This is a genomic window from Pseudomonas sp. TMW22091, assembly GCF_022496705.1.
GTDB lineage: Bacteria > Pseudomonadota > Gammaproteobacteria > Pseudomonadales > Pseudomonadaceae > Aquipseudomonas > Aquipseudomonas saxonica.
Map to the genome: position 1 here is coordinate 690,180 of NZ_SCFI01000001.1, position 57,671 is coordinate 747,850.

A 57,671-nucleotide genomic window follows, 5' to 3' on the forward strand; every position below is an offset into this window, starting at 1 on the left:
AACTGGTCCAGCCAAGGCGGCAGGGGCTGAGTTCGGCAATGCGCAATTCGCGAATTTCTTCATGTCGCAGTACCAGCCGAATGTCGTAATCCAGCGGATCTCGCAGGGTGAAACGCACCAGCGCGCACAGCGGTTGGTAACCCGTACCAATCGGCAGCAATTCGTGAAAACGTTCCCACGACAGTTGGCGGATATGAATGCGGAACTTGCCGCTGCAATCGCGTACCCGCTCCCCCAGCACCAGGCTCTCGCTGAACTGGTGATTGGCAATGCCTAAGCGGTTGCGCTGCTCTTGCAGAATGTTCACGCGCCGTTCGATGCATTGCTCGATGGTCAACTCGGCGTGCTTGAAGTAGTAGCGCAGCACCGATTCGATCAGGGCTGCGGAATGCGCGCGCAAACTCAGCAAACCCAGGTACGGCAACAAGCGTCGCCAGTTCAGTTCCTCGGCATCACGGATGGTCTCGCCACCCAAACCAATGAGGGCAAACAGCTGACTGGAAAAGGGGTCCGTCGCGCCCTTTTGAAAGCGGGCGCGGTAGCGGTATTTGCGCCAAATCGGCAGCATGAGCCGCTGTAAGCGATGGTTGAACAGATCCATAAACACGCGGGTTGGATTGCCGTCATCACTGTCACCCAGCGCCTGCTCGCAATAGAACACGGGCAAGGGCGAGCCGGCGCCCACCAGGCCCATCAAGTTGAAGCGCAGTCGCGCACGGGTTTGCCCGCGTTCAGTAAAAAACTCGACACGGTCAACGTCGCTGCCGGCAAAACCGAGGCTTGGATTTGCGGTAAATTCCACGCGCTCGTAAAGCTCGTCCTCAGAGATATCGGGGTCGCCATCGCGCAGCCGGTCAATGACCAGCAGCACCGATTGAAACAGCGAGTACTCGCGAATGCTCTGGGCCAGCCCGCTTAGAGCAGGGGCTGTAGACCCATGCGCGGTGTCCATTGGTACGTTTCTCCTTGGGTGCTCTTGACCCTCAGTTCGTGGTACGAATTGAGGCTGGCGTAGAGCGCAAAAAACTCGTTAAGCACCGACGCAAAAACGAACAGGTCGCCTTCACCGATGTAGCCTTGCGGGTCGATGATCAGCTCGGTACGCAGGCCCCGCAGTGGCAAGCCGCGGTGCAGCCGGTCAACGTGTTCGTGACGAATCGACTGGAGGCCGCCGAGCAGGCGCTTACTGACTCGCTCGGCGTGCTCGTCGTAGTAACGTGGCAAGTCGTAGGTTTCGAGAATCACCTTCAAGGCATCCACGTTGGCCAGCGACAAGTAGTTAAGGGACATGTTGCTGATCAGCTTCCAGAGGAAGTCACGGGTCAGCGGCGGCGCATAGCTGGCCGTGACTGCGGTGATATTGCTGAACTCCAGGTATTCGGGCGTACCCGGGCTGGCCAGGCAGATATCACCCGGGTTCAAGCTTCTGGGCAGGTTCTGGTTGGTGCAGGTCAGCTCTATGGAAAGGGTTTCGCTTTCTTCAGGCTGGCGGGCGCCAAAGCTCAGGTAGGTGTCGAGCCCCTCATGCAGCAGTGCCGTGCGCTGGCGCACGCTGTAATGGGCCTGTTTTTTGAGCACGTCAAAACTGGGGTCGTGCTCAAAGGACTCGAACGGCACATAGTCCTGCAAACCGCTGCCAGCGACTTTCCAGCCTGTCACCTTGTCGACCGAGAACACACCGCAATGCTCTAGCCCCAAGCGTGAAGGCATCAGCAGGTATTCGTCCTGCTTGCCATCCAGGCGGGTCGGCATCGCATCGTGGGTAAAGAGGTTGACGATGGGTGTGCAGTACAACTTTACGTTTTGCAGGGTGGGCTGCAGGCGCTGGGTGCTGCTTTTGCGAATATCGAAACGCAGCTCCAGCCCGCGCACCTTTTGGAGGTTGTCTTCAGACAGGGTCGCCAGCCGGTCCAGCCCGTCCAGGTCGACAAACAGAAACTTGTCCTGAAAGGCGAAGTACTCCTGCAAATAGCGATAACCGCGAAAGGTATTCAGTGGGTAAGGGATCAACGCTTCTTCTTCGGCAAACCCCACAGGCTGAACACGCTCAGGGCCAAGCGTGAAGGTCAGCGGAGAATTGTCCGCGTCAGTCAATCCCTTCCCTTGGGCATCCAGGGGCACCAGCACAATGTCGTGCAGATGGCGTAATAATCCGAGGTAGAGCATTTGACTGATGTATCGCTCGCCCGCCAGATGCAAGCGCAAGCGGCTTAGCTTCAGTTCGCCCAAATGACCGTCACAGGTCATGTCCAGACGCAGGCTTAACATCGAGCCTTCACCTTTGACCGAGTGTTTGAGCTCAACCAGCTGCAAGGGCAATATCTCGGTCGGGTAGCAGGTTCTGAACTGACAGTTCACCCCCTCTACAGGCTTGCTCTCCACGCGGGTTTCGCGCTCGACGAGCAATGCAGGACCAGGGCGTTGGAGCGGTTGAAATTGCAACATGCTGAATGCCGGCAGCGGGCGCATGTAATTGGGCCATAGCAACTGCATCAGTGAATGGCTCAGCTCAGGCAACTCGTCATCCAGCTTTTGACGCAGACGCCCGGTCAAAAACGCAAAACCTTCCAGCAGCCGTTCGACATCCGGGTCGCGCCCCGCCTGCCCCAAAAACGGCGCCAACGCCGGGCTACGCTCGGCAAAAAGGCTTCCCAACTGACGTAGTGCAGTCAATTCGCTTTGGTAGTAATGGTTAAAGGACACGGCGTTACCTGTTAATAGTCGGCTGCTACAGACATTGAAAAACCTTCACAGAGCTTCACGTGACCTTGACCTCGCCACTGCCATTGAGCTCTGCCGTGAAACCGACATGGCGCTTGAACCCTTCAACTTGCAGCCAGCCTTCAATGCTGAAGGACAGCTTGAGCTCGCTGTCGCCTTTAGCCAGCGGCTTGACCTGCACCTGACTGAGGCGCGGTTCGTAGCGGGCGATGAATGATTCGATGGCCTGACGTGCCTGAGCCAGCGAGTCATGCAGGCTCAGGCGCATGTCGTTAAGGTCGGGCAACCCGTAGTCGGGCAGCGTTTGCACGCTGCCCGCCCGGGTGCTGAGCATCTTGGCCAGATGGGCAGCCACGGACGCCAGGACGCTGTCTTCCCGACGCAGGGTGCTGCGGGTATGCGCGTCGTCGCCCAGGCGCTCGAAAAGACTGCCGTATCCAGTCATGAGCGGCTCCCCTTACTCTTTGTCCAGCTTGCCAACCAGCGACAAGGTGAAGTCAGCGCCCATGTACTTGAAATGTGGGCGCACGTTGAGGCTCACGCGGTACCAGCCAGGTTCGCCTTCTACGTCGCTGACGGTGATCTGTGCGGCACGCAACGGACGGCGGCCACGCACTTCAGCGCCCGGGTTCTCTTGATCGGCGACGTACTGACGGATCCATTTGTTGAGTTCCAGCTCAAGGTCGGAACGCTCCTTCCACGAACCCAACTGCTCGCGCTGCAAGACTTTCAAGTAATGCGCCAGCCGGTTGATGATCATCATGTAAGGCAGTTGAGTGCCGAGCTTGTAGTTCAACTCGGCCTCTTTGCCTTCTGCACTGATGCCGAAGTTCTTGGGTTTTTGCACTGAGCTGGCCGAGAAGAACGCAGCGTTGTCACTGCCTTTACGCATGGTCAGGGAAATAAAACCTTCCTCGGCCAACTCGTATTCACGGCGATCGGACACCAGGACTTCGGTGGGTATTTTGGTTTCGATTTCGCCCATGCTTTCGAAGTGGTGCAACGGCAGGTCTTCGACCGCCCCGCCGCTTTGCGGGCCGATGATGTTCGGGCACCAGCGGAACTTGGCGAAACTGTCGGTCAGCCTGGACGCGAAGGTGTACGCGGTGTTGCCCCACAGGTAATGCTCATGGCTGTTGGCAACGGTTTCTTTGTAGACGAAGGTTTTGACCGGGTTTTCTTCAGGGTCGTAAGGGTTGCGCAACAGAAAGCGCGGAACCGTGAGGGCCATGTAGCGAGCATCTTCGGACTCACGAAAGCTCTGCCATTTGGCAAATTGCGGCCCGGCAAAATGGTCTTTCAGGTCTTTGAGGTTGGGCATGCCGGTGAAGCTTTCAATGCCGAAGAATTTCGGCCCGGCAGCGGCAATGAACGGCGCATGAGACATGCACGCCACACTGGACACGTACTGCATGAGCTTCACGTCGGGAGAGCTGGGGGTCATGTAGTAGTTGGCGATAATCGCGCCCACCGGCTCGCCACCGAACTGGCCATATTCAGCGGTATAAATATGTTTGTAGAGGCCCGACTGCATGACTTCGGGGGAGTCTTCAAAATCGTCCAGCAGGTCTTCTTTGGAGACGTTGAGAATTTCGATCTTGATGTTTTCACGGAAGTTGGTGCGATCGACCAACAACTGCAAGCCACGCCACGCCGATTCCAGCGACTGGAACGCTGGGTGATGGAGAATTTCGTCCATCTGCAGGCTTAGTTTTGCATCGATCTCTGCGATCATGCGATCAACCATGGCCTTCTTGACCGGCTCGCCCTTGTTATGTGGCTTGAGCAGCTCTTCGATAAACGCCGCCACGCCGCGCTTGGCAATGTCATAGGCATCGTCTTCGGGAGTGAGTCGGGTTTGCGCGATGATGTCGTCAAGGACGCTGTGCGACACGCTTTGATTGTCAGTTTGCTGGGTGGCACGGGTGCTCATATAGTGACTTCCTTTGCTGATAGAGGGCTCAAACGTCAGAGGCCGGAGTGACGACCAAGTCGAGTTCGCTCAGTACGCGAGCGCGGGATTCGTCATCTGCCAGTACGCCTTCAATCGCCTTGCGAAAGCTCGGCGCATTACCCAGCGGGCCCTTCAGCGCCACCAGTGCGTCTCGCAGCTCCATTAGCTTTTTAAGCTCCGGGACTTGATTCACCAGGCTGGCCGGGGTGAAGTCCTTCATTGCCCGGATACTCAGCGCAATCGCCAGCTCATCCGCACCGCCTTCGTCCTGAAGGCGATTAGGCACGCCCATGCTTAACTCCAGGCCTTGCTTGGAAAGCACCTCGTCAAAGGTCATTTTGTCGATGGAAATAGGCTTGCGGTCTTCAAGCTTTCGATCATCAAAACGATGGATATAGTCGCCGACCACGAGCAGTTTGAGCGGCAGTTCGATTTCTTCCTGAGCCCCTCCAGTCGCGGGTTTGAACGTGATGTTGATACGTTCCTTGGGGGCTACCGAGCTTTCTTTGGCCATGACGTTTTTTCCTTGCGTGTGAGCGGCCCTGAGGCCTATTCGAGTACCACTTCCAGATCGAGGTGGCACAACCTGCGATACATCTCATCCTTGCGTTCTCGCACTTCGTGGTTCTGCGGCAGGAGCTCGCAGCAGCGATGTAGAAGACGCAAAACTTCAAGAACCAGATCGGGCTCCCATGCCTGTAGCCCGTTGCGATGGAGTTGCTGGTCAAGCATTTCGAGCTGGGTCTTGGCCAGTTCGTATTTCTTGGCCTGAAAGCACAGGCGGGCGAGGGTCATCTGCCAAAAGAAACGCACTCTCTCGCCTTGAACACCGCTCTGGGCGCGCTTGAGCAATTGCACCGCGGGTTTAAAACCACTGTCGCGAAACTCGGTCATCGCCGCTTCAAGCGCGATCTCCCATGCCGGCATCTGGGCCACCGTAGCCACCGCCAGTGACTCGCTCGGGGCCTGAAGATGGGGCATCACCTGAGCAGCAATCCAGGTGCGGGTCTGCAGGTCGGCGAACGGCGCACCGTCGTTAAAACGCAGTTCCACAAGCCCAGGCAGGCGCTGGAGCAACAGTGCCAAATGGTGCTCGACCTCACGCATGGCACCATCGGCTTTCAACGCGTGCAGGCACTCCCAGACCATGCGCTGACCGTCGAGCCAAAAGGGTGATTTGGTGAGGCTGGTCTCAAGGTCGACCAACACATCGGCAAACTGCCCCTGAGCAAACCGCTCCTTGTAACTTTTGAGCTTGTCTGCGGGCAGTCCACGCAATTGGGTGATGTGCTCCAGGTTGCGCTCCGGGGTGACGTCGATGGCCAGCCAAGTCAGGGTGCGATTCAGACGTAACGCCCGCGCATCGCTGGCCTGCTGTTTCAACCACCACACACACAGTGGGCGGGCAACTTCCTGCAAGCCACGCAACGCTTTGTGTGCGTCTTTTTCGTTATTGATTGGGGCCGCGGGCTCCAGTAACTGCGAGGCAACTTGCTTGACCTGCGCCACTGCTGCCGCAATCGAGCCTGAGTCGGGCAGGCTTTCTGCGGCGCGCTGAACCATGCGCCCCAAGCGGCGGCAAACCGGTAACAGCAAAGGCACGTCATCGCCCATGTGCTGAGCCAGCATGCTCTCCAGCTCCAACAACAGCTCAACCATGTGCTTGAAAAGCGGCAGTTGCTCTTTGATCGGGATGCTTTCGTTGAGCACCAGATCCAGGCGGGACGACAACCAACTGATAGTCGCGCCACGGGTGCGCACCTTCAAAGGGTGTATGTCTGCCCAATGGTGCTTGCACAGGTAATGCAGCAGCCCCAGCCCGGCCAGTAACCCTTGATACGACTCTCTCTGATACAACGCCCAGGTAAGCCAGACGCCGGCACGCAAGTCTTTGGAGTGGTCTCGCAGCAAAGCCTCGCTCTGCTCCATCACGACAAACCAGTCGACCTGGTTTTGCTCATGCATGGACTGCGATTTGCCCAACTCAAGCTCCAGCGCCTCGAACTCATTCGAATAGCGCACGTCGCTACCCGCGAAGTTATCTTTGAACACGGGCGTTTTAGCCAAGTCGATGTGGCGAGCAAACAGCTTGCTGGAGTAAGTCATCGCTTCTCGCACCCCGAACTCGGGCGCATTTCGAAAACCATGCAAAAGCTAAAGGGATTGTTCACTGCTCTCGACCGACTCCATTCAAGTGGCGAGACCTTAGGCGATAGTTCAAAAGAAAAATGTCGGAATTTTCTGCAATTTCGAAAGAAAGTTCCGCGAACCAAAAAAAACAGCAAACCCCCGATTTGTAAGGGCCAATCGCACATTATCTCGACTTCTTTCCTACAGCTTTTGGTGTGAAAACATACGAAGGATTGAGCAGCGGTACGTAGCCTTCATAACGAAGTGAGAAAAGGTTGGATTCAAACAGAGCCATCCCACGCCAGGACTTCATGAGCAGCCTTCCGATTTGCCCCAAACCCCGGTGTCTGCTAGTGTCGGCCGGTTAAAAAGCCTACCGAGACCGCCGCTATGGCCCGCAAAAAAACGCCCCTTGACTTCGAACAATCTTTAGCCGACCTGCAAACGCTGGTTGAGCGTCTGGAAAATGGCGAGTTGTCACTGGAAGACTCCCTGACCGCCTTCGAACAAGGCATCCGCCTGACGCGAGATTGCCAGGGCGCACTGGCTCAAGCCGAACAGAAAGTGCAGATCCTGCTTGAGCGTGATGGTGAGTTGGCGCAAGAGCCCTTTGATGCGGAACAGCCCGAATGATTGATGCTTACCAGACCAGCAGCCAGGCACGTGTCAATGCGGCGCTTGAGCACTTGTTTGTAGCTCCGGCACCTGAGCTGGCCAGGCTTTACGAGGCCATGCGCTACAGCGTGATGAATGGTGGCAAACGGGTGAGACCGCTGCTGGCTTATGCAGCCTGCGAAGCGCTGGGTGTTGCTCCTGAACGAGCAAATGGCGCGGCCTGTGCGGTAGAGCTCATCCACGCCTATTCGCTGGTGCATGACGATTTGCCGGCGATGGACGATGACGATTTGCGCCGTGGCCAACCGACCACCCATAAAGCCTTTGACGAAGCCTGCGCCATCCTTGCGGGTGATGGCCTGCAAAGCTTGGCGTTCAGCACCCTGCTCGACCCGCAACTCAATACGCTGGACGCCGATACGCGCTTGCAGATGGTCTCGGCGTTGGCGTTGGCCGCAGGCCCGGCAGGCATGGTCGGCGGTCAGGCCATTGACCTGGGGTCGGTCGGAATCAAGCTCGACCGCACAGCCCTTGAGTTCATGCACCGGCACAAAACCGGCGCTCTGATCGAAGCCAGCGTGCAACTCGGGGCGCTTGCAAGTGGTCGCTCTACTGCTGCCGACCTGGCTGCGCTCAACAGCTATGCACGGGCGATTGGTCTGGCGTTTCAGGTACAGGACGACATTCTCGATGTTGAAAGCGATACCGCTACCCTGGGCAAACGCCAAGGCGCTGATATTGCCAGAGACAAACCCACCTACCCTGCACTGATGGGGCTAGAGGGGGCAAAAGACTATGCCTTGGAGTTACGCGATCAAGCACTGAAAGCGTTGCAAACTTTTGACACAGCTGCAGACCCATTACGCGCACTGGCACGCTATATCGTGGATCGCCGCCACTAACAGGTCGTAAAACCCAGTTATTTCTGACAGTTTCTAATGCCAAGGTCTGACTAACGAATGCCAGACTGCGTGGGCAGGTTACGTTCCATGAGGTAAACTGCGGCTTCTTTTATATCTATAACGATTCGCCTGATGCCAACGACGTTTCAAGAGATTCCCCGCACGCGCCCAACCACTCCTCTGCTCGACCGGGCGGGCACGCCTGTGGGCCTGCGCCGACTGGCCGAAGCCGAGCTGGAAACGCTGGCCGATGAACTGCGCCAGGAACTGCTCTACACCGTCGGCCAGACGGGCGGGCATTTTGGTGCCGGCCTGGGTGTTATTGAACTGACGATTGCCCTGCACTATGTGTTCGACACCCCGGATGACCGGTTGGTGTGGGATGTGGGCCATCAGGCGTATCCGCACAAAATCCTCACCGGTCGCCGTGAGCTGATGCACAGTCTGCGCCAGAAGGACGGCATTGCCGCCTTCCCGCGCCGTACTGAGAGTGAGTACGACACCTTTGGCGTTGGCCACTCCAGCACCTCTATCAGCGCAGCGCTGGGCATGGCCATTGCCGCCCGCCTGCAAAACAGCGAGCGTAAAGCGATTGCTGTGATTGGTGACGGCGCGCTGACGGCGGGCATGGCGTTTGAAGCGCTGAACCATGCGCCTGAAGTTGATGCCAACATGCTGGTGATTCTCAACGACAACGACATGTCGATCTCGCGCAATGTCGGTGGTTTGTCCAATTACCTGGCCAAAATCCTGTCGAGCCGCACCTACGCCAGCATGCGTGAAGGCAGCAAGAAAGTGCTGTCACGCCTGCCGGGCGCCTGGGAGATTGCCCGCCGTACCGAAGAGTACGCCAAGGGCATGCTGGTCCCCGGCACGCTCTTCGAAGAGCTGGGCTGGAACTACATCGGCCCTATCGATGGCCACGACCTGCCGACCCTGATCGCGACGCTGCGCAATATGCGCGACCTTAAAGGTCCGCAGTTCCTGCATATCGTGACCAAAAAGGGTAAGGGCTTCGCCCCGGCCGAAGCGGACCCGATCGGTTATCACGCCATCACCAAACTTGAACCGCTGGACGCGCCAAAAGCGGCTCCAAAAGTCGCCAGCGGACCAAAGTACTCAGCAGTGTTCGGCGAGTGGCTGTGTGACATGGCTGCGGCAGACCCGCGTCTTGTCGGCATTACCCCGGCGATGAAAGAAGGTTCGGACCTGATCGCTTTCAGCGAGCGCTTCCCGCTGCGTTATTTCGACGTAGCGATTGCCGAGCAGCATGCGGTCACCTTAGCGGCCGGCATGGCCTGCGAAGGCGCAAAGCCGGTTGTTGCGATTTACTCGACCTTCTTGCAGCGCGGCTATGACCAGTTGGTGCATGACGTTGCCGTGCAGAACCTGGATGTACTGTTTGCCATCGACCGTGCCGGTCTGGTGGGTGAAGACGGCCCGACTCACGCCGGCAGCTTCGACCTCTCCTACCTGCGCTGCATTCCGGGCATGGTCATCATGACCCCAAGCGACGAAAACGAACTGCGCAAAATGCTCACCACCGGGCATCTGTACAACGGCCCTGCAGCCGTTCGCTACCCGCGCGGCACCGGCCCGAATGCGCCAATCGAAAAAACCCTGGAACCGCTGGAAATCGGTAAAGGTGTCATTCGCCGCCAGGGCAACAAAGTTGCGCTGCTGGTATTCGGCGTACAGCTGGCTGAAGCCCTGCAAGTGGCGGAAAAAATCGACGCGACCGTGGTCGACATGCGCTTCGTCAAACCGATGGATGAAACACTGGTTCGCGAAATGGCCGACAGCCATGAGCTGCTGGTAACCATTGAAGAAAACGCCATCATGGGCGGCGCGGGTTCGGCTGTCAGTGAGTTCCTGGCCCGTGAAAACGTGCTGATGCCTGTACTGCACCTGGGTTTGCCGGATGTGTACGTCGAGCATGCCAAACCTAGCCAGATGCTGGCGGAATGCGGACTGGATGCTGCGGGCATTGAAGCCTCAGTGCGTGAGCGAATGGCGTTGTTGGGGTTGTAACCCGAACTGCTGACGTGTAGCCGCTGCCGCAGGCTGCGATGGGTTGCGTAGCGACCCCGTTGTAGAAGGCCCTGTGGCCCTTATCGCAGCCTGCGGCAGCGGCTACAGAGTTGACACCATGAAACGCCTCGTACTGTTACTTGGATTTATCCCCGCCAGCCAACTGCTCGCCGACACCCTTGAACGCGAAAATGCACTCAAGCTCCCGCAAACACTGATCACCGGCAATCGACAGGTTGAAGCGCGCTCGGACAGTACCAGCGCCAACAGCGTGTTCACCCGTGACGATATCGACCGCCTGCAACCCACCAGCCTGACGGATCTGTTAAGCCGGGTTCCCGGTGTGCAAGTCGCACGCAGTGGCGGGCGTGGAGCGTTGCCGGGTATCTATATTCGCGGCACCAAATCGGCGCAAAGCCTGGTGCTGGTGGACGGCCAGCGCATGGCCAACGCCACGTCAGCGGACAGCAACCTGCAATACCTGAACATTGACCAAATCGAGCGTGTGGAAGTCCTGCGCGGCTCGCGTTCGGTGATCTATGGCAGCGATGCGATTGGTGGGGTGATTCAGATTTTTACCCGCCGGGGTGCAGTTCACGCCCCTCAGCTACGGCTGCACAGTGCCGTGGGCAGTTACGGCAGCACGCTGAACAGCCTCGGCCTTTCCGGGGGTGATACGCAAACCCGTTATAACCTGAGCGCCAGCCTCGAAAACACGGCGGGGATTAATCGCACTACCGTGTCGTACCCGGTGGATAACGACCACGACGCGTACCGCAATAAGTCCGTGAGCTTGAATCTCAGCCACAACCTTACTGATGCCGTCGAAGTAGGCATCAGTGCCATTAAAAACACCGGCAAAACCGAGCTGGACGCCATGTTCGGGCAAAAGGGTTACAGCGACTTTGATATCAGCAGTGTCGGCGGCTTTATCGACGCGCAAATCAACGATCGCTGGAACTCACGTGTCGAATGGGGTCATAGCGAAAACCGCGAGAAGACCCGGGACAAACTCAGCCCGGATCTTTACGCGTTCAATACCTATCGCGACTCGCTGAACTGGCAAAACAACCTGACACTCAATGATCAGCACAGCCTGATTGTGGGTGCCGACAGCTATGAAGACCGCGTGCGCAGCAGCACCGTTTTCGACGAAGACAGCCGCTGGAACCGCGCCGTGTTTGTTCAACACCGCTTTCATGGGGATTACTTTTCGACCGAGTTAGGCGTGCGCCACGATCAGAACCAGCAGTTCGGCAGTCACAACACCTGGAGCGCGAGTCTGAGCGTACCGCTCAATGTGGACAACGAGGTGCTGCTGTCTTACAGCGAAGGGTTCAGGGCGCCGACCTTTAACGATTTGTACTACCCGCAATATGGCAATTCGGCTCTCAAACCTGAATATTCAAAAAGTTACGAGCTGCAATGGCGCAGCCAGTTGACTGACAGCAGTCGCCTGGAAACGTCGGTATATCGCACCGACATTCGTGATGCGATCGTGGCTGACGCCGATTTCATTCAGCAGAATATTGGTGCCGCACGGATCACCGGGTTTGAAAGCGCATTGCATCAGGAGTGGTTCGGCTGGCAGAGCAGTCTGGGCGTGGCCATTATCGACCCGCGGGATCGCGATACCGGTCATACCTTAAGCCGCCGCGCGCGGCGTACTGTGAGCCTGGATCTGGACCGCCAGTTCGACCGCCTGGGTGTCGGGGCCAGCTGGCAAGCGGTGAGTAACAGCTTTAATGACGACGACAACAAGCAACCGATTGGTGGCTACGGGTTGCTGGGGCTGCGCGGCAACTGGATCGCTAGCCCAGAGGTACGGCTGGAGTTGAAAGTCGACAACCTGTTGGACAAATCCTTTACCCGAGCGCTCTACAGCTATGACGGCAATTATTATGGCTATCGCGAAGAGCGCCGCAGTGTGCAATTGGCCGTCACCTGGACCCCCACCCTTTAACTGCCCAACCTGTAGCCGCTGCCGAAGGCTGCGATCGAGCGCGAAGCGGTCGCTACGTAGGGCACCTTGATATCTCAAGTTTTACGACGGCTTCGCCGCCGATCGCAGCCTTCGTTCCTCGTCAGCGGCTACGGAGGGCGCGTTAGCGCTTTAGTTGTTCACACAGCTTCGCGGTCGCTTCAATCATCTGCCCGCTTGGCCGCTCAAGGCCTTTGTCCTTCAACAGCAGCAGACGCCCATGCTTGACCGCATCGAGTTGCGGCCAGACCTTCCAGGCATCCAGCTGCGCCTGGCTGCCAGCAATGATCACTTCGGGATTACGCTGCAACACCGACTCGATACTGACCTGCGGCGCCGGGAGCTTTAGGTCGTCAAAGACGTTCCTCGCTCCACACACCGCCAGGGCGTCGCTGATAATCTGGCCTGCGCCTACGGTGTAGAGCGGCTGATCCCAGACTTGATAAAACACCCGCAACGGTTTGTCGCGCCGGTACTCGGCTCGCAGTTGAGCCAGACGCTCGCGCAGCTGTGCCGCCACCGCTTGCCCGCGTTCGGGCCGGTTCAAGACGCGCGACAAGGCTTCAATCTGGTTCGCCAGTTGATCAAGGCTGTTGGGTTCGGCGATGTAGGTGGGCAAATTTAGCCGGTGCAGTTGCTCACGCTGAGCAGCACCAACGCTGCCGGGCCAGAGCAGGATGAGATCGGGTTGCAGGCTGAGCAAACGCTCCATGTTCAACTGACCATAGCGACCCACCGAAGGCACATCAGCCAATGCCGGTGATGACTCGCCGGCATCCAGCCGACCCACCAGCAAATCGGCTGCCCCCAGCTCGACCACCATTTCAGTCAAGGACGGCGCCAGGCTCACCACGCGCGAGGCCGCCATGGCCGGAATGCCTAACGCCAGCAGCAATACCGCCAGCCCGATACGCATCAGCCGATCTGACGCGGTATGCGGTAGAGGTAAAACAGCAGCAGCGTGGAGACCACCAGCAGCAGCAATGGCACGCCTTCAAGACCGACAAACACGGCCAGCGTGGCCATCCAGGTCGGCAAGCCCGCCACCAGCAACGCCGGATAACGCACCCGTGCGAGCGTCGCCCAGGCAGCAGGCTCTTGCGGGGTGTCCAACGATTTTTGCAGGGCGATCAACGCGTGTTTGTAAGGCCCGAAGAACCGCAGCGTGACAAACATGGAGGCAACACCGGCGATGAAAAGCGGCATTTTCAGAAAGGGCAGCAAGGGGGGCGATTCGCCAAAGAAAATCTCAGCCAACAATAAGGGCAGCATCGTAAGCACAAGCTGCTGCCACCAACTGAAGCTCAAACGTCGGCGAATCTGACCCCGGGTCACGCGGGATCGGCTTCGCTTTGATGCTGATTGCCCATCATGTGCCCGAGTTTGCTGGCTTTGGTCGCCAGATACAGCTTGTTGTGCGGGTTTTGGCCCGTGTGCAGCGGAACACGCTCGGCCACGGTGATGCCCATGTCGGTCAAGGCTTTGACTTTGCGCGGGTTGTTGGTCATCAAACGCAGCGACTTCACACCCAGATGCTCCAGCATCGGCAAGCAGATGGCGTAGTCGCGCTGATCGGCAGCGAAGCCCAGACGCTCATTGGCTTCCACGGTATCTGCACCGCCGTCCTGTAACTCGTAGGCGCGGATTTTATTCAGCAAGCCAATTCCACGGCCTTCCTGACGCAGATACAGCAATACGCCACGACCTTCACGCGCAATCGCTTGCAACGCGGCTTCGAGCTGCGAGCCGCAGTCACAGCGCTGGCTGAACAAGGCATCGCCCGTCAGGCATTCGGAGTGGATCCGGCCCAATACCGGCGCCCCGTCTGCCACGTCGCCCAAACTGAGCACAACGTGTTCACGACCTGTGGCCTTCTCTAGGAAGCCATTCATGGTGAATTCGGCAAAAGGGGTGGGAAGTTTGCATGCGGCAACAAAAGCGACGGGCACCGTGTGCTCCTGATCAATTTGAGTACTGGATATTCGCAGAGGCGGCATTGTAACAGGACGTTCCTACAGACGCTTAGGCTGAATTGTGGAGGATAAATATCAAAAAGTTTGATGTCTTGCTGCACACGATTTCGTAGCAGCTGCCGTAGGCTGCGTCCGGCGGCGCAGCCGTCGCAAAATCAGCGGGCGCGGGCTATCAATTAAATCGAGTACTCTGATTTTACGATCGCTGCGCAATCGATCGCAGCCTGCGGCAGCTGCTACGGGAGCCAATCAAACGCCGAAGTGCTGGTAACCACGCGTTGTCGGGGTGATGTCCTGACCTTCGTCATCCAGCAGCCTCACACCCTGCCCTTCAACAACACGGCCGATCACATGAATCGGCCAGCCATCGGCCAGCAAGGTCGGCAGCTCTAGCGCAGGCAAGGTGAACGCCAACACATAATCGTCACCGCCGCTTAACGCCGCTAGTTGCGCGCCGCTAACGCCCAGAAACTCTTGCAGCGCCAGCGAAACCGGCACTCGGTCCAGGTCAATGACCAAGCCCACCCGCGACGCTGTCGCGATATGGCCGCAGTCTGCAAGCAAGCCATCGGAAATATCCAGTGCCGAGGTGGCTTTGCCACGCAGCGCCTGGCCAAGTGCCAGCTGCGGTTGGGGCGACCAGTAGTGCGCCAGCAGCGGCTCGCTGATCAACGGCGCAGCCGTACGCTGACCCAACACCAGAGGCAAAGCGCCTGCGGCATTGCCCAACTCACCGCCCACGCACAGCAAATCCCCAGGGCGAGCGCCGCTACGCTTCAGCGCATGACCATTGGGAACACGGCCAAAAACCGTCAGCGTCAGGCACAGCGGCCCGCGCGTGGTATCGCCGCCGATAAGCTGCAAGCCACAGTGTTGCGCCATCCTATTCAAACCACGGGCAAACGCTTGCAACCAATCGGCTTGAACCGTGGGTAACGTCAGGGCAAGGGTAAACGCCAGGGGTGTTGCGCCCATGGCCGCCAAGTCACTGGCCGCCACTGCCAGCGAACGCTGACCGAGCAAGAAAGGGTCGCATGGATCTGCGAAGTGCACCCCGGCAACCAGGGTGTCGGTGGAAATCGCTAGCTGTTCCCCGTGGGGAACATCCAGCAGGGCGCAGTCGTCGCCGATGCCCAGAGCAACCCCTACGCCGCCCTGCGCACACGGCGCAGCAGCGAAGAAGTTGCGGATCAGCTCAAACTCGCCCATGGCCGACAGCGCTATTTAGCGCTTGTAAGCCTTTACTTCGGCTTCACGCAGACGTGGCGCCAGTTTGTCGAGCACACCGTTGACGAACTTGTGGCCGTCGGTGGAACCGAATACTTTGGCCAGCTCGATGCCTTCGTTGATCACAACGCGGTAAGGCACGTCGACACGCTTGAGCAGTTCCCAGGTAGACAGGCGCAGCACCGACAACTCAACCGGATCGAGTTCTTCGATGGTGATGTCCAGGCAAGGCGTCAAAGCCGCATCAATCTCGCCTTTGTTCGCAGGCACGCCATGCAGGATTTCACGGAAGTACGCAGCGTCAACGTCGGTGAAATCGTTATCGACGCGGAATTGCGCTTCGATTTCGTTCAGGGACTGTTTAGCCATGTGCCACTGGTACAGGGCTTGAGTCGCCAACTGACGCGCTTCACGGCGCTTGGCACTCTTGGAAGGTTTGCCAGCGTCCGCAGGTTTCGGGTCGCGCGGGTTGAAACGATCGCTTTCGTCGGAAATCACTTGGCCTCCAACTGTGCCAACAGGCTAACCATTTCAAGGGCGGACAAGGCAGCTTCTGCGCCTTTGTTGCCGGCTTTGGTGCCGGAGCGCTCGATGGCTTGTTCAATCGAGTCAACGGTCAGCACGCCGAAGGCAACCGGTACGCCGAACTGCATGGACACTTGAGACAAGCCCTTGGTGCACTCGCCTGCAACGTATTCGAAGTGCGGAGTACCGCCACGGATTACAGCGCCCAAGGCGATGATGGCGGCGAATTCGTTGCGCTGGGCAACTTTTTGCGCAACCAGCGGGATTTCAAACGCGCCCGGAGCACGGATGATGGTGATGTCGCTTTCGTTCACACCGTGGCGAACCAGGGCATCAACGGCACCACTCACCAGGCTTTCGACGACGAAGCTGTTGAAACGGCCGACTACTAGCGCGTAGCGACCTTTGGGGGCGATGAAGGTACCTTCGATGGTCTTCAGGGTCATTCGGTATGTCTCGTATTAAAGAGCCAGAGCGCACTTGCGTGCGCTCTTTAAGGATATTGGGCCACGAATTCGGACTGGACACGACCGGTCTTTATTCGGAGGGCACGTATTCTACAACTTCCAGATCGAAACCGGATATGGCATTGAACTTCATTGGTGAACTCATCAGGCGCATTTTTCGCACGCCCAGGTCACGCAGGATCTGTGAACCGGCACCGACGATGCTGTACGTGGTCGGTTTTTTGGCCGGCACCGCGTCTGCGGTTTCACGTATATGAGCCAGCAATACGTCGCCATCCAAGGGGTGCCCCAGCAACAGCACTACACCGCTGCCCGCCTCTGCCACCGCGCTCATGGCCGCGCGCAGGCTCCAGCGGCCCGGCTGCTTGACCATTAACAGGTCACGCAAAGGGTCCATGTTGTGCACACGCACCAACGTCGGCTCTTCTGCGCTGATCTTGCCCAGGGTCAGTGCCATGTGCACATCGCCTTCAACTGAATCACGATAGGTCACCAGGTTGAATTGGCCCAGTTCGCTGTCCAGTGGCTGCTCGGCAATCCGCTGAACGGTACGTTCGTGAATCATGCGGTAGTGGATCAGGTCGGCAATGGTGCCGATCTTGATGCCGTGTTCGGCAGCAAAAAGTTCCAGTTCCGGGCGACGGGCCATGGTGCCGTCGTCGTTCATCACTTCACAAATGACGCCGCTTGGCTCAAAACCGGCCATACGGGCCAGGTCGCAAGCCGCCTCGGTGTGACCTGCACGGGCAAGGGTGCCACCGGCTTGGGCCATCAACGGGAAAATATGACCAGGGCTGACGATGTCTTCAGCTTTGGCGTCTTTGGCCGCAGCCGCCTGTACGGTGCGCGCACGGTCCGCCGCCGAAATGCCGGTGGTCACACCTGTCGCCGCTTCGATTGACACCGTGAACTTGGTGCCAAAGCCGGAGCCATTGCGCGGAGCCATCAACGGCAGCTTCAGCAGCTCGCAGCGTTCACGGCTCATCGGCATGCAGATCAGACCACGGGCAAACCGCGCCATGAAGTTAATATGCTCGGCCTGACAGCACTCGGCTGCCATGATCAGGTCGCCTTCGTTCTCACGGTCTTCGTCATCCATAAGGATGACCATCTTGCCTTGGCGGATGTCTTCAACCAGTTCTTCGATGCTGTTGAGCGCCACGCGGCACCCCCTTAATCAGGATTTGAGATAGCCGTTGGCGGCCAGAAAACTTTCGCTGATGCCACCCGAGGTTGGCTCGGCGGCTTTATCGCCCAGCAACAAGCGTTCCAGGTAACGCGCCAACAAATCAACTTCGAGGTTCACCCGGCGGCCCGGACGGTAGTCGTCCATGATGGTTTCGCTCAGGGTATGCGGAATGATCGTCAGCGAGAACTCGGCGCCATTGACCGAGTTCACGGTCAGGCTGGTGCCGTCGACGGTGATCGAGCCTTTATGGGCAATGTATTTGGCCAGTTCTTTCGGGGCACGAATCACGAATTCAATGGCGCGGGCGTTCTCTTCACGGGAGATCACTTCGCCGACGCCATCCACATGACCGCTCACCAGATGACCGCCCAGACGCGTGGTTGGGGTCAGGGCTTTTTCCAGATTGACCCGGCTGCCGCTTTTCAATTCGTTGAACGCGGTGCAATCAAGCGTTTCGCGACTGACATCCGCCGCAAATCCGTTACCCGGCAGCTCAACGGCAGTCAGGCACACGCCATTGATCGCGATGCTGTCACCGAGTTTGACGTCGCTCAGGTCGAGCTTGCCGGTGTCTACAGAAACACGCACATCACCGCCTTTAGGGGTCAGTGCGCGGATGGTGCCGATGGATTCGATGATGCCGGTAAACATGGCGTTCCCCTTGAGAACCAAGCCTGCATTAAACGGAGGCTGAGAATTATACGCTCGCTGATGGCACAGGTATGGCTGTGACTCTCCAGTCATCGCCTACTGCGCGCATATCTGTAATTTTAAGCAACACTGCTTCACTCATATGATTCAACGGCAGCTCAAGCAATGGCCGGGCGCTGGAACCCAAGAACTTGGCCGCGACAAAAATCTGGTATTCATCCACCAGACCTTGCTCGGCAAACGCGCCCGCCAGCCTTGGGCCGGCCTCGACCAGCACCTCGTTGACACCACGGGCGGCCAGCGCTTCCAACAGTTTGCGCAGGTCGACCTGGCCGTTGGCCCCGTGAATCACCAGGCATTCCGGCCCCGTGCGGTACTGTTCGGCAGGCGGCACACACGTGGCGACCAGCGCCGGCCCGGCCTTGAAGAACGGAGCATCCAGCGGCACCCGCAAACGCCCGTCAATCAACACCCGCAGCGGTGGACGGCTAAGCGCCAGCGCGGTCAGTTCAGGGCTCAAGCCCAGCTCAGGGCCTCGCACGGTCAGGCGAGCGCCATCGGCCAAAACGGTGTCTGCACCGGTCAACACCACACTGGCTTGCGCGCGCAAACGCTGAACCGCCGAGCGCGCAGCCGGGCCGGTAATCCATTGGCTTTCGCCATTGGCCATCGCGGTACGGCCATCCAGGCTCATTGCCATCTTGACCCGCACAAACGGCAGGCCGTGCTCCATACGCTTGAGAAAACCCGGATTCAACGCACGGGCTTCCTGCTCAAGCACGCCACAGCGCACGTCAATGCCCGCGTCTGACAAACGTTTCAGGCCACGTCCCGCGACATCCGGGTTGGGGTCTTGCATCGCCGCAACAACCCGTGCCACGCCCGCATTGACCAGTCCATCGGCACACGGCGGTGTGTGGCCGTGATGGCTGCACGGTTCAAGCGTAACGTATGCGGTGGCACCACGGGCCAACGCGCCCGCCGCTCGCAACGCGTGAACTTCGGCATGGGGCTCGCCCGTGCGCACGTGCCAGCCTTCGCCGACTATCTGCCCGTCGCGCACAATCACGCAACCGACACGCGGGTTAGGGTGTGTGGTGTACAGGCCATTGCGCGCCAATTCGATAGCGCGGGCCATGTAATGGCCGTCCAGGACGGCTTGTTCAGTGGATACGGTCATTTGGTTGAAGGCTCTCGGGCAAGGCGGTCGATCTCTTCACGGAACTCGTTAAGGTCCTGGAAGCGACGATACACAGAGGCGAAACGGATATAGGCCACTTCGTCGAGCTTTTGCAGCTCAGCCATGACCAACTCACCGACAACAAGGGATTTGACCTCGCGCTCACCCGTTGCACGCAACTTGCTTTTGATGTGAGCCAGGGCGGCTTCAAGACGCTCGACACTGACCGGGCGCTTTTCCAGCGCACGCTGCATGCCAGCACGCAGTTTTTCTTCGTCGAACGGCTGACGGCTGCCGTCTTGCTTGATCAGGCGGGGTAATACCAACTCAGCTGTTTCAAAGGTGGTGAAGCGCTCACCACAGGCCAGGCATTCACGCCGGCGACGCACCTGATCGCCCTCGGCAACCAGACGCGAGTCGATGACTTTAGTGTCGTTGGCACCGCAGAAGGGACAGTGCATGGTGGCAGCCAACAAAAATGGGGAGCGCCATGTTAGCGCATCCCACTGGCAAGACAAGTCATAGGCTTTACGGTATACAGTCCGCCGACTATGTTTCACACCATCTGTTACGCCGACTGACTTGCCGCTGGAGCCGTCTATGCCGCTACGAACGCTTGTTTTGCTGTGCCTCGCCAGTTTGCTGGTCGCGTGTAGCAGTGAACCGCCAAAACCCGTGCAGCCTCAGGTACTGATGGAGCCAGAGACTGACGCGCCAAAAGACCTGGGCCCGCTCCCGGCTTATCAGCGCGAGATCAGCGGCGTACTGACCGGCGTGCCGGCCGGTGCTGAAGTAGAACTGGCCATGCTGATCATTGATGAGCGCGGGCGTCCGCAAGGTTTGATGGCCAGCAGCAAGATCACCGGCAATAACCAGGCGCTGCCGTTCAAACTGCGTTTCAACCCTGAAGCCTTTCCTGCTGGGGCACGGGTTGAGCTGCGCGGGCGCGCCAGTCAGTCAGGGCAGTTGATCTTGCACCTGCCATCGCGAATTATCAGCCAGCCGTCGACGCAGGCCATGGGAACCTTGGCATTCGTCAAAGCCCCCTGAGCCTACCGTCCCGCTTTGCCCTTATAGTTGCCTTAATTTTTACCTGCTTTGAGACACAACATGAATCAGCCTACGCCTTCTTACAGCTTCGACGTGACCTCTGCTGACTTCGACAAACAGGTTGTCCAAGCGTCTTTTGACCAACCCGTACTGGTGGATTTCTGGGCCGAATGGTGCGCACCGTGCAAGGTGATGCTGCCCATCCTGGAACAGATTGCCGAGGACTATCAGGGCGAATTACTGCTGGCCAAGGTCAACTGTGACGTTGAGCAAGACATTGTTGGCCGTATCGGCATTCAAACCCTGCCGACCGTGGTGCTGTTTAAAGACGGCAAAGTGGTCGACGGTTTTCAGGATGCGCAACCCGAATCCGCGATTCGCACCATGCTCGCCCCCCATGTCGTGATGCCCGAGCCCGTCGAAGAAGACCCGATGGTGCAAGCTGAAGCGTTATTTGCCGAGAGCCGTTTTGCTGACGCCGAAACGGCGCTTAAAAGCATCCTGACCGAGGACAACACCAACGCCAAAGCGCTGATTCTGTATGGCCGTTGTCTGGCCGAGCGTGGCGAACTGACAGAAGCGCAAGGCGTGCTGGACGCTGTCAAAAGTGACGAACATAAAGCTGAACTGGCAGGCGCAAAAGCGCAAGTAACCTTCCTGCGCCAGGCCGCAGACTTGCCGGATGTGGCTGACTTGAAAGCCCGCATTGCGCAAAACCCGCAGGATGACGAAGCCGCGTATCAATTGGCAATCCAGCAATTGGCCCGCCAGCAATACGAAGCTGCACTGGATGGCTTGTTGAAACTGTTTACCCGCAACCGCAGCTACAACGAAGGCCTCCCCCACAAGACCTTGTTGCAAGTATTCGACCTGCTGGGCAACGATCATCCGCTCGTCACCACTTATCGCCGCAAGCTGTTCGCGGCGCTGTACTAAACCCACCGCCACGTAGCAGCTGAGGAGCGAAGCGAGGCTGCGTCCGGCGGCGAAGCCGTCGCAAAACCAGACACCTGCTGCGTGTCAGGTCAATCAAGCATTCCGGGTTTACGACCGCTTCGCGCTCGAACGCAGCCTCGCTACGCTCCTCAGCGGCTACAAAATTGAGGGTCCCTGGTCGACCCAGCTATAAATCGGTGAGTCAGCACCGCTGACCACCTTCACTTCGGCGCAATGGCGCAAGCGCACCAATAAGCGCTTGCCAGCGCCGACGCTGCCAGTCAGGGCTTCAAGCTGGCCTAATAACTCAGGCCCGGAGATTGACCCGGCTTTGCGCAACACGTCTTTGGTGGTTTCCCAGACTGCATCGTCCTGACTCACAGGCTGGGTTGGCACCGTGCTGGTCGGCGCTTCGCTCACGTGCAACTGCGCCCCTAGTCTTGCCCAATCGCTGTCATCCAGCTCAACCGTCAAATCCACCGGCCAGTCGCCGATCATTCCGCGAATACGCACCATCAACGCTGCTCCAAAAGTTTCATGAAGGCATGCTCCCATGCGACTTGCTTAACGCCAAGCAGACAGGCAAACTCCCGCCAACATTGTTATAAGATCACATAACAATTTATTCATCATTCAGCTGGAGTCCGCCATGCGCCGTTTGCTTCTTACCTTGCCGTTTGCTTTGTTACCACTGGCCATGGCGCATGCCGCCGACGCGCATGATCACGACCATGAACACGGCAGTTTGCCCCCCCATGAGCATGGAGTAGGCAGTTTAAACGTCGCGCTGGACGGCCAAACGCTGGAGCTGGATCTCGACGGGCCCTCGATGAACCTGGTGGGATTCGAGCACGTCGCGACCACTGACGCTGACAAGGCCAAGGTTGCCTCGGCTCAACAGCAACTGGAAAATCCGCTCGTGCTGTTCAGCATTCCAAAGGCCGCTGGCTGCACCGCCGATGCTCAAGAATTGAAGAGCCCACTCTTTGAGCCAGCACCGGAAGAAGGCGCAGTCAAAGGTGAGCATCATCACAGCGATATCGAAGCGCATTACGCCTTCACGTGCAGCCAGCCGGACGCATTGAAGACGCTGGATCTGGCTCAGTTTTTCATGACTTTCCCCGGCACTCATACAATCAAGGTACAACTGATCGGCAGTACAGGGCAGCAATCGGTAGAAGCAACACCCAAAGCGCCAACGTTGAAGTTTTAAGCAAAAGCGCAGGTGCCGTCGCGGCCACAGGCTGCGACGACATAATGTTTACCCCATTGCAGGCGACAGTCTTTACCCATGACCCAAGCGCTTATCGAACTCGCCAACTTAAGCTTCAGCTGGCCGGGACAACCCGTGTTGCTGGATATTCCGACCTTTCGCCTGGAACCGGGTGAAACCCTGTTTCTCAAAGGCCCGAGCGGCAGCGGCAAAACCACCTTACTGGGCTTGCTGGGCGGTGTGCAAAAAGCCAACAAAGGAACCATTCGGTTACTGGGCCAGGAGTTGAGTGAACTCGGCTCAGGCGCTCGTGATCGTTTCCGGGTCGACCACACGGGCTATATCTTTCAGCAATTCAATTTGCTGCCATTTTTGTCGGTACGTGAGAACGTCGAACTGCCTTGCCACTTTTCCAAACTGCGCGCCAGCCGCGCCGTGCAACGGCACGGCAGCGTGGGCAACGCCGCGCAAACCCTACTGGCACATTTGGGCCTTAAAGATCCGGCCCTGCTGGAGCGGCGTGCGGATTCACTGTCCATCGGTCAGCAGCAACGGGTTGCAGCCGCCCGGGCACTGATTGGTCAGCCGGAACTGGTCATCGCGGATGAACCCACATCCGCCCTCGACGCCGATGCCCGTGAAGCATTTATCCAGTTACTGTTTGCCGAGTGCCGGGATGCGGGCGCCAGCTTGCTGTTCGTCAGTCATGATCAAAGCCTGGCGCCGTTGTTTGACCGTAACCTGTCGTTGTCTGAACTCAATCGCGCCGCCACACAGGCAGAGGTCTGAGATGTATTTGTTTCGTCTTGCCATGGCCAGCCTGGCTAACCGCCGTTTCACCGCGCTGCTGACCGCCTTCGCCATTGCCCTGTCGGTCTGCCTGCTGCTGGCCGTGGAGCGTGTGCGCACCGAAGCTCGCGCCAGCTTCGCCAGCACCATCAGCGGCACCGACCTGATTGTCGGCGCCCGCTCCGGCTCAGTTAATTTGCTGCTGTATTCAGTGTTTCGCATTGGCAATGCCACCAACAACATTCGTTGGGACAGCTTTGAACACTTCGCCAATAACCCTAAGGTGAAATGGGCAATCCCCATGTCACTGGGTGATTCACACCGTGGCTATCGGGTGATGGGCACCAGCGAGGCCTATTTCGAGCACTATCAATACGGTCATCGGCAAAATCTCGAACTGGCCGCTGGACGGCCCTTTGCCACCGACCCTTTTGAGGTGGTGCTGGGTGCCGAAGTGGCTGAAGCCCTGCATTACAAGCTGGGCGACAAGCTGGTACTGGCCCACGGCGTGGCGGCCATCAGCCTGGTCAAACATGATGACAAGCCGTTTACCGTGGTCGGGATTCTCAAACGTACCGGCACGCCGGTCGACCGCACGCTGCATATCAGTCTGGGGGGCATGGAAGCGATTCATATCGATTGGCATAACGGTGTGCCCGCCCGAGGCGCCGGGCGTGTCACTGCGGATCAGGCGCGCAATATGGACCTGACACCGCAAGCCATCACAGCGTTTATGCTGGGCCTTAACAGTAAAATTTCGACCTTTGCCTTGCAGCGTGAAATCAATGATTTCCGTGGTGAACCGATGATGGCTATCTTGCCCGGCGTGGCCCTGCAAGAGCTTTGGAGCTTGATGAGCACTGCTGAAAAAGCACTGTTTGTGGTGTCTTTGTTTGTGGTGTTAACCGGCTTGATCGGCATGCTGACCGCGATTTTGACCAGCCTCAACGAACGCCGTCGTGAGATGGCGATTTTGCGCTCCGTCGGCGCCCGACCTTGGCATATCGCCACTTTATTGGTGTTCGAGGCCTTGGCTTTGGCCTTGGCCGGCGTGGTGGCGGGGGTTGGCTTGCTGTATGTGTGCATCGCCGTGGCTCAAGGCTATGTGCAATCAAACTACGGGTTATATTTGCCGCTGTCCTGGCCAACTGAATATGAATGGACACTGCTCGGCGGTATTCTGGCGGCCGCCCTGTTGATGGGCTGCGTGCCGGCATGGCGCGCCTACCGACAATCGCTGGCCGATGGTCTGTCCATTCGTTTATGAGTCCGGTTATATGAAGACGTCTGCTCTGTCTCGCGCATTGCTTGCCCTCGTGCTGGTGGTGGTGGCTACACCCTTGTGGGCGGCTGAGCCCAAGGAGCTGACCTGGTCGGAAATGATCCCGCCGGACGCCCCGGCCGAGGTGCCAGACATGGCGCCGATGCATGACTTGTCACAGATGGGCGACATGGAGGCCGCTCCGGCGGCCAAACAGGACTTGCCCAATGCGCCGGTGGTGACATCCCTGAACGGCCAATTGATTCGCTTGCCGGGGTATATCGTTCCGCTTGAAGTCAATGAAGCGGGGCGCACAACCGAGTTCTTGCTGGTGCCTTACTTTGGCGCCTGCATTCATGTGCCGCCTCCGCCGTCGAACCAGATCGTGCATGTGACCAGCAAGGAAGGGGTTCAGGTCGATGAGCTGTATCAGCCCTACTGGATCGTCGGCGCCTTGCAGGTCAAAGCCAGCACTAGCGAATTGGCAGACGCGGGTTATCAGATGGATGCGCAGAAGATCGTTGTGTATGAGTTGCCTGAATAACTCAAATCCCCTCACCCCAACCCTCTCCCATAGGGAGAGGGGGCTTGACCGGGGGGTTGCGCCGACCCGCTTTTGACTTAACTCTCCCTCTACCTATAAGAAAGTGCTTGATAGGCGGTGTTGCACCCAACCGCTTTTGACTTTAGTCCCCTCTCCCTTTGGGAGAGGGCTAGGGTGAGGGTATGCGGTTAACTTTTAACGAATTTTTCACAACTTTGCCCATTCATTGAGCTGGGTCAACGGAAGCTCATCTTTCGCTCATTACCATTGGTTATATAAATTTTAAACATCCCAATGGAGCTCCAATGCACAAGTCCTTGCTCAGCGCCGCAGCCCTTGCGCTCGCTGTCGTCGCACCGCTTGCCCAAGCACACACGGAAGGCGACATCATCCTGCGGGCCGGTGCCATCACGGTTAACCCGAAAGCCGACAGCTCCAGCGTCAAGGTTGATCAGGGTCCGCTGGCAGGGGCAGATCTGGGTGGCAAGGCGACCATGAGCAGCGACACGCAGCTGGGTCTCAACTTTGCGTACATGATCACCGACCATGTCGGTATCGAGTTGCTGGCGGCCACGCCGTTTGAGCACGACGTCAAGCTGAAGGGCACCGGCCTGGCTGCGGCCAACGGTAAATTGGGCAGCCTCAAGCACTTGCCTCCGACCCTGAGCGTTGTGTACTACCCGCTGGACCCTAAATCAGTATTCCAGCCTTACGTCGGTGCCGGCATCAACTACACCTGGATCTACGACGAACACGTCGGCAGCAGCGCCAGCGCAGCAGGCTTTGACAACTTCAAGGCGAAAAACTCGTGGGGCCTGGCCTGGCAGATCGGTGCGGACTATATGCTGACCGATAACATCATGATCAACGCCCAGGCGCGTTATATCGATATCGATACCCGCGCGACGGTAGAAAACAACGCCGTGGCACCCGGCACGCGCGCCAAGGTCAACGTAGACGTGGACCCATTCGTTTACATGGTCGGCATTGGTTACAAGTTTTAACTAAGCAGCAAGAAAAAAGGCGCCTTATAAAGGCGCCTTTTTTATGACCGAGAGGTTATTAACGACCGAGCAAACGGGCCAACCCTTCGCTCATGGGCGTGATTTCACCCAGTGTAAAACGCTGCAACAGACGGGTGTTGTCAGCCCGCGAATGCCGGATGTCGCCGGAGCGGGCCGGGCCATAGCTGATCGGTGGCAACTCTCCCACCACACCGCTCAACGCCTGCAGCATTTGGTTGAGGGTGGTGGCTTGGTTCAAACCCACGTTGACCGCACCTTCCTCAACCTCTGTGGCCTCGATGGCTTGCATCAGAATGTTGACCAGATCGCCTACGTACAAGAAGTCGCGCGTTTGCTCCCCGTCGCCAAAAATGGTGATGGGCAAACCCTTTACCGCGCGCTCACTGAAAATGCTGATCACACCCGAGTAAGGCGAAGACGGATCCTGGCGCGGCCCGAAGATGTTGAAGAGGCGAAAAATCACCGGCTCCAGGCCATGCTGGCGGCGGTAGAAATTCAGATAGTGCTCACTGGCCAGCTTGTCCGATGCATAAGGTGTCAGCGGTGCCTTGGGCGTGTCTTCAGCGATCGACTCGCCCTCGCCGTTATTGCCGTAGACAGCCGCACTGGACGCAAAGACAACCCGCTTGACCCCAGTCTCGCGCATGGCCTCGCAGACGTTCAGCGTGCCGATGAAATTACTTTGATGAGTACGTACAGGGTCGTCTACCGAGGCTTGAACCGAAGCAACTGCCGCCAGATGAACGACTGCGCTGCAACCGTTCATGGCCTTGAGGACCAATGCCGCGTCCGCTACGTCACCTTCGATTAGCTCGACCTTGGGGTTGTCCAGCGGCAGGTTGCTGCGTTTACCGGTGGATAAGTCATCGAGAATCCGAACGGCGTAGCCTTTGGCCAACAATGCATCGACCAGATTGGAACCAATGAATCCGGCTCCGCCAGTGACTAAAACGGGTGCATCAACCATGACGATAAAACCTGTCAAGTAAAGTCGGGAGCGCCGCACGCCAGGCGCGGGGCTTGATTCCGAAAGTGTGTAGAATTTTTTTACAGGCCAGTACGGCATGTTGCGGCTCTTGAGCCGCGTCCGGGCACGCTGCATGAGCCTGCGGCGTGGGACTTTCGATGGCCAGTGGGTGCAAGTTGCGCGCTTCGGTCAAGATCGCCTGCCCCAGCGCCAGCGGCGTTGTCGCCTCATGCCCCGCGTAGTGATAGGTGCCCCAAAGCGGAGCCGCACAATCGAGCTGTTTAAGCACAGAAATAATCACTCGGGCAGCATCATCTACTGGCGTAGGGTTACCGCGGCGATCATCGGCCAGAAACACTTCGCCCGGCTTTTCAGCCTGAGCAAGAAAGCGCCCCAGCGTGCCATCGGGACTGTCATCGAGCAGCCAGCCAAAGCGCAGCAAAACGTGTTGAGGGCAAATGGCCCTTACGCTTTGCTCAATGCGCCACAACGCCTGACCGCGCAACCCCAGCGGGACAGGCTCGTCCTTTTCGCTATAGGCAGTTGCCCGCGAGCCATCGAACACGCGATAGCTGGAGGGTTGCAACAAAATGATGTTGTGATGCTGGCACAGTTCGGCCAAACGTTCGACAGAGCGCTCCTGAGCCGCAAGACGAGTCTCGTCCACTGCCCGCGCCTGGAACCAATCGAAATAGTAGGCAAGGTTGATCACCGCATCTGGACGGGTGTCATCAAGCAGTTGTGTGAGGCTTGCAGCGTCCCAGCCGTCTTGCGGCGGACGCGGGGCGAGGAAATTGATGTCTTCCTCGGCACCCTGACGGATCAGCGCCTGCCCGAGAGCATTTCCGCCGCCCAGTAACATAAGGCGCATTCGCATAGATTGTGCAGGCTCAGTCTATTCAAAAGGGTGATATATACCAGAAACCAACCTCGCAAACCGTTGGTCATGATCAACAATTACGCATTTTGCGGGTTTATCCGCCTGTCGTCACTGACAAACTGCGCCGCGTCTCAATGACCCTCATTGAGGCTACCGGGTAGGTCAGCCAGGAGTACCGAGGAGCGCGCTTGCCCAGCCACGGGTGCCGCGCCCTCCCCCGACTCCCGAACAGGCAGTAAAAAACCCTGTGGATAATGTTGCGCAAAGTGCACATCATCCGATTTATCCACAAGCTTTTTAAGCCGGCCATTGAACGCACGGCTCACCGTGTTTTGCGCCCCAGACACGGTTCGGAACTGCGCTGTAATTGTCACCCCATCAAGCGTCATGCTATCGACCCCGAAGATGGTCAATGTGCCCTGCAAGCTGAGGCTCAGTATAGGGTCATTGCTAATCTGCTGACCCGCTTCACGGATCAGATCTGTCGCTTTATCCATGTCGGTGTCATACGTGAACTGCACGGTAAAGAAGGCGTAAGCGAATTGCCTGGAATGGTTGATGACCGCCTTGATCTGCCCAAAGGGTACGGAATGAACAAAACCCCTGGAGTCACGCAGACGCAAAGTCCGGATGGTCAGCCCCTCCACCGTGCCAGCATGGGTTGAATCGACCACCACCCAGTCACCGACCGAGATGGTGTCTTCAATAATGATGAACAGACCCGTAATCACGTCCTGTACCAATTGCTGGGAGCCAAAGCCTATGGCCAAGCCGATGACGCCCGCACCGGCCAGAAAAGGAGCCACATTGACACCCAGATTGGCCATGGTGGTGATGGTGCAGACCACCACCAAAATGACTTTGATCGCGTTGCGCATCAAAGGCAGGATGGTTTTGATGCGGGTGCTGGGCTCACGGGTTCCACGTCGATTGGCGGGCGGTTGCAACGCCTGTTGAATGGCGGTATCGAGCACCACCCAAGCCAGCCACGTCACCAACAAAATCAACAGAATATGGCCTAACGAATCACTGATGACCTTCCCTGTGCGGCTGTCCGAGGCAAAAGCCCACAGCGAAAAACCCCAGATCTGCGCCAGCAGTTCGATAAACGTCACGCTCAAGGCGATTCGCAGCACCGCGTATACCACGGTCATCAACCGCGCCTTATAGGCACCTGCATGCTCGGTGTTGGTCGTAAATGAGTGATGAAAGATCGTGCTCAGGAAAACAGTGCCGATCAACAATGCAGAGGTCAGCAGGGCGTTTCGCAAAGCGCGCTCGCTGCCCTCACCCACACCCAGCAAGTTGAATGCTGACACCAACAGCATCAGCAAAATAGGCCAGTACCACAGCACTGAAAAGATGCGCAGGGATTCCTGCAGCGCCGGCTGCCCTATGCGTTGCGCCAACGCACGGTTACGTATGAGGTGGGCCACGGGTCGACGCAGCCTGATCACCAGAAAAGCAAAGACCGTGCAGGCCAGCAATCCCGTCAGCACCGATACACAGCTCGCGAGGTTTTCGCCGATTTGAGCGGCCGTTTGAGCACTGCTCATGGCATCGCTGAACGCGGCAAAAAAGCCGATCAGAAACAACGGACGCACCGCATACCGCTCAATGATCGCCACCGCTCGACGCTTGTGGCCTATATAGAACATCGCACTCAACGACAGAACCAGCGCGGCACAAAACACGCCGCCGCTGCTGCTGTAAGCGAAACTGAGCGCCAGCGAGCGACTGAGGGAGTCTTGTATAAGACGACTGGCATACAACGTGATGCTCAGGCTGATAAACGAGGGCAGCAGGTAAGGCAGCAGATAACCCAGAAGCTTTTGCACCCTCGGTCTTATCGTAATATCGCGGCGTTTGCACACATGATGCGCAACCAACCGACCGCCCAGCATCAAGGCAATAAAAACGCCAAACCAAATAGCCGACAACAGGAAAAAGTCGCCTGCTGTACTCCAATCCGGGCGGCTCGATGCTTGCTCTAGCAGCACCCCGGCTTCGTTGGCGGCACGCTCGATACGCAAACGCCACACGTCCAGCAGACTCAAGCTCAGTCCAAGTTTTTCTTGAACCTCATCCATCCCCGCACCTAGCGCCCCGAGCAGGCCACCGTCGACCAGCACGGGAGGTTTACCATCTCGCTCCTCGGCCTTCATTACAGAGGCCAGAGTAGGTGCTGCTTGAAGCATGCCGTTGCCTGAGAGCAACAGTACGAGGAAGACAATGACTGCTTTGAATTTGGACAAACCCGCGGGCCTCCTTCACATCCTTGAAAAACAAACCGTAACGAATTGACGAGGCTCGATACAGGGCGCGTCGATACGTTCGATCAAGTGCAGCGTAGTCAATGACACGTCAGGCGCCAGAAATAATCGGCTATGGCCTGCCTTGCGTTGCCACCAACCAATACACGACCCGACAAAATGTGTAACCCGAAGAGCAAGGTATAACAACTGCCATAAACACCAAACGAAGAATAGAATGCTTGAACACTGAAGAACGTGACCCTTATTAAAATACTTAGGCAACGCGTATAAACGACAACTTTAAAACCCGGTTTATTCTGCATCAACCCAAAGACATGACCGCGCCTACGCACAAGAACAAATAGCCGACATGTATTACAAAAACAAACAGCGACCTCTATCGCCTAAATACAAAACTTCCAATTCAATCCACCAAATGTTTAGAAACTTAAACAACTCTAACACCCACTTAAAAAACCGGCATTAACGCAAAGCGCAGCAAACATGAAAGATGATGAAAGTTTCAGTCGACATATTTACAAACACTATTTCATACCTTAGAGTCACTCGCACCGGGCACTACAGGTTTGCAGGCTCATTCGAACGTTGTATTGAATTTTTAATATTTCACAAACTTGTTTGATTGACTTCCCGGAGATCATCAATTGGAAACAATGATCGATGCTATTGTGTGCGCCTTGGAAAACCCACAGCACAGCGCACTGCGAGAAATTACTGTCATAGAAGAGAACGGGGAAGAAAAAAGCATTTCATATGCGACGTTGGCACAACAAGCGTTGGCGGTTTCTTCAGCCCTGACCGAATTGGGTGTTGTTCGTAATGACCTGGTTATTCTTGCCCTGCCTGCATCTATCGATCACTTGTTGCTATTGACTGGGTGCGTTCTGATAGGCGCCTTGCCTTGCACAGTCGCATTGCCTGGAAGATTAATGGCAGACTCACCGCGCAACCAGATATATGTTGCCTGTCAGTTATTTGCACCGCGCCTGCTGATCGCATCCGAAAGCAACGCACCCGCACTTCAGAGTTTGCTTGCTCAAATGCCTGTACGTGTGATCTCGAGCGCAGAAGTGAGAGTCGCGGCCAGCGCAGGTTTTCCAAGCCGCCTGGAACGCTGCCAAGCGGACAGCGGCCATCATGTGCAACTGACCTCGGGCTCGACCGGTCGCCCCAAGGCAGCCATCCTGAGTCATCGCAATGTCATCGCCAATGTGCGCGGTATCGGCGGTGTCGTTGGCTACAGTGCCGACCGCGGCGACGCCTCCGCTTCCTGGCTGCCGCTGCATCACGACATGGGCCTGGTGACACTATTGTCGAACCTGTATTACCAGGCACCTCTGCTCTTGATGCAGCCGGCCAGTTTTATTCGCAACCCGCTTGGCTGGCTCAAACGCATGTCCAGCTTTGGCACAACCACCACGGCTGCGCCGACGTTCGCCCTGCAGTATTGCATTCGCCGTTACCGCGAAGCGTCAATGAAAGATGTCGATCTAAGCAAGTTGCGCAATATCTTTGTCGGCGCCGAAAGGGTCGATGAAGTCTGCCTGAGGGACTTTGCACAGACATTCTCGCCCCACGGTCTTTCACGTTCTGCGCTGCAACCCTGTTACGGCATGGCGGAATCGACGCTGGCGGTGACCATGCATAATACGAACTTTAATTACGATGAGCAGGCGCTCTCTTACGTGATTTCTGACCGTATCGACTCCGGCTCGGTGATTGACCATTGGCAAGCACGCCGCGCCGACGATAACAGCCGCAGGGTAGAAACCGTACTGTCGATGGGTCGGCCGATTAGCGGGATGCAAGTAGCGGTAAGGGCCTTGGACAATTCCGACGCTAAAGACCGCGAAGTGGGTGAAATTTTCATACGTGGGACTTCTGTCATGTCCGGCTATTTGCCCGCCGAAGGCCAGACCGAGCATTACCAAAGCGGCGACTGGTTTGCGACCGGGGATATAGGCTATCGAGTGGATGAACACTTATTTGTACTCGGGCGCAAGAAAGAACTCATCATCATCCGTGGCAGTAATTATTTCCCCCATGAAATTGAAGACGTCATTGCCTTACACCCTTTATTGGCAAGCGGGGGTAATGCAATAGCAGCCTTCGGTATCTACGACGAGGCACAGAGAACCGAGAGCCTGGCCATTCTGGTTGAGCTTGACGCCAAGCAGAACCAACTGGAACTGCGCACCCAACTTCAAAACCAGTTGCGCGACAAGTTTGGATTTGGCGCCCATGCCATTAACTTCGTCCCCCCCGGAAGTTTGCCACGCACGACCAGCAATAAACTCAAGCGCCTGGAGTGTCGAACTATTTATCTGCAAACCGTAGTGAACAATAACGACAAGACCGATATAGCGCAGCTTGTGAGTTAACGACTAACCACGCCAGTTACATCCAAACGCTGACGCACTGCAACTTAAATACTGGATCACTCACTATGCACACTTTGACGCAAGGTGGGGAGACGGGTTCGTCACGCCATTCATTATTGAATGTGTGTGCACAACCGGTTCTTCACCGCTTATCTATATATGGCGAACTTCCTGCTCAGTTGATCCAGATCATTTCGCGCGCTTGCGTGCGACTGATGGATTCCGACATGTTGATTTCGCAGACGATGCACAACTTTGAGTCTGCCGAGCAATTAAACCGGCCCTCGGTGGCCCTGTCACAGCCGACCCATGAGTTGGAATCTATTCTGGAACGCATTCAGCAAGAAGGGCTGGCGTTGCACTATCGATCATTCATGCAGAACTTCGCCCATTTGTTTTCGCTGTTCCTGACGCCGGATCAATATGAACGGGCACGCGCCAGCATTGATGCCGGCAGCGCCCTGCGTTTCCTGATGAGTGATGCCGGCGGCCCTACACTCACTAGCTGGCGCACTGTCGCCCAGCCGGAAGGTGATGGTTTCAAGCTGCACATCGACAAGGTCTGGGGCATGTACGCCAACCTTGATGGCATGGCAATTGTTGCCGCCCGCACGCCTGGCTCGTTTTTCCCGTCGGCCTTTCTGGTCTGGCCCGAGCAATACAAGACACTCAAGCGAAGCCTCTGCGGCGAACCCTTTCTCGGCGATGTCGTGCAGCTGGGGAACGTCAAGGGCACGGTGCAGGTTTCCCAAGAGGATCGCCTCAAAGTGGGCGGCCCGGCGGTACTCAATAAATACCTGACAACGGTACGGCCTTTTCTGGTGCGCGCACTGATGGCCCATGTTGACTGGCTGGCAAGTCAAGGGCGCCTCGAACTGACGCCGGACGAACGCGCTTCACGCGACTTCATTGCCGCCGCCGCCCGCACCAAGACGCTCGCAGACCGCTACGAGAGCGAAGACGTGCACCGCGTGCTGGCACTGAAACTCGCCTCAAACGAACTGCTTTTGCATCTGGTCAGCCGTGGCGCCGTGGCGAGCTTTCTCGACCAGCGTGACCTGCTGGCGTTTACCAAAATGGAAGGCAGTTCTTACCGCTGTTATCACGAATTGCGCGCCAGCATGCGCGTGGCCAAGCCTGTATCCACCTCCCTTTAAACCGCTCTAACTCAAAGAGAAACAACTATGACTACGACGACTGAAAGCCTCAACACTCTGGAACTTCTGAAGAAGGAAGCCGCCAAGATCCTCAATATCGAAAGCGTTGATACCCATGTCGGCTTGGGCGAGCTGGGTATCGATTCACTCAATGTGGTTGAGCTGATCGTCTATTGCGAACAGCTCTACGGATCCATTGATCCTGAGCAACTCAACATCACGCAGTACACCACCCTGGAGCAAATCGACACGCAGTTGCATCAGCAACAAGTCGCTTGATCGCCAGCCACCCTCATACCAGAAGCTCACCATGTCGAACTCGCAGCCCTTAGCATCAACGCCGTCGCTTGGCACCGTCCCGGCTTTCAGGGTCCATACGGTCGCTTACCGGCGCACAGAAACGCCCTTTGTGGCGTCCCAGGTCAGCCTGGAGGATGCAGCGTTGATGCTGGGGCAGTGGGTAGGCGATGAGGCTTGCCGTCATGCAAGCGCCGCAGGCCCTATCGACGACTACGTGGTGAGTTCTACCGTGCTGTCACAGTTTTTGGCTGACGGTTCGCCACATGCACGCTATTTCCAGGATGAGATAGCCACCCAATACGGGCGCCGCCCTGACTGGATAACCAACGCCTATGAGTGCACTGGCTGGGGTTTCATCCTGCGTTACATGCAGAAGAAGGCGCAGTTCAATGGTCGTCGCAGGCTGTTGCTGCAGATTGTCGATACGGACATCCACAATTTTACTTACTGGTTAGGCAACAACCGGTGGGGGAAATCCGGTTTTGGCATCTGCACGTTAGTGATTGACGTGATCCCAGAGGCCCAAAATATGCTGCTCATCGGCACTTCAAGCCAGGCGAATGCGCTGCTGCAATTAGGAAGAAACCTGCGCAGTTTCACCGAAAGCCGACCTGGTTTAGGCATCGCGGTACCGTTTTTCCCAGAGATGTCGCGCCGCGCACTGTTCAAGTGCTTCGACACTGCTTGCGTGCATGCCGACCACTATCAACGATTCGGTCATTCCTTCGGCAGCGACCCCTGGCTTTCGCTACTGGGCGAGCTTGGCGCGGGTTCAGCACACCCCGGCAGCGACTGCATCGTTTCTTCGCTGGCAATGAATGGCTATTTCTCGATTGCCCAGATAACGCTCGCACCCGATCTGCACTATGCATTGGAAGGTGAAATGTGATGAGCGCGCAAACCTGTTCCCTGCTGTTGCAGCGCAACCCGGATCACCACTTGGCGATCCCTTGTTCGGCTCGCAACCTGCCTCTGTTCGAAACGCAAGACTATGCACGCCGAAGTGTGTACGCACACGACAATCCAACGCCGGTACTGGTCAACAACCAACAGTACTACACCCTGCTGTCCACGCTGGCCCGGCGCATTTGGGATAACTGCGGTGAACAAACGCTGCTCTTTGCGCAAGTACGCATGCCTTCCATCGACCTTGCCTTGCCAAAAAACCTGCTCGATCCACGCGTGACGATGGGCGCTCATTTATGCAATGAGGCCTTGTTCTGGGCGCGCCAGATACAGACGCCGGTGGTCTGGATCAGCGCCGAACAGATCCGGCGCGACCTGTGGGACGGCGGCGATAACCTCCTGCACATTGCAGCCTGGAATACCGCACAAACGCCCGCCATCACCCAGTGGTTCTTACCCGACCTGGACTACCTCGCCGCACAGGTGTGCCCATCACCTGAGCATGAGCCGTTCACGACCTCTCAACCGACACGCACGCACGTACAGGGGTGATCATGCAAACAGAGCACAAACAGACAGTGGATGATGGCGAGCCGATCAAGTGGAATTTCTCGGTCGAGGCTTACATGTCTCAGACCTACGATTTCAGCGATGACAGCTTGAATGCGCTGTACCAGAAAACCAAGGCCAACCAATGGGATGTCAACACCGACATCGATTGGAGCTACGAGCTCAATCCAGACAATCCACTGGGCATGCCGGACGGCACATTGCTGATCTACGGCACCGATGTCTGGAACAAGATGAATGAACAAAACCGAGCCGAGATTCGCCATCACTCCCAAGGCTGGACCCTGTCACAGGTCCTGCACGGTGAACAGGCTGCCCTGATTTGCGCATCGAAACTGGCAGTGGCCGAAGAAAGCCTCTCGGCCCGTCTGTGTGCCGCCGGGCAAATCATCGATGAAGCCCGTCACATTGAAGCATTCGGTCGCCTGGTGAATAACAAGCTGCCCATCAGCTACCCCATGAGCAAGGCGCTTAAAGGCCTGCTGCAAGACACCATTACCACCGACAAACTCGACATGACCAATCTGGGCATGCAAGTGCTGGTCGAGGGCATTGCGCTGTCACTGTTTCAAAGCATGGTCGCCTACACCAAGGACCCTTTCATCAAAGACTTGATGACTCGCATTCAGCGCGATGAAGCACGCCACTTCGCCATTGGCCGTATCACGCTGGGCAGCGTGTACAAGGAAATGAGCAGCACTGAACGCAAGGAACGCGAAGAGTTTGTAGTTGAAGGGGCTTACACCTTGTACGAACACCTGTGCGCCGACGACATATGGGAGCCGATGGGCTTATCCAAAAAAGAGTGCAGCCACCTGGTCAGGAGTTCGGAAGTGGCCAACTCCATGCGCCGTTCCATTTTCCGCCGGCTGGTGCCGACCATCCGTGAAATGGGTTTGCTGACGCCCCGTGTAAGCGATGCCTTTGAAAAGCTCAGAGTGCTGGACTACGCCGCCATGCCAATGCCGGCTTAACAGGAAGACAGACATGACGTCCCCAACTACCGCGGCAACACACAACTGCGCCCCCTACACGATCGGTATTGAAGCCGCCGCTTACGAACTGCCCGGCGAACGCCAGGACATCAATGACTGGGCTCAGCAATACAAGTTGCCAGCCGAGCGCATAGACATGATTCGCAATGCGGGTTGCCGTTATTTCCATGTGGCACCGGACATCGACGAGGTCGAGCTGGCAAAGCGCGCTGTCGCTCGCCTGCAAGAAGAACAAGGCTTCAAGGGCAGCGACATCGGTGCACTGATCCATGTGCATACCGGGCTCTTCAGCATACCGCCGGCGCCACGCAGTCTGCCCCTGGAAGTGGCCACGGCCTTCGGCATCAAGCCTATCTGGGCCGGCTCGATCGCACAGCTCAATTGCTCGTCGATCAGCGTCGCCATTCAGATGGCCAAGGCGTTGATGAATGTACATAGCCAATTGCACTCGGTGCTGATCGTGTCGTCCGACCGCGTCTTTATTGAACGCTACCGGGTGTTGCAGGCGAGCATATTAAGTGATGGCGCGGGGTGCTTGCTGGTGACCCGTAACAGCCGGCGTAACCGGGTCGGTGCAACGGCCGTGCGCAACTATGGCAGCTGGTACCTGGGCTCCGTGACCAATAACGCGGTGAAAAAGGAAATGTTCAATCTGGAGTGGCACTACACCCGCAAAGTCATGATGGAAGCCGTGGCCGACTGTGGCATGTCGCTAAGCGATTTTTCCTGCATTTTGCCTTACAACTCCAACCACTCTGGCTGGAACGCCTTTTGTAACGCCATGGCGATTCCTGCCTCCACGCTCTATAGCGACAACATCCTGAACAAGGGTCACTCCTTTGGCTCGGACCTGGCCATCAACCTTGCCGATATTGGCTTAAGCAAGGTCGATGCGGGGGCGCACCTGATGAACATAACGGAATCGGACAACGGTTCGTTTTCGGCCTTGACCCTTCATCCGGTGAATTGAAATGACCATGACCCCCGCCTTCTCTCCGGTCAGTGGCGACGCAGCAACGACCGACCCATGGCTGCTGAATCTGAAAACGCCGTGCTATGTACTCGACCCCACTGTCGTGATGACCCGTTACGCTGATTTACGCGAGCGGTTGGGTACACCGTTGATTGTGTCGCTCAAGGCCAACCCCAATCTGGATCTGTTGATCCGTTGCGGCCACGCGTTCGTCGACGGTGTTGAGCTGGCCAGCCAGGGTGAACTCGATATTGTGGCGGGTCGCATCAACACCCCCAAATACGTTAACAATCCGTCCATGGATGAAGATTTCATGCGTGCGGCCCTGGCATCTCGCTGCACGTTCATTATCGACAGCCTGGAGCAGGCGCAGAGACTGATTCGCGTCATCGGTAAACAGGCCCCGCCGCAAACGGTATTGCGCCTGAATGCGGGTCACCTGGTCGGCTCGGGCAAACAGTTGGCGGACCATTTCGGCATGAGTCGCAACGATGCTTTACTGGCGACGGTTGCATTGGCTCAGGCCAACGTGCCCATCGCAGGCCTGCATACCTTTGCGGGTTCCAATGCCTTTCACATCGATGACAAGGCTACCGATTCTGCCGCCCTTGCCTACGCGCTCGCTGCCTTTGCGCCGCAAATAGCACGCCTCACCGGCATGCCGGTTGAGTTTCTTAACGTCGGTGGAGGTTTCTCAGAGCACTTCCATAGCCAGACGCAGACGTTTGACGCTTATCGCCAGCGTATTGCACCGCTGCACAAAGACTTCAAGGTCATTCACGAGTCCGGACGCGGAGTCTTCGCTGGCGCAGGCACCTTCGTGACCCGCGTGCGTTCAGTCAAAGCACTGGGTGAACGCTACGTTGCAATCTGCGACGGTGGCCTGAGCCACAACTTCTTGCTGGCCAAAACTGAATCCATGTTGAAGAACTACGCGCAGCCGCGCCTGCTGCGGCGCCAGCAGGCGCCGACTGACGCGCCACTGTTGCCGACCCAGTTCGTGGGCAGTACTTGCAGCCGCGCCGACGTGATCGGCTGGCGCCATGACGTGTCGGCCCCGCCGAGCGTGGGCGACCTGGTGATCTTCGAGAACTGCGGCGCCTATAACCAGACCTACAGCGTCAGCGCTTTTCTCTCGCAAGGTCCGGCACACACCTATATCCACCAATCCTAGGGACGTCACCATGACCGCCCACATCAGTTTGTACGACCTTTTGCAGGACAGCGCCCACCAGCATGGCGACCGCCGTGCATTTGCGCAGGGCGCAAAGACAGTGACTTATTCAGAACTGCTGGAGGACGTGCGCCTGACCGCAAAGAGGCTGGCTTATAACGGCGTGCAAGCGGGCGATCGCGTCGCTGTCTATGCGGGCAAGCAGTACGAAACCATCGTCACGTTCCTGGCAATCAATGCCCGGGGTGCGATCCTGGTGCCCATCAACCCTCAACTCAAAGAGCAACAGGCACGCCACATCCTGCTGGACAGCGGTGCTCGCTTGCTCATCAGTACGGGCCCACGCCTCAGACGTATCGAGGCGGCGTTGACGGATATCGAACTCGATACCTGGTCACTGGAAAAACTACAGCCCGACAACTTGAACACGCCGCCCGATACGGCGCCTGTCAACCCACATAGCACCGTCACCGACAGTGACCCTGCTGCCATTTTGTACACCTCCGGCTCAACGGGACGACCCAAGGGCGTGGTGCTGTCGCAACGTAATCTGGTGTCGGGCGCCTATAGCGTCGCTCACTATCTGCGCTTGCAGGCCGATGACGTCATCCTGGGCATATTGCCCCTGAGCTTCGATGCCGGGCTTAGCCAGTTGACCACAGCGCTGGTCAGCGGTGCTTGCTACGCGCCGCTGGATTTCCTGCAAGCAGGCGAAGTCCCGACGTTCTGTGAAGCCCATGGCGTCACCGTGATTACCGGCGTGCCGCCACTGTGGATGCAACTGGCGTCCGTACAGTGGCCTCAACCTGCCGGCGCACGCATTCGCTGCTTTGCCAATACCGGCGGGCATATGCCTCCCCCTTTGCTGGAAAAACTCAAACGCGCATTTCCCAATGCGCTGCCCTACTTGATGTACGGCTTGACTGAGGCTTTCCGTTCGACCTACCTGCCGCCGGAAGCGGCCGTCACGCGGCCCGACTCCATCGGCAAGGCAGTGCCCAACGCCGATATTCGCGTGTTGCGCCCCAACGGCACTGAATGTGCTGCTGGAGAGCACGGAGAATTGGTGCACCGGGGGGCGTTCGTCACCCTCGGGTACTGGAATGACCCAGAACTGACCGCTCAACGCTTTCGTCCCTGGGTTCGCCCGGACCGGCAGATTTTGCGCACCGAAACAGCGGTCTGGTCGGGCGATATCGTCTACCGCGACCAAGACGATTATCTGTATTTCGTTGCGCGCAGCGACGACATGATCAAGACCTCCGGTTATCGCGTCAGCCCCACCGAAGTCGAAGAAGTCCTGTTTGCCCTGGATGAAGTGACCGAAGCGGCAGCGTTTGGTGTGCCGCACCCACAACTGGGCGAAGCCATCATCATCAGCCTGTTCGCCCACCCGCACCGACAGATCACGACCCCGGCACTGATCAAGCTATGCAGGGACAAACTGCCGACCTATATGGTGCCGCTGCATGTGTCCTTGCATGACTCGCCTTTACCGCGAAATCCGAACGGCAAGATCGACCGAAAGCAGCTTAAACAGCAGTTTTCCGAGTTTTTCTCCTCCCCACTTACGGTCACGGAATAGCCTCATGCTTCGAATTCGCGCTATCGCTTCTCACGTTCCCGATACGACCCCGTTCCGAGCGGTACAAGCCCAGGAAAAAAACATCGGCTATGGCCATCTGTTGTACAAGACGGCTGTCTTTTCCATGCCTCGCGGCAAGGGCAGAATCGACGCCGAAGAGGAGCGTCGGCTGCTCCCTACGGCGAGCATCGCGTTGCCCGTAGCGCCCCCCTTGCAAAGCTGTGCCGACCTGGCACTGGAAGCGGTAGCGCTCTTGCGCCAACAGGTTGCGCCAGAAACGCTGGCACAAGTGACCCACATAGTGGTGACCAATACCGCCCTTAACCAACGCATTAACGAATCGGTCGCAGGCCGTATCCAGCATGCACTGGGTTTGCCCAAAGCGTTGCCTTTCGCCATCGGCCAGTCGGGCACTGCCGGGGTATTCAACGCACTGACCATGATCGAAGCGCTGGTCAGTCTCGGCGGCAAAGTGCTGTTGGTGGCGTCCGATAAGTGGCTTTACCCCTTCTTTCGCGCCTGGGGTGATCTGGTGGTGTATGGCGACGGCGCAGCCGCCATCTTGCTCGATGGCGAGGCTCAGACGCCGTCAGGCTGGGGGGCCATACGCGCCTCAGCGATGCACTATGGCTCGGCCATTGACAACCCCTGGAAACTGACGCCTGCCGCCCAGGCTGAACGCCTGCATCCGATGGCGGTAAGCGCAGCGCAAACGGCCATCGAACGTTCCGGCCTGAAAGCCAGCGATATCGATTGGGTGTTGCCGGCGGGATTCAGCGACAGCTTCACCCTCGGCGTCAGTCGCGAACTGGGCATTGCGCAAGAGCGACATTTCGAATTCGGTGCCCGACCTCACCACTCAAGCGCGGCCCCCTTGCTGTCGCTAATGCGCCTGCGTGCCACCCTCCCTCAGGGTAAAACGGCCACCGCCTTGCTATGGGATGCAGCGTTGTGCGGCACCGCTGGCGCCATTGTGGCCGAGATACAGGCTGGCGCCTGAATCAAGATTCAAACCGCTTATTAATCAGGAAAACCTATGTCTGCTTATAAAGTCAGCCTGCGTGAGCTTCGCTTTTTTTTGTGGGAACTGCATAAAACCGACCAGCAGTTTCTCGCACGGGCACCGTTCAACGACAAGAGTCGTGCCTACTACGATGCCTTGCTGGAGCGCGCCAGGGCGTTCGCTTATGAGTTAGGCAACGCCTATCAAGCCTCCGACCGACAGGAATGCCGCTTGCTGGAAAACGGCACAGTCGAAATCCCCAAGGAATTCCACGGGCTTTGGCAACGCTATAAGGCTGAGTGGATTCAGGTGCTGGGCAACGACAGCGAATCGCAGCAACCCTCCATGCCACCCCTGATCCGGCAAACCATTCAGGAAATGTTCATGGGTGCCAACCCGGCGTTCATGACCTACGGCGGCTTCAATTTTCCGGCCATCAAACTATTGAAGCTGCACGGTAGCGCAGCGCAAAAGGCAACGTACTTGCGCAAGCTTCAGCACTACGATTGGGACGCGTGTTTCTGCGCCACCGAGCAGCAGGCGGGCAGCGATCTGACCGCTGTCACCACCCTCGCAAAGCCTCTTGAAAACGGCGAATACGCCGTCAGCGGCGAAAAAGTCTACATCTCGGCGGGCATGCATTCGCTGACTGAAAACACCGTTTATTTTGTCTTGGGCCGCATCAATACCACGACCTCGACCTCCTACTCCCTGTCCTGCCTGCTAGTGCCGCGTTTCTGGCCCAACCCGGTGACCGGTGAGTTGGAAGACAACCACGTCGAGTGCACGTCATTGCTGCGCAAAATGGGATTGAAGGGCTGCGCCAATACCCACCTGGTGTTTGGTCGAAGCGGCACTACCCGCGCTGTGCTGCTGGGCGACCGCAAGAATGCCGGCTTGCTGCAACTGGTGCCCTTGATGAATCAGGCGCGTATGAGCACGGCGATTATCGGCCTGGGTCTGGCTTCCAGCGCCTATCTGCATTCAGTGGATTTCGCCGGTAAACGGATCCAGGGCCGCGCCATCAGTCGAACGTCCGATGCCAGCGCTCCCCCTCAGGCCATCATCGAACACGCTGATGTACAGCGCATGCTGCTGGAAATGAAGGCTCGGGTAGAGGGCTGCCGTGGGCTGCTCGGCAAATTGACCGGCGCCTCGACCCAGGCGTTTGCCCTGGAAGCCGAGGCGGTACTGGACGAAGCCCAAGTCGAGAAATACCGCAAGCTGGTGCTGTTGTTCACCCCGGTGTGCAAGGCTTTTGTCTCGGACCAAGCCTGGAAAATCTGCGAACTGGCGATACAAGTGCATGGCGGCATCGGCTACACCGATGCTTACCCTGTCGAGCAAAATGCGCGCGACGTAAAAATCCTGTCGATCTGGGAAGGCACTAACTACATCCAGTCTCAGGACTTGGTGCGCGACAAGCTGGGATTTGGCAGGAACTCACGCCTGATCAAGTTTCTGCGTGAAGAACTGGATGCCTTTTTGAGCAGCAAAATGGCTGTCAGTGCTGAACTGCACGACACATTCCCGGCACTGGAAAACGCCATGCTCGCCGTTGAGCAGGCGCTTTCACGTATCAATGAGCACGTGCGTGCAGGCCGCACCCACGAAACCAGCCAGTTCTATACCCGCTTTCTGGAAATGATCGGCCTCACCGCCAGCGCCTGGGTGCTGCTTGAATCGGCCTGCCTGGCAGAGCGTCAGTTGCTCCAGCCACAGAGTGCCGAAGAAGCCGCTTTTTACCGTGGCAAGGTCAAAACCGCGCACTATTTTTTCGCCAACATCCTGCCGACGGTTACGCAACACGCCCACACCCTGGAAAACCTGCTGGTCGCTCACTGCAGCATTGGGCTTGATGAGTTGGTACAGACAGACACTCCGACACCTGCATCGCCGCAGAGCCTGTTTGGCGGACCGCGCACGCTGTATCGCGGCACTAATATCGACGGTGCCACGATTGAGCCAAATGAAGGCCTGTGGGTCAGGGGTCGCAACCTCAATGACCTGATCGGCATCGTCGACTTCCCCACTGCACTATGGCTGGCGTGGTTTGGCAGCATGCCGTCCACTGCACAGAGCCAGGCCGTTGATGCCGTGCTGGTGCACATTGCCGACCACCTGTCGCAAGCCCCCGCCTATCGGCGTGGTATCGAAGCCGTCGCCGACAGCGGTGCAGGCATCGTTCAAGCCGCAGCCTGCGGCCTGCTCGGCGATCTGGCAGCGCTGGAAACTATCGCCCTGAGCGAAGCGACCGCGCGCGGTTTGCCCACGCATCAGGATTTCATCCTGGGCCTAATCAGCGTTGCCTCAACCCCGCACTTCCTGCACGCGGCGCTCGGGTATGCAGCCCCCGGCGCACCATCAACCCAGCACGCCGAGGCCGTGTTGACTGCAATGGGTGCGCCCCATATCGATCCAGTATCCATTCGTGTCGTCGACGCCTTGCTGGTGGCCTGGCACGCCGGTTTCGGCTACATCACGCCGACGGTGCTGGTTCCCCGTACCGCCATCGGCACCGGCGTCACCCTTGCGCAGGCCGTGGCGGCCGGTTTCATGGCCAGCGGACCGAAACATGTCGGCGCAGCAGAAGAGGCAATGACCTGGCTCATGACCATCCGTGCACAAGACAGCCATGCGGACATACGGCAAGCGGTCGACCACGCGCTGGATCAACCGGGCAACTTGCTATTCGGCTTCGGCCATCCGCTGTTTGTGCAGGATCCACGGCCGCCGCATATCAGTGACCTGTTTGCCAAATGGGGCTTCGGGGGGCGCTACCTGGAGATCTTCGACGTCGTCTGTGCCCACGTCCTGGAACGTAAGGGCTTACGTCCGAATATAGATTTCATCACCGCCGCGGCCCTGCTCGATCTCGGCGTGACGCAGGCCCGCTGGAGTGTTGGCCTGGGGCTCTGTGGCCGGGTGGCTGCCATGGTCGCGCATGCCATCGAGCGGCGTGATCGCCCTGCTTTCGGTGTGAACAGCAAAGCCGCGCGCAAGTTGTTGGCCACCGTGCCAGTGGGTTGGCTGTAGGACAAGACACGAGCAAGCCGCACCTGATATTCAAACGCTGAATCTTCTTCCAACGCCATCCACGACGAGAACGTTTACATGTTATTGAAAAATCTACGACCTGCCGACGAGTACGACCGCTTTGCCTCGCAAGCACTGGAACCCTGGGATGTGTTGTTCGTCACCCGCATCCGCCAGATTGCCCGCGACTTGCAGCCCGGCGCTCTGGTCGATATCGGCACCGCCACCGTCGTGGTCCCGGTGCGCCTGGCGGCTGACCCCGTATTAAAGGGCTGGCATTTCATCGGCCTCGATCTGGACGAAACCATGCTCGAAGGTGGCCGACCGCGCATCGAAGCCTTGGGCCTGAGCGATGCCATCGAACTCAAGGTGGGCGACGCCCTGGACCTGCCCTTCGCGGACAACAGTCTGACAATGGCTGTCAGCCGCGCCACCTTGCATCACTTGCCGGACAAGGTGAAAAGCCTGACGGAGATGTATCGCGTACTGCAGCCGGGCGGAGTTGGCCTGGTGCACGACATGCGCCGCGACGTCGCCCCCGACTTGCTGGAGAAATTCACTCAAATGCGCGCTTCAGTGGGTTATCCACCGACCCATGTTGAAGAAAAAGTCACCCTCGAAGAAGCGCGCGCGCTGGTCGTCGAGGCCGGTCTGGACCACTGCACGGTAGTGACCAGCCCCAGCTCCGGCATGGGTGCGCTGGGTTTCGAAATCCTCATTAAAAAGCCTGTGTTGGCTTGATATGCAACTCGCCGGGGGAAAGGCTATGGACCAACGTACAGATCGGGTTGAGCACTTTCAGGAAATGCTGGGCAGCTCGCAGGTACAGTGTGGTTTTCTGTCACCTGAGCGCATGCCGCTCGTCATTACGCCTGTAGACAGCACGCTAAGCGGTGACCGCGAGGTTTTTGCGACGTGGTATCGCCACCATCAGGCGGTCTTCGACAGCATGCTGCTGGAATTCGGTTGCCTGTTGTTCCGTGGCTTTCCACTGCGCGAAAACGCGGACTTCCAGGCTATTGCGCAGAACTATCCTGAGCATGCGTTCGGTTATATCGGCGGCGCCACGCCACGCAAGAACATCGAGGGCAGAGTCTACGAATCGACTCGCATCCCGGCCACCCTGAAAATCGGTCTGCATCAGGAAAAGGCCTACATGGCGCACTACCCACAGAAATTGGCCTTCTTTTGCAAACAGCCCTCCGTAGAAGGCGGCGAAACCATCCTGTGCGACATGCGAGCCGTCACCCGTCGCCTGCCGTCGCACTTGATCGAACGCTTCAGCGCTGCGCGCATCCAGTACTTGCGCAACTTCCGTGCACCCAGCACGCCCGAGAATGAACCGCGCAACACCCACATGCGCGAATACCACCGGCCCTGGGATGAAGCGTTCCTGACCGATGATCCGCAGCGGGTGGAACAGCTGTGCCGCGATACTGACCTCGATTACCAGTGGCTCGAAGATGGCAGCATCACGGTGTCGCATACCGGTGACGCCGTTTTAAAACATCCGCTGACGGGCGAACCTATCTGGTTCAATCAACTGTCGACCCAACATAACAACACCCGCTCCCTCGGCAAGCCGGGTTACGCCTACATCCAGCACGCCTATCAGGACAAACCGGCACGCCCGTACGATGTGCGACTCGGCGATGGTACGCCGATCTCTGAGGCTGAAATCGCGCCTATTTACGACGCATTGGAGGCGCAGGAGATCGCCTTTCCCTGGCACAGCGGTGACCTGCTGTTGATCGATAACATTGCCGTCGCCCATGGCCGCAATCCCTTCAAAGGCAAACGCGATGTCCAAGTCGCGTTGTTCGATTGAACATGAACAGTCAATGCCTGATGACGGACGACAAACCCGGGCTGTCCGAAAATGCCCTGCATCCTGAGAGGCAGCACGCACGCACGCGCATTGATGAACCCTATGCGGCGGCGGCCAAACTTATCCAGGTCAGCGCCGGCAGTTTCCGCTTCGAGGTCCGCGATCTGTATTTCGAACGCGGTCGCCATACCGCCATCATCGGCCCCAATGGGGCCGGCAAGAGCACCCTGATCGAAGCCTTGCTCGGGTTCCGGCAGGCGCATCTGGAAGGCGCTCAGATTCTGGGGGTTCCAGCGGCGCGTTTTCTGCAAAGCACCCGGCACCGCAAGCGACTGGGGGTGCAACTGCAGCGGGTCGAATATGAAGACTCGTCCAATGTCAGAGAGATTCTCGATTTGCATCTGGCCCTGTACGGCAAGCAAGACCCACAGGTGGCGCAGGCACTGGATATCGAAGCGCTGCGCACACTCCCCTATCGGGCACTGTCACGTGGCCAGAAGCAGCGGCTCGATTTGTTCGTGGCGCTGGCTCACCATCCGGAAATTGCAATCCTTGACGAACCCTTTACCGGGCTTGACCGGGCGTATATCGAACGCGTCGCACACCTGCTGCGGTACGAGCTGGCTGACCTGACCATCATTATGATTTGCCACTCGGTTGAGGAACTGGATACCGCAAGCGATGTGGTGTGGGTGTGCAACGGCGGGGTTGAGTATCGGGGCGATAAAGAAGCATTGAAGAACCGCCTGGTTGGCGCCTTCCATGCCTATTTGCAGCTGGACGACCGTGATCAGATCAACGCCATCTATCACCAGTTGGAACGCGAAGGCGCCACGCTGCGGCTGTCGAGGCCTTCAAGCAATGAAATCAGCGTCTATGGCACCCAGGAACTGGACCGGTCGATACGCACCCTGATCGGTCATGTCGCGTTCCAGCACTTTGAGTTCGGCCCCACCCACTACCGCGATATGTTGCACCTCTGCGCCCAGGGGGAACAGCATGTTTAGCATACTGGCGATATTGACGCGCAACGAGCTGCTGGGGTTTTTTCGCAGCAAATCGGCGTTGTTCTGGGCGCTGGCCTTTCCCATTCTGCTGCTGACCGTGATGCTGATGGCTTTCGGTCATCCTGGCTCACTCGGCACGGTCAATGTCCAGTTTGTGGGCGCTGACCAGGCCAGCTCGGATACCAGCTGCCAGTTGGCGATTGAGCAGGCATTTGCGGGAGGAGATCCAGTAAAGGCCAGTTTTTCAACCGTCAGCAGCACGGCTGCCCCCGCAGCAGACACGGTACGCATCGTATTTGCGGCAGGCGCCGAACCGCTGCAGGTGCACTATGACTTCAAGGGTCAGCTCGCGGTACGCGCCGCCGCGCGCGTGATCGAGATCGCCGCGGTCAGGTGTTCGGCGGCCAAGCGCGGGATTGTGTCGACAGACCTGGTGCGTTTCGAAGATACGGCCTCCGGCGCCAAGCCCTTCGACTACGGTCAGTTTTTCACAACCGGCATTTTGGTCATCTGTTTGATGTCACTGGGCATCATGTCCACCGCCTTATCGATTGCAAGCTTGCGTGAGCACAATGCACTCAAGATCTACGCCTGCTTTCCCGTGCCGAAGCTGGTGTTTCTGGCCTCGATCCTCCTGTCTCGGGTCGTCATGATGCTGATTTCGGTGGGCACCTTGCTGTTGGTGGCGCGTTATGGATACGGCATCGACATCTCGCTGTGGAGTTCGCAAACCTTGCGTGCGTTGCCGGTCATTCTGCTGGGCGGCGCCATGTTGCTGTGCCTCGGCACCCTGCTGGCCAGCCGAACCTCCTCGGTAAAAGAAACCGAATTGCTTTGCCATCTGATCCATTACCCGGCCCTGTTCTTCGGCAACCTGACCATCCCGTTGAACGATGCGCCCGCCTGGATCAAAAACATTCTCTCGGTGATTCCGATCAACCAGTTTGTCTCGGTACTGCGTCAAGTGATGCTCGAAGGTGCTTCGTTGCCTTCGCTGTGGCTGCCCTTGTTGACCATGGCAGGCTGGACCGCATTGTTTCTCACCGCAGCAACCTTAATGTTCCGCTGGCACAAGAGTTAAGCCCGGGACTCAGGCATTTCATTGCACCTCTATTCAAGGAAACCAGCATGTCTGTCAGCCAGTTAGGCCGTGCCTATTTGTCGAATGCCAGTGCATTCATTCCGGTGATCGTGTTCCTGTTATATGGCCGTTTCGGCCCAGGTGAAGCAGGCGTGCGCTGGGAGACCGCGTATGTGGTCAGCGGTGTTATCAGCATTGCGCATATGTTCTGGCTGTTCAAATACCGCCCTGGCCATTGGATCGCACTGAGCGTCGACCTGTATCTGATGATTGGCGCCCTGTTGGCCTCGGTCTCTACCGCTGCGTTGCAAGTGTGGGGGCAGGAGCTTGGAGCAGCGCCCGTGCTGGCTTGTGTATTCGTGATTGGCATAGCTGCCACCCGGCTTTCTCCACTCGGTTTCATCGGCGAAACCTGCAGCGATCATGGGTTGGTCCGAAAACTCTCTGTGATGCTGCTGATTGGCGCTGCAATCGCAGTCGCGGTGTCGCTGACGTTTCGCCATAACACGTTGCTGGGAGGCGTATTACCCATCGTCGCACTGGTGCTGGTACGCAGCCAGTTGCTCAAACGCATGGTTGCGACGCAATGAGCGATCTGGAACATACCGAGGACAGACAAGCCTCGGGACTCGACGCGTTCCTGGCCGAAGTCGCCGAAGTGTTGGGGCAGGCGTCACTGCTGACCGGAGCGGCCTGTGCCCCCTATGAAATCGACGTTGCTCATTGCCGTGGCAAAGCGGCGGCGGTCGTCATCCCGCGCGATACCCACGCGGTCAGCGCGCTGATGCGCATCGCTGTGCGCCATCGCATACGGCTGATCGCCCAAGGCAACCGCAGCGGATTGGTGGGCGGTGCCATCACCGACAACTCCGGCAAGCAAGTGATCGTTTCCCTTTCGCGCCTGCGCCGAGTGCGCGAGATTGATCCCTTGAACCGCACGGTCATTGTCGAAGCCGGCGCACTCTTGTCAGAACTCAATCGCACACTGGAAACCCACTCGCTGTATTTTCCTGTCGATATCGGCAGCGATCCGGCGATAGGCGGATTAATCGGCGCCAATGCCGGCGGCAGCCGCTTGCTCAAGCATGGCGACGTGCGTCATAACCTGCTCGGTATCGAGGCGGTTCTGGCCGATGGTGACGGCACCGTGGTGCAGCTGCTGGCACCGCTGCGCAAGAACAATACCGGGCTTGACCTCAAGCAATTGTTTGTCGGCACCGGTGGCGCCTTCGGGATCATTACGGCGGCGACGCTGGAACTCCAGCGCATCGACCAGTCGACGCAGAGCATGTTTGTAGCCTTGCCTGACCATGCGGCAGCGCTTGAGGTGCTGCATGCCTTCGAGCTTCATTTTGGCGATCTACTGGGCGCTTTCGAAGTGATATCCGACGCGGCTCTGGCCATTACCTTGCGCAACTTCCCCACGCTGCGCCACCCGTTCGGCCAATCGTCGGCAGGTTGTTATGCCCTGATAGAGATCGCCAGCAGCATGCCTGGCTTGCACACGATTTTTGGGCAACGAACGGAACAGGTGTTGGAACAGCTCTATGAAAGCGACCGGATTCTCGACGCAGTCTTGGGCAATACCAGCAGCTTTTGGCCGCTGCGAGACAACCTGCCGCTGGCCATCGCCAAGGAAGGTCTCCCGCTCTCGTTCGACGTGGCATTTTCGCGCTCGCGATTGGTCGCTTTCCGCGATCAAGCTGCACAGTGGTTACAGCACGAACATCCACTGCTACAGCTTTACGATTTCGGCCATTTTGCCGACGGCGGCTGCCATTTGATTGTGCTAATCCCGCACGCCTGTATCGCCCAGTACGGCATCGCCAAGGTGGTCGCTTTGCGTAGCGGCCTCTACAAGCTGGTGTCGGAAAACGGCGGCTGCTTCAGTGCAGAGCATGGCGTCGGGCCCGTGAATGCCGCTTATTACAGTAAGTACACGGCCCCTGAGGTGCAGGAAATCAGCAGGGCAATGCAGCATTTGATGGACCCGCAGGCTGTGTTGGGCCGCTACCGCTACACATAGCGCCAAAGAAATCTGGAACCCCTGCACCGATCAATTCAAGCCATACGTGTCTGACGATGGCACAGCACGCTATAGGAAATATGATGATTACCGGCAATATGCTTATCGGTCAGTCGGCAGTGCGTGGCGACAAAGGATCACTGTCTGCAATCAATCCTGCCACCCATGAAACGCTGGCCCCCAACTTCGGCGTGGGCGGTATCGCTGACATTGAGCAGGCCTGCACGCTGGCGCAGCAGGCCTTTGATCGCTACCGCGAAACCACCGCAGAGCAGCGTGCTCAATTCCTCGAAGCGATCGCCACGGGCATCCTGGCGCTAGGGATCACGCTGATCGAGCGCGCGTCCCTGGAGTCTGGCTTGCCTGCCGCGCGCCTGATCATCGAACGGGGCCGTACCGTGAGCCAGTTACGGCTATTTGCAACGGTTGTGCGCAATGGCCAATACCTCGGCGCCACCCTGGACAGCGCTTTACCGACGCGCATCCCTTCTCGCTCCGATCTGAGGTTGCGCAAGATCGCACTCGGTCCGGTTGCTGTATTTGGTGCAAGCAATTTTCCCCTGGCGTTTTCGGTTGCCGGCGGCGATAGCGTCGCAGCGTTGGCCGCTGGCTGCCCGATAGTGGTCAAGGCGCATGAAGCTCATCCAGGTACGTCTGAACTGGTAGGCCGGGTGATTCAGCAGGCGGTTGCTGCCCACCATTTGCCAGAGGGCGTGTTTTCCCTGCTCATAGGCGACAGTAATCTGTTCGGCCAGACTCTGGTCAGCCATCCCGCAATCAAGGCCGTCGCCTTCACGGGATCGCGACAAGGCGGCTTGGCGCTGATGCGTACAGCGGCGCAACGCAGCGAGCCGATTCCGGTATACGCCGAAATGAGCTGCATCAATCCCATGTTCCTGTTGCCCCATGCACTGTCAATGCGCGCCAGCGAAATCGGCCGTGCATATGTGGAAGCCCTGACAATGAGTGCCGGGCAATTGTGTACTAATCCCGGATTGGTGATTGGCCTGGAAGGTCAGCCTCTGACCGAGTTTTGCAACACCGCCCAGGAAGCCCTGTGCAAAAAGGCCGCGGCAACCCTGCTGACGCCAGGCATTCATCATGCCTACCTCACCGGTATCGAGGAGACGGGCAATATCAACGGTGTGACGACGCTGGCGCAAGGTTGCACTGCCCAAAAGCCATGTGCAGCACAAGCCACAGTGTTCGTAACGGATGCAGCCACCTTTCTGACGACAGAACGACTGGGCGACGAAATATTCGGGCCCAGCTCGCTGATAGTCGCCTGTAAGAATGAAGATGAAATGCTGGCTGTCGCCGAGCACCTGTCAGGACAGCTGACAGCGACATTGCAACTGGATGACGCTGATCTTGCGCTGGCCAGAAAACTGCTGCCCATCCTTGAGCGCAAGGCGGGCCGCATTTTAGTGAACGGTTTTGCGAACAACGTCGAGGTTTCTCACGCGATGGTGCATGGCGGCCCGTTCCCGGCCAGTTCGGACAGTCGCAGTAGCGCCGTGGGCGCCAGTGCTATCGACAGATTCTTGAGACCGGTGTGTTATCAGGACCTGCCTGCGGCCTTGATGCCGACTGCGCTACAAGATGGCAATCCGCTAGAACTCTGGCGGACGGTCAATGGCCGATGTGTGCTGGCATGAGTCGCGCAGATCGCTTCATGGCCTGCCCTTTCAGGTTCGCAACACACAAAGCGCCAGCCCGTCGGTTAAAAAGTCGCTTTGATCTGTAGCCCTACAGCCAATGCGTTTCCTCTTTTTTTGCCGAAGAACGCGCCCGGTTCGATGTAGTACTGCATGTCCGGTCGCACCAGCAGCCAGGGCGTGACTTGCGCGCCATAGTTGAGTTCAAGCATCTGTTCGCCGTTGTCGAGGCTGGCGATCATGTCTGACTCACCAAAATTGATTGCAGCCGCTTCTTGCTCATCGCGCGTGCGCGGATTGATCACGGCGCGGCCATAACCAAAGGCGATAGTATCTTTGGGACGGTTTGCAAAGGGTTTTTGCTTGACCAGACCCACCGAATACCAACGACGCATCGGTGAAGTCGCAGCGTTACTGGTGGCCGCTTGCCCGAAAAGGCGCAATACGCTTTCAGGGTCTTGCTCGTCCTTCCAGATGGCCTGATCAAACAACACGTAAGCCCCGGTACGGTTGCTGCTCTTTTCTGTGCTGCCAATTTTCTGGTAATTGGAGGTGTCGTAATACCAACCGACTTTGTACTGACCATCCAGAAAGGCATGATTATTAAAAATCGCCTCCAGTGGCAAAATAGCCCCGGTGGTGTCGTTGCTGGGCATGGAAAACGCTTCAGAAGGGCGTGCGTTGTGCTCCGGGTTGACTTGGAACACAGCGGTTTGCAGCGTTAGCGACGGGTTAACGTCGTAACGCAGTTCTCCCCCCCAGTGTGCCGTCGGATAGTTACCCCAGCCACTGCCGCTGGACATGGTTAACGGGTGTGCACAAAAACCGGCGCTCACAAAGTTGGTCAAGATGGGCATCCCCCCAAATTCGGTGCCCATGACCATATATCCGACCTTGGCAGACAGGTCTTTGGAAAACAGATTGCGTTGATAGCTGAACTCGGTCAGCCGGGTGTATTCACCCCCATAGTTTTCCTGAGCTGACAAGCGGTTACCGAGCAAATCTTCCGTGGCGCTGTGGCCACGACGGTCATTGATAATGATCTGCACCACGCCAGCATCCGGAGTGTCGAGTAACTTGCTCAGATCAAACTGCGCGCCAATGCGTATTTGTTGCGCATAGCGAGTGCCGCGCTTTATCCCGCCGTGCAGGTTCGAAATCGTCTCAGAGCTGTATTCACCCGTCAGCTTAATCCCCTTGTCGACCAGCTTCTGTCGCTCCCCTCCCCAATCGCCGGTGAGTGTTGAGCGACTCATCAAGTCCGTAGAATCCGCCAACGCTGGAGCAGGGGCCAACATACAGAACGACAAACCGCTGCACAGGCTGGTAGTCAGCGCGCGGAAAGAAAAAAACATTCGAAAGGTGCTCCGTTGAAAAAACGCAGATGATCAAGGCTCTTTGCAAGTCGCCTTATACTGCTTGCGTCAGGGTGTAAGGACAGGATTGGATAGCGTCGCTTGAAGTTAGTAGCAACGCTTAAGTGTAAGCATTAGCTTTTTGGGAATAAATCCAACTCTGCAAGAAACATTGTTGGTGCGTTCGTAACAATTCACCTTAATGCCAGCTCTTGAACTAACAGGCACGAACCTGAACCGCTGACTCGCCAGATTTGCTCATCGCGTCAATAGCTCACTGCTCGTTGGCCACCCAGCACCGATGACGCTCGGCATATATTGAGTTGCTCACGGCTACTGGATTGTTACTGTTTCATCAATATTGTTTTCCAATGCGCTGGATTTATCCGAGACATCATCCGATTAAAATAAGCCTGCTTGCACAAACAAAGTCACAAAACCCAACCCTATAGAGCTCTGACGCTCCGCTCCAGGTTTCGTAGAACCTTCAGTCCTTTGCGTGCAACTGCGCGTTCAGCAACCGACTCACCGGGCAACGGCCTGGTTTTTCAGCGCTTTAACGCCTGAATGACGAGGCTCCAGAGGATTTACGCCCAACCAGTTACGACCGAATCGATCATTCGGCCGGGCTGTTCGCACCGACAACGAACAGTTTTGTATTCACCCATAGAGCATTCATGAAAATGACGGATGACAATCAATCACCCACTAAAAGACGGGCAATAAGCTCGCTCGCGAGAGTAATATTTTCTCTCTTCGTTTTTGCTGTTGCACTGACATTGATATACGGCGGGGTCAAGTTATTGGCTCTGGACGGATCAAGTTATTATCTAATAGCCGGGTTGGCTTATTTGGTACTAACCCCGTTATTGCTATGGCGTAAACGTTTCAGCATTATATTTTCGGCACTTATATTCCTTGCTACATGCGTCTGGGCATTTTATGAGGTAGGCCAGTTCAGTTATTGGGAACTGCTGCCACGCCTTGTCGTTCCAGCCATTATCCTGACACTTAGTTTGTGGGTGGGCGCGACGTTCCCGGGTACATCCCTGACGACTCAGCGCGTGGCTAACCGGTTTGGCTTTGCGGTATTTGCCGCATTGATCGCCACCTTTATTGCTGCGTTTTACCCTCACGGTGCGATTTCAAATCCTGTGGTCGCGTCGAAGGCATCCGTGCCGAAGGAACCTACTGCCGATACGCCTGAAAATTGGGAATACTATGGTCGCAGCGCATCGGGTACCCGGTTTGCGCCTTACACGCAGATCACCCCAGAAAACGTCAAGGACCTTCAGGTCGCCTGGACATACAGAACAGGGCGCAGAACGACCGGGGCTGGTGCGGGCGTAGACGAAAATACGCCGTTGCAGATTGGCAACGTGCTGTATTCATGCACACCGGAGAATCTGATCACCGCACTGAATGGTGATACTGGGGCTCCTCTCTGGAAGTTCGACCCTAAAGCCAAAACCGAAGAACACGTCACCTGCCGCGGCGTGGGTTATTACGACATCGATAAAGACGACAGCCTGAGTGCTGAGGTTAAGGCTTCGCACGACAACGACCAACAATGCCGTCAGCGCATTCTGGTGTCGTCGGTAGATGCCCGTCTGTTTGCGCTTGACGCGCACACCGGTGCCCTGTGTTCGAGCTTTGGTGAGAACGGTTATGTCGATCTGAAGAAAGGCATGGGCCCGACCGAGAAGAGCAAACGCTATCACCCAACCTCTCTGCCGGTTGTGATGGGTCATCTGACCGTGGTCGGCGGCTGGGTGCGTGACATTGTAGCGGGCGAGCCTTCAGGGGCCGTGCGTGCCTTTGACGTGCTGACCGGTGATTTGGCCTGGGCATGGGACATTGGCGCACCTGAGGGTAAGGACGCTACTGCCGACGATCACCAGTTCACGCTGGAAACGCCTAACGTATGGACTATTCCTACTTACGATAAAGAGTTGAACCTGGTCTACCTGCCAACAGGCAATGGCCCTCCGGACTACTGGGGCGGTGATCGCAACGCGGCCAAAGAAAAATATGGCTCGGCGGTTGTAGCTGTGGATGCATCGACCGGTAAAGCCAAGTGGGTTTACCAGATCGTTCACCACGATGTGTGGGATTACGACCTGCCTTCTCAGCCAGTCATGTATGACTGGAAGAACGCTGACGGCGAGAAAACGCCGGTTTTGATCCAGACCAGCAAAACAGGCAACATTTTTGTTCTGGACCGTCGTACAGGCAAACCTGTTACCGAAGTTGAAGAACGTCCGGTTCCAACCTCACCTGCCGCTGAAGGCGAGCACCTGTCACCGACTCAACCGTTTTCTGTCGGAATGCCAACTATTGGTGTTGAGCCACTGACTGAGAAGTCCATGTGGGGCGTGACGACTTTCGATCAACTGTACTGCCGGATCATGTTCAAGGACTCCGTTTACGTGGGCCCGTTTACACCTCCGTCCGAGAAACCGTACATCGAATGGCCAGGCTTGTTGGGCGGCATGAACTGGGGGGGCATCTCCATCGACGAAAATACAGGCATGATGTTTGTTAACGACATGCGTGTGCCCCTGCGGATGTCGCTGGTGACGAAGGAAGACACCAGCAAGTTCAAAGTATCGACTGACGAAGTGCCCGGTTTCATGGGAACCATTCGTCCACAAGTCGCCGGTATCTATGGCGGCGTGAGAATCGACATTCTGCAATCCCCACTGGGCGTGCCGTGCAATACACCTCCGTTCGGCAGCATGAGTGCGATTGATCTCAATACTCAGAAACTGGTGTGGCAAGTGCCTATGGGCACCGTCCAAGATACCGGCCCTATGGGAATTAAAACCCACATGCCGATACCGCTGGGCATGCCAACACTGGGTGGTCCAACCTCAACAGCCTCGGGCCTGGTGTTCTTTGCAGGGACTCAAGACTACTACCTGCGTGCACTCGACTCGGCAACCGGTAAAGAAGTGTGGAAAGCACGCTTGCCTGTCGGCGCAGTCGCCGCACCGCTGATCTACAAATCACCGGTTACCGGCAAACAATACGTGGTGATCTCTGCAGGGGGCATGAGCCACTCCCCTGACGTAGGTGATTACATCATTGCGTATGCATTACCGGACAGCGCTGAAAAATAAACGGCTGGTTGCGTTTATGTAAAAAATAATCCCCGTTTACGGGGATTATTTTTGAGGCAAACAAAAAGCCCCAAGAGCAGAACTCTTGGGGCTTTTTAGGTAACGCTGAAGCTGTTAAGCCTAAGGCAAGACCTAGAACGGAATATCGTCATCGAAGCTGTCGAAATCCGGAGCAGGCTGTGGAGCCTGTTGTTGCGGCGCTTGACGTTGTTGCTGCGGTTGCTGCTGCGGTGCAGGGCGTTGAGCCTGCTGACGCGGAGCGGACTGCTGTGGCTGCTGGTAGTTGTTACCGCCGCCCTGGTTCTGTTGGTCGCCTTGTGGACGGCCACCCAGCAGTTGCATGGTGCCTTGCATGTCGACCACGATTTCAGTGGTGTAACGCTTGATACCGTCTTTTTCCCACTCACGGGTTTGCAGCTTGCCTTCGATGTACACCTGCGAACCCTTGCGCAGGTATTCGCCAGCAATTTCGGCGACTTTGCCGAACATCGATACACGGTGCCACTCAGTCTTTTCGACTTTCTGGCCGGTTTGCTTGTCAGTCCACTGTTCGCTGGTTGCCAGACTCAGGTTGGTCACGGCATTACCGTTAGGCAAGTAGCGAACTTCGGGATCCTGGCCGCATGTGCCGACCAATATAACTTTGTTAACCCCACGGGCCATAACGTTCTCCTAGGCTTCGCACGTCGGCGCTGGGTTAACCAACTGCTCGAGTGTCGCGCGATCCAATAGTTCGGTGTCCAATTTGATATAAATCGCGGCCTCTTCGGCAACGACCACTGCATCTGTAACGCCCGTAACAGCCTTTAAACGCTCAGCCAGACCTGCTTCGCGCAACGCTTCAGGTGACAACGGCAAGCGCAAGCTTGTTACGTAGGGTGGTTCGCGCATGGTAACAGCAAAGGCTAACCAGAGTGCAGCCAGACCTGCGCCTCCCAGGAACACAACCGACAAACCGCCATGCTGGAACAACCAGCCGCCGAGTATGCCGCCCAATGCTGAGCCGAGGAATTGGCTGGTGGAATAA

53 protein-coding genes (2 of these 53 cut by a window edge) are annotated in these 57,671 nt (G+C 57.4%); 30 read left to right on the top strand and 23 right to left on the bottom strand.

All coding sequences use genetic code 11. The annotated features are described in order from the left end of the window. The 6 genes in view from tssG to tssA are tightly spaced (at most 55 nt apart) and all read right to left on the bottom strand, a layout consistent with a single transcriptional unit that may run on beyond the window. Window positions 1–952, bottom strand: partial view of a type VI secretion system baseplate subunit TssG gene (gene tssG / locus EQV93_RS03180; RefSeq protein ID WP_122782037.1) — the 5' portion only. The gene continues 56 nt to the left of window position 1, outside the view; 952 of the gene's 1,008 nt are visible here — the first part of the coding sequence; it begins with the start codon at window positions 950–952; the stop codon falls past the left edge of the window. After that, a complete protein-coding gene (gene tssF, locus EQV93_RS03185) occupies window positions 916–2,703 on the bottom strand; it encodes a type VI secretion system baseplate subunit TssF (protein ID WP_240890857.1) in 1,788 nt (595 codons plus the stop codon). Before tssF ends, tssG begins: the two co-directional genes overlap by 37 nt. A gap of 55 nt (window positions 2,704–2,758) precedes the next feature. Beyond that, the gene (gene tssE / locus EQV93_RS03190; protein WP_122782039.1) at window positions 2,759–3,166 is read right to left on the bottom strand and encodes a type VI secretion system baseplate subunit TssE; all 408 of its coding nucleotides are present in this window, start codon (window positions 3,164–3,166) and stop codon (window positions 2,759–2,761) included. Between the two features lie 12 nt (window positions 3,167–3,178). Continuing rightward, window positions 3,179–4,654, bottom strand: a complete 1,476-nt coding sequence (tssC, locus tag EQV93_RS03195) for a type VI secretion system contractile sheath large subunit (protein ID WP_240890858.1) — start codon at window positions 4,652–4,654, stop codon at window positions 3,179–3,181. 28 nt (window positions 4,655–4,682) lie between these two features. Further along, a complete protein-coding gene (gene tssB, locus EQV93_RS03200; protein WP_122782041.1) occupies window positions 4,683–5,189 on the bottom strand; it encodes a type VI secretion system contractile sheath small subunit in 507 nt (168 codons plus the stop codon). Window positions 5,190–5,224: 35 nt separating this feature from the next. After that, on the bottom strand, window positions 5,225–6,781 hold the full coding sequence (tssA, locus tag EQV93_RS03205) for a type VI secretion system protein TssA (RefSeq protein WP_240890859.1): 1,557 nt from the start codon (window positions 6,779–6,781) through the stop codon (window positions 5,225–5,227). A gap of 414 nt (window positions 6,782–7,195) precedes the next feature. On the opposite strand from tssA, the gene EQV93_RS03210 reads away from it, so the two are divergent. The 4 genes from EQV93_RS03210 (at window position 7,196) to EQV93_RS03225 (ending at window position 12,316) form a co-directional block, all read left to right on the top strand. Beyond that, window positions 7,196–7,438 (top strand): exodeoxyribonuclease VII small subunit, encoded by a 243-nt coding sequence (locus EQV93_RS03210; protein ID WP_122782043.1) that lies wholly within the window; start codon window positions 7,196–7,198, stop codon window positions 7,436–7,438. Continuing rightward, the gene (gene ispA / locus EQV93_RS03215; protein ID WP_122782044.1) at window positions 7,435–8,322 is read left to right on the top strand and encodes a (2E,6E)-farnesyl diphosphate synthase; all 888 of its coding nucleotides are present in this window, start codon (window positions 7,435–7,437) and stop codon (window positions 8,320–8,322) included. The genes EQV93_RS03210 and ispA overlap by 4 nt, the downstream gene beginning before the upstream one ends. 132 nt (window positions 8,323–8,454) lie before the next feature. Next, window positions 8,455–10,353, top strand: coding sequence for a 1-deoxy-D-xylulose-5-phosphate synthase (gene dxs, locus EQV93_RS03220; RefSeq protein ID WP_146384518.1), 1,899 nt, complete (start codon window positions 8,455–8,457; stop codon window positions 10,351–10,353). A gap of 118 nt (window positions 10,354–10,471) precedes the next feature. Then, the gene (locus tag EQV93_RS03225; RefSeq protein WP_240890860.1) at window positions 10,472–12,316 is read left to right on the top strand and encodes a TonB-dependent receptor domain-containing protein; all 1,845 of its coding nucleotides are present in this window, start codon (window positions 10,472–10,474) and stop codon (window positions 12,314–12,316) included. Window positions 12,317–12,458: 142 nt separating this feature from the next. Here the strand turns inward: EQV93_RS03225 and EQV93_RS03230 are convergent, their stop codons facing one another. The 10 genes from EQV93_RS03230 to nrdR form a co-directional block, all read right to left on the bottom strand. Then, window positions 12,459–13,250 carry a cobalamin-binding protein gene (locus tag EQV93_RS03230; protein WP_240890861.1) on the bottom strand — a complete coding sequence of 264 codons (792 nt, stop codon included), beginning with the start codon at window positions 13,248–13,250 and terminating at the stop codon, window positions 12,459–12,461. Continuing rightward, window positions 13,250–13,669 carry an MFS transporter gene (locus EQV93_RS03235; protein ID WP_240890862.1) on the bottom strand — a complete coding sequence of 140 codons (420 nt, stop codon included), beginning with the start codon at window positions 13,667–13,669 and terminating at the stop codon, window positions 13,250–13,252. The genes EQV93_RS03230 and EQV93_RS03235 overlap by 1 nt, the downstream gene beginning before the upstream one ends. Continuing rightward, window positions 13,666–14,283, bottom strand: a complete 618-nt coding sequence (gene ribA, locus EQV93_RS03240) for a GTP cyclohydrolase II (RefSeq protein ID WP_167654235.1) — start codon at window positions 14,281–14,283, stop codon at window positions 13,666–13,668. The genes EQV93_RS03235 and ribA overlap by 4 nt, the downstream gene beginning before the upstream one ends. A gap of 273 nt (window positions 14,284–14,556) precedes the next feature. After that, window positions 14,557–15,516 carry a thiamine-phosphate kinase gene (gene thiL / locus EQV93_RS03245; protein ID WP_240890863.1) on the bottom strand — a complete coding sequence of 320 codons (960 nt, stop codon included), beginning with the start codon at window positions 15,514–15,516 and terminating at the stop codon, window positions 14,557–14,559. A gap of 15 nt (window positions 15,517–15,531) precedes the next feature. Then, window positions 15,532–16,032: a transcription antitermination factor NusB gene (gene nusB / locus EQV93_RS03250; protein ID WP_240890864.1), complete on the bottom strand. Its 501-nt coding sequence runs from the start codon at window positions 16,030–16,032 to the stop codon at window positions 15,532–15,534. Then, window positions 16,029–16,505: a 6,7-dimethyl-8-ribityllumazine synthase gene (ribH, locus tag EQV93_RS03255; RefSeq protein ID WP_003444275.1), complete on the bottom strand. Its 477-nt coding sequence runs from the start codon at window positions 16,503–16,505 to the stop codon at window positions 16,029–16,031. The genes nusB and ribH overlap by 4 nt, the downstream gene beginning before the upstream one ends. 91 nt (window positions 16,506–16,596) lie before the next feature. Then, window positions 16,597–17,688, bottom strand: coding sequence for a bifunctional 3,4-dihydroxy-2-butanone-4-phosphate synthase/GTP cyclohydrolase II (gene ribBA, locus EQV93_RS03260; protein ID WP_122782052.1), 1,092 nt, complete (start codon window positions 17,686–17,688; stop codon window positions 16,597–16,599). A 15-nt stretch (window positions 17,689–17,703) separates the two neighbouring features. Next, a complete protein-coding gene (locus EQV93_RS03265) occupies window positions 17,704–18,366 on the bottom strand; it encodes a riboflavin synthase (RefSeq protein WP_122782053.1) in 663 nt (220 codons plus the stop codon). 46 nt (window positions 18,367–18,412) lie between these two features. After that, window positions 18,413–19,546 carry a bifunctional diaminohydroxyphosphoribosylaminopyrimidine deaminase/5-amino-6-(5-phosphoribosylamino)uracil reductase RibD gene (gene ribD / locus EQV93_RS03270; RefSeq protein ID WP_240890865.1) on the bottom strand — a complete coding sequence of 378 codons (1,134 nt, stop codon included), beginning with the start codon at window positions 19,544–19,546 and terminating at the stop codon, window positions 18,413–18,415. Then, window positions 19,543–20,007, bottom strand: a complete 465-nt coding sequence (nrdR, locus tag EQV93_RS03275) for a transcriptional regulator NrdR (protein WP_167654236.1) — start codon at window positions 20,005–20,007, stop codon at window positions 19,543–19,545. The genes ribD and nrdR overlap by 4 nt, the downstream gene beginning before the upstream one ends. 139 nt (window positions 20,008–20,146) lie before the next feature. Here nrdR and EQV93_RS03280 point away from each other — a divergent pair, with 139 nt between their 5' ends. After that, the gene (locus EQV93_RS03280) at window positions 20,147–20,596 is read left to right on the top strand and encodes a hypothetical protein (protein WP_240890866.1); all 450 of its coding nucleotides are present in this window, start codon (window positions 20,147–20,149) and stop codon (window positions 20,594–20,596) included. Between the two features lie 60 nt (window positions 20,597–20,656). After that, a complete protein-coding gene (gene trxA / locus EQV93_RS03285; protein WP_240890867.1) occupies window positions 20,657–21,532 on the top strand; it encodes a thioredoxin in 876 nt (291 codons plus the stop codon). Window positions 21,533–21,688: 156 nt separating this feature from the next. Here the strand turns inward: trxA and EQV93_RS03290 are convergent, their stop codons facing one another. Further along, window positions 21,689–22,048, bottom strand: coding sequence for a hypothetical protein (locus EQV93_RS03290; RefSeq protein ID WP_240890868.1), 360 nt, complete (start codon window positions 22,046–22,048; stop codon window positions 21,689–21,691). A gap of 133 nt (window positions 22,049–22,181) precedes the next feature. Here EQV93_RS03290 and EQV93_RS03295 point away from each other — a divergent pair, with 133 nt between their 5' ends. The 5 genes from EQV93_RS03295 to EQV93_RS03315 all read left to right on the top strand — a co-directional run bounded on the left by EQV93_RS03295 (window position 22,182) and on the right by EQV93_RS03315 (window position 26,343). Beyond that, a complete protein-coding gene (locus EQV93_RS03295; protein ID WP_240890869.1) occupies window positions 22,182–22,745 on the top strand; it encodes a DUF2796 domain-containing protein in 564 nt (187 codons plus the stop codon). A gap of 78 nt (window positions 22,746–22,823) precedes the next feature. Beyond that, window positions 22,824–23,534, top strand: a complete 711-nt coding sequence (locus EQV93_RS03300; protein ID WP_146426562.1) for an ABC transporter ATP-binding protein — start codon at window positions 22,824–22,826, stop codon at window positions 23,532–23,534. A gap of 1 nt (window position 23,535) precedes the next feature. Next, window positions 23,536–24,801, top strand: coding sequence for an ABC transporter permease (locus EQV93_RS03305; RefSeq protein WP_122782060.1), 1,266 nt, complete (start codon window positions 23,536–23,538; stop codon window positions 24,799–24,801). A gap of 10 nt (window positions 24,802–24,811) precedes the next feature. Next, a complete protein-coding gene (locus EQV93_RS03310) occupies window positions 24,812–25,339 on the top strand; it encodes a DUF3299 domain-containing protein (RefSeq protein WP_240890870.1) in 528 nt (175 codons plus the stop codon). Between the two features lie 305 nt (window positions 25,340–25,644). Beyond that, window positions 25,645–26,343: an OmpW/AlkL family protein gene (locus EQV93_RS03315; RefSeq protein WP_122782062.1), complete on the top strand. Its 699-nt coding sequence runs from the start codon at window positions 25,645–25,647 to the stop codon at window positions 26,341–26,343. A 58-nt stretch (window positions 26,344–26,401) separates the two neighbouring features. Here EQV93_RS03315 and EQV93_RS03320 read toward each other — a convergent pair whose 3' ends face one another. From EQV93_RS03320 to EQV93_RS03330, 3 genes are all read right to left on the bottom strand, one after another. Then, the gene (locus tag EQV93_RS03320) at window positions 26,402–27,331 is read right to left on the bottom strand and encodes an NAD-dependent epimerase/dehydratase family protein (protein ID WP_240890871.1); all 930 of its coding nucleotides are present in this window, start codon (window positions 27,329–27,331) and stop codon (window positions 26,402–26,404) included. Continuing rightward, entirely contained in the window at window positions 27,324–28,208 is an 885-nt protein-coding gene (locus EQV93_RS03325; RefSeq protein WP_146384538.1) for a sugar nucleotide-binding protein, read from the bottom strand. Before EQV93_RS03325 ends, EQV93_RS03320 begins: the two co-directional genes overlap by 8 nt. Window positions 28,209–28,342: 134 nt before the next feature. Continuing rightward, a complete protein-coding gene (locus tag EQV93_RS03330) occupies window positions 28,343–30,466 on the bottom strand; it encodes a mechanosensitive ion channel family protein (RefSeq protein ID WP_240890872.1) in 2,124 nt (707 codons plus the stop codon). A 674-nt stretch (window positions 30,467–31,140) separates the two neighbouring features. Between EQV93_RS03330 and EQV93_RS03335 the strand changes: the two genes are divergently transcribed. The 18 genes from EQV93_RS03335 to EQV93_RS03420 all read left to right on the top strand — a co-directional run bounded on the left by EQV93_RS03335 (window position 31,141) and on the right by EQV93_RS03420 (window position 52,167). Beyond that, entirely contained in the window at window positions 31,141–32,868 is a 1,728-nt protein-coding gene (locus tag EQV93_RS03335; RefSeq protein WP_240890897.1) for an AMP-binding protein, read from the top strand. 227 nt (window positions 32,869–33,095) lie between these two features. Beyond that, window positions 33,096–34,025: a hypothetical protein gene (locus EQV93_RS03340; protein WP_240890873.1), complete on the top strand. Its 930-nt coding sequence runs from the start codon at window positions 33,096–33,098 to the stop codon at window positions 34,023–34,025. Window positions 34,026–34,052: 27 nt separating this feature from the next. Continuing rightward, the gene (locus EQV93_RS03345; protein ID WP_122782068.1) at window positions 34,053–34,304 is read left to right on the top strand and encodes an acyl carrier protein; all 252 of its coding nucleotides are present in this window, start codon (window positions 34,053–34,055) and stop codon (window positions 34,302–34,304) included. 31 nt (window positions 34,305–34,335) lie between these two features. Continuing rightward, window positions 34,336–35,214 (top strand): hypothetical protein, encoded by an 879-nt coding sequence (locus tag EQV93_RS03350; protein ID WP_240890874.1) that lies wholly within the window; start codon window positions 34,336–34,338, stop codon window positions 35,212–35,214. Continuing rightward, on the top strand, window positions 35,214–35,783 hold the full coding sequence (locus EQV93_RS03355) for a hypothetical protein (protein ID WP_122782069.1): 570 nt from the start codon (window positions 35,214–35,216) through the stop codon (window positions 35,781–35,783). The genes EQV93_RS03350 and EQV93_RS03355 overlap by 1 nt, the downstream gene beginning before the upstream one ends. 2 nt (window positions 35,784–35,785) lie before the next feature. Next, the gene (locus EQV93_RS03360; protein ID WP_122782070.1) at window positions 35,786–36,775 is read left to right on the top strand and encodes a ferritin-like domain-containing protein; all 990 of its coding nucleotides are present in this window, start codon (window positions 35,786–35,788) and stop codon (window positions 36,773–36,775) included. A gap of 13 nt (window positions 36,776–36,788) precedes the next feature. Continuing rightward, complete coding sequence (locus EQV93_RS03365; protein ID WP_122782071.1) at window positions 36,789–37,766, top strand: 3-oxoacyl-ACP synthase; 978 nt, start codon at window positions 36,789–36,791, stop codon at window positions 37,764–37,766. Window position 37,767: 1 nt separating this feature from the next. Further along, a complete protein-coding gene (locus EQV93_RS03370; RefSeq protein WP_240890875.1) occupies window positions 37,768–38,943 on the top strand; it encodes a PLP-dependent decarboxylase in 1,176 nt (391 codons plus the stop codon). A 10-nt stretch (window positions 38,944–38,953) separates the two neighbouring features. Continuing rightward, the gene (locus EQV93_RS03375) at window positions 38,954–40,528 is read left to right on the top strand and encodes an acyl-CoA ligase (AMP-forming), exosortase A system-associated (protein ID WP_240890876.1); all 1,575 of its coding nucleotides are present in this window, start codon (window positions 38,954–38,956) and stop codon (window positions 40,526–40,528) included. A gap of 4 nt (window positions 40,529–40,532) precedes the next feature. Next, a complete protein-coding gene (locus EQV93_RS03380) occupies window positions 40,533–41,528 on the top strand; it encodes a hypothetical protein (protein ID WP_146384554.1) in 996 nt (331 codons plus the stop codon). A 36-nt stretch (window positions 41,529–41,564) separates the two neighbouring features. Beyond that, window positions 41,565–44,567, top strand: coding sequence for a citrate/2-methylcitrate synthase (locus EQV93_RS03385; RefSeq protein WP_240890877.1), 3,003 nt, complete (start codon window positions 41,565–41,567; stop codon window positions 44,565–44,567). 78 nt (window positions 44,568–44,645) lie between these two features. Next, window positions 44,646–45,308 carry a class I SAM-dependent methyltransferase gene (locus tag EQV93_RS03390; protein ID WP_122782076.1) on the top strand — a complete coding sequence of 221 codons (663 nt, stop codon included), beginning with the start codon at window positions 44,646–44,648 and terminating at the stop codon, window positions 45,306–45,308. A gap of 25 nt (window positions 45,309–45,333) precedes the next feature. Then, window positions 45,334–46,395 carry a TauD/TfdA family dioxygenase gene (locus tag EQV93_RS03395; RefSeq protein WP_240890878.1) on the top strand — a complete coding sequence of 354 codons (1,062 nt, stop codon included), beginning with the start codon at window positions 45,334–45,336 and terminating at the stop codon, window positions 46,393–46,395. Between the two features lie 2 nt (window positions 46,396–46,397). Beyond that, complete coding sequence (locus EQV93_RS03400) at window positions 46,398–47,402, top strand: ATP-binding cassette domain-containing protein (RefSeq protein ID WP_240890879.1); 1,005 nt, start codon at window positions 46,398–46,400, stop codon at window positions 47,400–47,402. Beyond that, window positions 47,395–48,483 (top strand): ABC transporter permease, encoded by a 1,089-nt coding sequence (locus EQV93_RS03405; RefSeq protein WP_240890880.1) that lies wholly within the window; start codon window positions 47,395–47,397, stop codon window positions 48,481–48,483. The genes EQV93_RS03400 and EQV93_RS03405 overlap by 8 nt, the downstream gene beginning before the upstream one ends. Before the next feature lie 47 nt (window positions 48,484–48,530). After that, entirely contained in the window at window positions 48,531–49,073 is a 543-nt protein-coding gene (locus tag EQV93_RS03410; protein ID WP_240890881.1) for a permease, read from the top strand. Continuing rightward, window positions 49,070–50,509 (top strand): FAD-binding oxidoreductase, encoded by a 1,440-nt coding sequence (locus EQV93_RS03415; RefSeq protein ID WP_240890882.1) that lies wholly within the window; start codon window positions 49,070–49,072, stop codon window positions 50,507–50,509. The genes EQV93_RS03410 and EQV93_RS03415 overlap by 4 nt, the downstream gene beginning before the upstream one ends. Window positions 50,510–50,589: 80 nt before the next feature. Beyond that, on the top strand, window positions 50,590–52,167 hold the full coding sequence (locus EQV93_RS03420; protein ID WP_240890898.1) for an aldehyde dehydrogenase (NADP(+)): 1,578 nt from the start codon (window positions 50,590–50,592) through the stop codon (window positions 52,165–52,167). A gap of 65 nt (window positions 52,168–52,232) precedes the next feature. Here EQV93_RS03420 and EQV93_RS03425 read toward each other — a convergent pair whose 3' ends face one another. After that, complete coding sequence (locus EQV93_RS03425) at window positions 52,233–53,522, bottom strand: carbohydrate porin (RefSeq protein WP_240890883.1); 1,290 nt, start codon at window positions 53,520–53,522, stop codon at window positions 52,233–52,235. Window positions 53,523–54,205: 683 nt separating this feature from the next. On the opposite strand from EQV93_RS03425, the gene EQV93_RS03430 reads away from it, so the two are divergent. Then, window positions 54,206–56,644, top strand: a complete 2,439-nt coding sequence (locus EQV93_RS03430) for a membrane-bound PQQ-dependent dehydrogenase, glucose/quinate/shikimate family (RefSeq protein WP_240890899.1) — start codon at window positions 54,206–54,208, stop codon at window positions 56,642–56,644. Between the two features lie 132 nt (window positions 56,645–56,776). Here the strand turns inward: EQV93_RS03430 and EQV93_RS03435 are convergent, their stop codons facing one another. Together EQV93_RS03435 and EQV93_RS03440 are read right to left on the bottom strand one after the other, a co-directional pair. Then, on the bottom strand, window positions 56,777–57,307 hold the full coding sequence (locus EQV93_RS03435; RefSeq protein ID WP_122782083.1) for a single-stranded DNA-binding protein: 531 nt from the start codon (window positions 57,305–57,307) through the stop codon (window positions 56,777–56,779). Window positions 57,308–57,316: 9 nt separating this feature from the next. After that, window positions 57,317–57,671: the 3' portion of an MFS transporter gene (locus EQV93_RS03440; protein WP_122782084.1), read on the bottom strand. The gene runs 1,037 nt beyond the window's last position; the window shows 355 of its 1,392 coding nt (coding positions 1,038–1,392); its start codon lies off the right edge, out of view; the stop codon is at window positions 57,317–57,319.

Coding starts and splice junctions, on each gene's coding strand:
- EQV93_RS03345 (WP_122782068.1), top strand. CDS start 34,053: ATGACTACGACGACTGAAAGCCTCAACACTCTGGAACTTCTGAAGAAG.
- EQV93_RS03430 (WP_240890899.1), top strand. CDS start 54,206: ATGACGGATGACAATCAATCACCCACTAAAAGACGGGCAATAAGCTCG.
- EQV93_RS03375 (WP_240890876.1), top strand. CDS start 38,954: ATGACCGCCCACATCAGTTTGTACGACCTTTTGCAGGACAGCGCCCAC.
- EQV93_RS03405 (WP_240890880.1), top strand. CDS start 47,395: ATGTTTAGCATACTGGCGATATTGACGCGCAACGAGCTGCTGGGGTTT.
- EQV93_RS03435 (WP_122782083.1), bottom strand. CDS start 57,307: ATGGCCCGTGGGGTTAACAAAGTTATATTGGTCGGCACATGCGGCCAG.
- tssA (WP_240890859.1), bottom strand. CDS start 6,781: ATGACTTACTCCAGCAAGCTGTTTGCTCGCCACATCGACTTGGCTAAA.
- EQV93_RS03415 (WP_240890882.1), top strand. CDS start 49,070: ATGAGCGATCTGGAACATACCGAGGACAGACAAGCCTCGGGACTCGAC.
- nrdR (WP_167654236.1), bottom strand. CDS start 20,007: ATGCACTGTCCCTTCTGCGGTGCCAACGACACTAAAGTCATCGACTCG.
- tssE (WP_122782039.1), bottom strand. CDS start 3,166: ATGACTGGATACGGCAGTCTTTTCGAGCGCCTGGGCGACGACGCGCAT.
- EQV93_RS03340 (WP_240890873.1), top strand. CDS start 33,096: ATGTTGATTTCGCAGACGATGCACAACTTTGAGTCTGCCGAGCAATTA.
- EQV93_RS03295 (WP_240890869.1), top strand. CDS start 22,182: ATGCGCCGTTTGCTTCTTACCTTGCCGTTTGCTTTGTTACCACTGGCC.
- tssC (WP_240890858.1), bottom strand. CDS start 4,654: ATGAGCACCCGTGCCACCCAGCAAACTGACAATCAAAGCGTGTCGCAC.
- EQV93_RS03290 (WP_240890868.1), bottom strand. CDS start 22,048: ATGGTGCGTATTCGCGGAATGATCGGCGACTGGCCGGTGGATTTGACG.
- tssB (WP_122782041.1), bottom strand. CDS start 5,189: ATGGCCAAAGAAAGCTCGGTAGCCCCCAAGGAACGTATCAACATCACG.
- EQV93_RS03360 (WP_122782070.1), top strand. CDS start 35,786: ATGCAAACAGAGCACAAACAGACAGTGGATGATGGCGAGCCGATCAAG.
- EQV93_RS03315 (WP_122782062.1), top strand. CDS start 25,645: ATGCACAAGTCCTTGCTCAGCGCCGCAGCCCTTGCGCTCGCTGTCGTC.
- ribH (WP_003444275.1), bottom strand. CDS start 16,505: ATGACCCTGAAGACCATCGAAGGTACCTTCATCGCCCCCAAAGGTCGC.
- trxA (WP_240890867.1), top strand. CDS start 20,657: ATGAATCAGCCTACGCCTTCTTACAGCTTCGACGTGACCTCTGCTGAC.
- EQV93_RS03420 (WP_240890898.1), top strand. CDS start 50,590: ATGATGATTACCGGCAATATGCTTATCGGTCAGTCGGCAGTGCGTGGC.
- EQV93_RS03390 (WP_122782076.1), top strand. CDS start 44,646: ATGTTATTGAAAAATCTACGACCTGCCGACGAGTACGACCGCTTTGCC.
- thiL (WP_240890863.1), bottom strand. CDS start 15,516: ATGGGCGAGTTTGAGCTGATCCGCAACTTCTTCGCTGCTGCGCCGTGT.
- EQV93_RS03320 (WP_240890871.1), bottom strand. CDS start 27,331: ATGGTTGATGCACCCGTTTTAGTCACTGGCGGAGCCGGATTCATTGGT.
- EQV93_RS03380 (WP_146384554.1), top strand. CDS start 40,533: ATGCTTCGAATTCGCGCTATCGCTTCTCACGTTCCCGATACGACCCCG.
- EQV93_RS03305 (WP_122782060.1), top strand. CDS start 23,536: ATGTATTTGTTTCGTCTTGCCATGGCCAGCCTGGCTAACCGCCGTTTC.
- EQV93_RS03310 (WP_240890870.1), top strand. CDS start 24,812: ATGAAGACGTCTGCTCTGTCTCGCGCATTGCTTGCCCTCGTGCTGGTG.
- EQV93_RS03395 (WP_240890878.1), top strand. CDS start 45,334: ATGGACCAACGTACAGATCGGGTTGAGCACTTTCAGGAAATGCTGGGC.
- EQV93_RS03325 (WP_146384538.1), bottom strand. CDS start 28,208: ATGCGAATGCGCCTTATGTTACTGGGCGGCGGAAATGCTCTCGGGCAG.
- EQV93_RS03370 (WP_240890875.1), top strand. CDS start 37,768: ATGACCATGACCCCCGCCTTCTCTCCGGTCAGTGGCGACGCAGCAACG.
- EQV93_RS03335 (WP_240890897.1), top strand. CDS start 31,141: ATGATCGATGCTATTGTGTGCGCCTTGGAAAACCCACAGCACAGCGCA.
- EQV93_RS03265 (WP_122782053.1), bottom strand. CDS start 18,366: ATGTTTACCGGCATCATCGAATCCATCGGCACCATCCGCGCACTGACC.
- EQV93_RS03385 (WP_240890877.1), top strand. CDS start 41,565: ATGTCTGCTTATAAAGTCAGCCTGCGTGAGCTTCGCTTTTTTTTGTGG.
- EQV93_RS03365 (WP_122782071.1), top strand. CDS start 36,789: ATGACGTCCCCAACTACCGCGGCAACACACAACTGCGCCCCCTACACG.
- ribD (WP_240890865.1), bottom strand. CDS start 19,546: ATGACCGTATCCACTGAACAAGCCGTCCTGGACGGCCATTACATGGCC.
- EQV93_RS03410 (WP_240890881.1), top strand. CDS start 48,531: ATGTCTGTCAGCCAGTTAGGCCGTGCCTATTTGTCGAATGCCAGTGCA.
- EQV93_RS03350 (WP_240890874.1), top strand. CDS start 34,336: ATGTCGAACTCGCAGCCCTTAGCATCAACGCCGTCGCTTGGCACCGTC.
- EQV93_RS03280 (WP_240890866.1), top strand. CDS start 20,147: ATGCCGCTACGAACGCTTGTTTTGCTGTGCCTCGCCAGTTTGCTGGTC.
- EQV93_RS03300 (WP_146426562.1), top strand. CDS start 22,824: ATGACCCAAGCGCTTATCGAACTCGCCAACTTAAGCTTCAGCTGGCCG.
- EQV93_RS03400 (WP_240890879.1), top strand. CDS start 46,398: ATGAACAGTCAATGCCTGATGACGGACGACAAACCCGGGCTGTCCGAA.
- EQV93_RS03230 (WP_240890861.1), bottom strand. CDS start 13,250: ATGCGTATCGGGCTGGCGGTATTGCTGCTGGCGTTAGGCATTCCGGCC.
- EQV93_RS03355 (WP_122782069.1), top strand. CDS start 35,214: ATGAGCGCGCAAACCTGTTCCCTGCTGTTGCAGCGCAACCCGGATCAC.
- ispA (WP_122782044.1), top strand. CDS start 7,435: ATGATTGATGCTTACCAGACCAGCAGCCAGGCACGTGTCAATGCGGCG.
- dxs (WP_146384518.1), top strand. CDS start 8,455: ATGCCAACGACGTTTCAAGAGATTCCCCGCACGCGCCCAACCACTCCT.
- EQV93_RS03210 (WP_122782043.1), top strand. CDS start 7,196: ATGGCCCGCAAAAAAACGCCCCTTGACTTCGAACAATCTTTAGCCGAC.
- EQV93_RS03425 (WP_240890883.1), bottom strand. CDS start 53,522: ATGTTTTTTTCTTTCCGCGCGCTGACTACCAGCCTGTGCAGCGGTTTG.
- EQV93_RS03225 (WP_240890860.1), top strand. CDS start 10,472: ATGAAACGCCTCGTACTGTTACTTGGATTTATCCCCGCCAGCCAACTG.